This is a genomic window from Paraburkholderia sacchari (assembly GCF_000785435.2).
GTDB classification, from domain to species: domain Bacteria; phylum Pseudomonadota; class Gammaproteobacteria; order Burkholderiales; family Burkholderiaceae; genus Paraburkholderia; species Paraburkholderia sacchari.
Genome location: NZ_JTDB02000012.1, coordinates 1 through 57,107, shown reverse-complemented (window position 1 = coordinate 57,107; position 57,107 = coordinate 1). Strand labels below are relative to the sequence as shown.

Genomic DNA, 57,107 nt, shown 5'->3' with positions numbered 1-57,107 from the left:
CGAATCCGCGTGCCGACTACGACGACTATGTGCGCGGCTTCAAATTGACCGAGGCGGAATTCAACATCGTTCGCAATCTCGGCGAGAACAGCCGCCTGTTCCTCGTCAAGCAGGGCCATCGTTCGGCCATCGGCCGGCTCGATCTTGCGGGGCTCGGTGATGTGCTCGATGTGCTGTCAGGCACGACCGACAACGTGGAACTGCTTGACACGATCCGCACGCAGGTCGGTGATGCGCCGCGGGACTGGTTGCCCGTCTTCCATGAGCGGTTGGCGAAGCGACGGGCGGCCCAGGTTGGCACGCGTCCGTCGCCATTGCCGGGACCGGGAGGTGGGCGATGAGCGGCCTCTTTAACGCCGTGGGCGGCACCCTCGAAAACGGCATGTCGACTTACGTCACGAACGTGTCGTCGGCGCTGTCCGGCGCGCTCGTGCCCGTCGTCGCGACGGCCGTCACGATCTGGGTGCTCGCGTATGGTCTCGCAGTGGTGCGTGGCGAAGCGCAAGAGGCGGTGCCGGCCTTTGCCTGGCGCGGACTGAAGGTGGCGATCACGCTCGGTTTCGCACTGAGTACCGGCATCTACCAGCAGCAGGTCGTGAACGCCATTGATGGCGCGACGTCGGGGCTGGCCCAGACGATCCAGAACGCGGCGAACACGACGGGTGGTGGCAATCCCGGATGCGGTTCGGTCAACGGCAGCAGCGTGACGGCGCGGGGTTCGGCAACCAGCATCTATCAGACGCTCGACTGCTACGACCAGCAGATCGACCTCGTGATGGAGGCCTACTTCAACAAGGCAGTGCACGAGGGAATCAGTCCGAGCGGCCTTGCCGCCGCAATTGGCGATTTCCTGTGCGGACTGATTGCCGCGCTAGGCGGCTCGATCTTTCTGATTGTCCTGGCATTCGAGGTCGTGATGGCAAGGATGCTGCTCGATCTCGTGCTTGGACTCGGCCCGATTTTCATCGCCTGCGCGGCGTTCGCGCCGACTACACGCTTTTTCGAGGCATGGACCGCAAAGGTCGCCAATTACGCATTGTTGCAGGTTCTCGTTGCCGCGTTCCTTGGCATGGCGCTGACGGCATTTTCCGCCGACCTCGCCCCGTTCCATGCAACGGCCAGCTCGCCTGGCGCGGATGCATCGGCGCTTGTGCAAGCGATCTCTGCTTCCCTCGACGATGCCGCGGCTGCTGCTGCCGCCATTGGTCTGTTTGCGACCGGTGTTTTCCTCGCGATGGTCGGTTGGCAGTTGCCGTCCGTGGCGGCGGGCCTGTCGGGTGGCGCAACGCTGACCGGCTTCGGCGCTTTCTTGGCGGGCATGGCATCGCGAAGCCTTGCAACAGCGATTGGACGGGCATTTAACCGTAGTGATGGAGGGCCACGTTCCGGCGGTGCGATTCGCGATCGGACGGGTTCAGATGGCGGGCCCGGTGGAAATTCGGCGAGTGGTTCGACACCGGCATATCAGCGCGTCGCACGCGCGAATCTGGGCCGGCAGGGTAGTTGAAGAGGAGGTGATGACCATGAACGGACGAAACAGCTGGATTATCGCCGCAATCGTGTATATGGCATGGTGCGCTGGCGCTCGGGCCCAGGGTATTCCGGTTTTCGACGCACAGAACGTCGCGCAAGCCATTGCGACGGTGGGTCAGCTCAAGCAGCAAGTGCAGCAGGAAATGCAGATCTATCAGTCGACGGTCGGCGCGCGCGGCTTCGGTACGCTCCTGAGCGATCCTGTCGTCGCCAATTCGTTACCGTCCAACTGGCAGAGCGTCTATACGGCGATTCAGAACGGCGGTTACGTGGGCCTGACCGGCAGCGCGCAGGCATTGCGCTCGGGCAGCCAGATCTACAACTGCGAGGATCAGACCGGGATCGACCAGCAGGTATGCCAGCGCGCGCTCAACAAGCCCTATCAGGACAAGGCATTCGGCTTGCAGGCGTACCAGACTGAGTTGCAGGAGCTGAACCAGATCCAGGGTCTGGCTAAACAGATCGATGCAACGCAGGACCCGAAGGGCATCGCGGAGTTGCAGGCGCGTATCCAGACCGAATCGACTGCAGTCGGCAACGAGATGACCAAGCTGCAGCTTTTCCGGATGCTGGCCGAGACAGAGGACAAGCTAGTGGCTGAGCAGCAAAGCGAATTGGTGCTGAGCCGGGCAGGCAAGACCAACCGGCTGCAAGACCAGACGGTACCGGCCTCATTCGGAAACTGAGGAGACCGCCGTGTCCACGCTGAACTCCTTGACGCTGGCCGGTTGCCTCGCCTGGAGCCTGGCCGGATGCAGCAGCGGGCCGCCGACGCCAGCATTGCCGGACGGTCTGCATCGCGTGCCGATCAACCGCGTTTATCCGGTGCCTGATGTACCAGCTCCGGTGCCCGTTGCTCCGGACCGGTCCGTGTCTCCCGACGCCGGGGAGCCGTCATGAGCCCGTTGCACGATTATGGTCGCGTGCTCGATATCGAGGCGTCACTGACCTACCTGCAGGAGCGCTCCGAACGGCGTGCCTGGTATGTCGCTTATGCGGCGATCGGCGTTGCCGTGCTTAGCGCGACGGCACTCGCAGTCATGGTGCCGTTCTATCGGGTGGTGCCGCTGCCTATCGAGGTCGATCGGCTGACAGGCGAATCTCAGGTGATCGATGTGCTCGACGCTCGCCATGTGCATACGAAAGAGATTCAGGACAAGCACTGGGTCGAGACCTACGTACGCGCACGCGAGCGCTACAACTGGGGCCTGTTGCAGATGGATTACGACAGCGTGCTTGCGATGAGCGATGACGTCGTTGCTCGGGATTATCGGGGGATCTTCAGCGGTCCCGATGCGCTGGACCGGAAGTTGGGGCCCGGTCTTGAACGACGCATTCGGATTCTCTCGATCACACTGCCGCCGGACGAGCCCGGCCATGCAGTGGTGCATGTCGAGCGCACGTCGTTCAAAAACGGCGAGGCATTTGCCGAGCCGACGCAGCGTTTTGTTATCACGCTCGCCTATATCTACCGGCCTTCCGTGTTCACTCGTGAGAGCGTGGCGATCGCGAACCCGTTCGGCTTCAAGGTGACCGCCTATAGCCGGGACGCGGAATATACGCCACCTGCCTCCGCTGTCGTCGCTGGAGGCGCGCCATGAATGCACTTTCGATTTGTGCAGCGCTGGCTGGCATGGCAATCATGGGTCTTGCACACGCGGTCGAAATACCCGGATGGAGCGACGACTCGCGGGTCCGCCAGGTGGTCTATCAGGCGGATCAAGTGGTCCGCATTGAGGCACAGCGAGGCTTTGCCATGCATATCGCGCTCGGTACGGACGAGCATATTCTGGTCGTCGCGCCGGGCGATCGGGATGGTTGGCAGGTGGTCGCAAACAAGGGCGATCACGACGTGTACCTGAAGCCGCAACTCGCCGCGCACAATTCGAACCTCGAAATTCGCACTGACCGGCGCAGCTATAGCTTCGATCTAGTGGTGCTGCCGCTCAAGTCGAAATTCGGCAACAACCGCGTGATGTACCGCGTGACCTTCGTCTATCCGGACGAACTGGCGAAACAGGTACATGGATTTTCGAATGCGGCGATAGTCGCAAAACTCATGGCTCAGCCGTCGGCCGTGCGTAACGCGAGTTATTCGATGCAGATCCTGCCGAACTCTGACGACATTGCGCCGACTGCGGCATGGGACGACGGGCGCTTCACTTATCTGCGCATCCCGAACAACCGGCGCATGCCGGCGGTTTTTCGGGTTGCTGACGACGGCACGGAAAGCGTGGTCGACAAGCACGTCGAAGGAGACACAATCGTCGTGCACGAAGTGGCGAAACGGTTTGTGTTCCGGCTCGGGACCGAGGTCGTAGGGATCTGGAATGACGCTTACGACATGGACGGCGTGCCGCCACATGACGGCACGACGGTTCGCGGGGTGAGGCGTGTTCTGCGGAGCCACGGCGATGAGTGAAGATATCCAGCGCAACGTAATCGAGCCCGACGACGCGGGCACTCAGCCTGGCGGTGGCCACAACGAGGAGGCATCGAGGATCTCTTCGGATCGTGGAATGCCCGCACTCGGGCAATTCCGCGGTGCCCGCCCACGCGCCTGGTGGCTGACGCCGGTCGCGATCGTGCTGATGGTAGGCGCCGGCGCAGTCTGGACTGTGCACGGTTTCCTCGCACGGCATGATGCGCAGGTGAAGGCGCAGCGCGATTCAGTGGCCGACATGCCCTCGCAGGGGCGCGTGTTCCGGGATCTACCTGCGTCGTCGGTAAATAGCGCGGCCTCGGCTTCGGCGTTCGCGAGTGCGGTTGGGGTTCGTCCGACGCCAGCGTCCGGCACCGCAATACCTGCTGCGCCGGCTCGCACGATGCACGCCGGTGCATCTCGCAGCTATTTCGATGCGCCTCTGCTCGCAGTGGGCCAAGGTGTGCTGGAGCCGGGTGGGATGGCGGAAGCCTCGTCCTCTGTAGCAGCAGCGAATAGCGGCGCGGGACCATTAGCACAAGGGTCGGGACAGGCGGGCGGCACACTCGCGCAGGCATTGACGCCGACCGTTACGCCGCGCGTGCAGGCCGGGACGCTGGGCAACCGGAGCCTGGTGCTCGCCCAGGGCGCCAAGATCGACTGCGTAGGCGACACGGCTTTCGATTCGACCCAGACCGGCATCTCGACATGCACGGTGACAAAGAACGTCTATTCCGACGATGGCCGTGTGGTGTTGATCGAGCGTGGTTCGCAGATCAACAGCCAGTATCGTTCGAACCTGTCACCCGGCCAAAAGCGGGTGTTCGTGTTGTCAGCCCGCATCAAGACACCGCACGGCGTGACGGTCGAGATCGATTCGCCCGCCGCCGACGCGCTTGGTCGCATGGGCATTGACGGATACGTCGACAACCACTGGCGTCAGCGCATCGGCGCCGCGATGCTGCTCGGAATAATCCAGGATGCGATCGGCTATCTGGCGACGCGTGGCGGCAATACCAACGGATCGGTCGTGGTCCAGAACACGCAGCAGCAGGGCAACGACACGGCCACGCGCGTCCTCGACAGCACGATCAATATTCCGCCGACGCTGACCCAGAGCCAGGGCGCGGAGTTCACGATCGTGATTGCGCGTGATCTGGACTTTGGGTCGGTATACGCGCTGCGACCGGAGGATACCCAATGATGCCGAACACGCACTTGCCGGACGCATCTCTCGATCGGATGCAAGACCGGCTGCCTGATGACGCGTCAGTACGCGAACTGATGCGACCGTTCGCACCGCTGCTCGATGATCCCGACGTGACGGAGCTTGTGATCAACCGGCCGCAGCACGTCCTGACTGAGAATCCGCTCGGCTGGCACGGCCACGATTGCGAGGGTCTCGATTTCGACCGGCTGATGTCGTTTGCCGTGGCGGTGGCCACGCTGACCAACCAGGAAATATCGGCTCAGCATCCCGTCCTGTCGGCATTGCTGCCAGGGGACGCGCGTATCCAGATCGTAGTACCACCGGTCGTACCGTCGCGAACCGTGTCGATCACGATTCGCCGACCCTCAGCACGCGAGAAGACGCTCGACGCCTATCGAGACGAGGGCCTGTTCGACGATACGGTCTGGCATCGTCCGGATGGGCTCGACCCAGCTCTGCCCGGACTGCCCGCAGACGATCGAAGGCTTGTTCAGTATCTGGATGCACGGGACTGGGGTGCATTTTTTGTCGGCGCGGTAACTGGCCGGCTCAACATCGCCGTCGTTGGCAACACGGGCTCCGGCAAAACCAGTTTCATGAAGACTCTTTGCCGTTCGATCCCGGCGACCGAGCGAATCGTGACGATCGAAGATGTACGCGAACTGTTCATCCGACACATCGAGAACTGCGTGCATCTGTTGTACAGCAAGGGCGGGCACGGCCAGGCGCGCGTGACGCCCGCTGATTTGATATCGAGCGCGATGCGCATGCGGCCGGATCGCGTGCTGCTGGCAGAACTGCGCGGCGCCGAAGCCTATGACTTCCTGAAGCTCCTGACGACGGGACACGCGGGCTCTATCACCAGCTACCACGCGCCCAATGCGACTGTCGCCATCGAACGCTTCGCGTTGATGGCGAAGGAACATCGGGAGGCTGCCGCCTGGGACGATGCGGCGCTCAAGCGCCTGCTGTTCCTTACCATTGATCTTGTTGCACACATGGAGGCGCGCCCGGTCTTCAATGCATTGGGCGAGCAGACCGGCAGGCGCTGGGGCATGACGGAAGTCTGGTTTGATCCGGTGCGCAAGACGCACACAGCGTACATGTAGAGAGCGGCCATGAGTCATCCACCTTCCGCTTTGTCTCAGCATGCTCGAACGGCCGCAATAACGCTGACGGTACTTGCGTGCCTGATGGGCGGACTAGTCGCGTCGCTCTGGCTCGCATCGTTCTTTCTGTATGCCAGCTTGCGGATCAATCCACTGCACGCCGGACTGTGGGGCTGGTTTGATGCGATGCTAGCTTGGCGGCACGGGATGATGCCGACCGTCGGGCGCAGGTTGGCCGGTGCAGCGCTGTTCGGCGTGCTGGGGGCCTTTGGTGGCCCGGTCTTTGGCTTACGTCTGCTATGGGAGAGTTCGAACCGGCGTCGTCTCTATGGCAGCGCGCGTTTTGCGAACGAGGCGGAAATTCGCCATGCGGGGCTGCTATGACCACGCATGCATACCTCAATAGTCCGCCCGCGATTGTCGTGGGAGTGTGGCGCGGGCGCTACCTTCGTCTCACCGGGCAGCAGTTCGTACTGCTTGCGGCCCCCGCTCGCTCAGGCAAGGGCGTCGGCATCGTGATTCCGAACCTGCTCAGTTTTCCGGATTCGGTGGTGGTGCTCGACATCAAGCAGGAAAACTATGTTGCCACGGCCGGTTTCCGCCGAGCGCATGGGCAGGACGTATTCCTGTTCAATCCATTTGCAGAGGACGGCCGCACGCACCGTTACAACCCACTGTCGGCGATCTCGGACGGATTGTTCCGGGTGGGCGACATCCTTGCGATCGGTTACGCACTGTATCCACCGGGCGGCCACGACGATTTTTGGAAGGATCAGGCACGAAACCTGTTCCTCGGCATCGTGCTCCTGTTGTGCGAGTGGCGTGACGCGCGCCGCGCAGGCAATGGGGCGTCTGTTCCGGACTGTCCGGTCACGATGGGTGAGGTGCTGCGGCAGTCGTCGGGTAACGGTATGCCGATCAAACCATACCTGCAACGGGCTCTTGTCCAGCGTCCTACTTTGCTCTCGGGGCAATGCGTTGATGCCTTGAACCGTTTCCTGTCCAACGACGACAAGGTACTGGCGAGCGTGTTGGCGACGTTCAACGCGCCGCTTACGATCTGGGCCAATCCGATTGTCGACGCGGCGACGAGCGCAAGTGATTTCGATCTGCGCGAGGTGCGCCGCCGCCGCATGTCCGTGTATATCGGCGTCACGCCCGACCATCTGTCGGAAGCGGCGCTGCTCGTCAATCTCGTGTTCTCGCAGCTCGTCAATCTGAACACGAAGCAACTGCCCGAAGCCGATCCCACGCTGAAATTCCAGTGTCTTGTACTGCTCGACGAGATGACGTCGATTGGGAAGATCCACATTATCGCGCGTGGTGTTGCCTACATGGCCGGTTACAACCTCCGCCTGCTGTCGATCGTCCAGTCGATCGCGCAACTTGAATCTGTTTACGGGCGGGCTGACGCGCGTACCTTCATTACGAACCATGCGATGCAGATCCTCTATGCGCCGCGTGAGCAGAAGGACGCGAACGACTACTCGGAAATGCTTGGTACGTTCACGGACCAGTCGCGCAGCGTGAGTCGTCCAAGCACCTTCTTTAGCGGTCGAGGTGGATCGAGCGAGAGCGTATCCGAACAGCGCCGGCCGCTGTTGCTGCCACAGGAACTGAAAGAGTTGGGGCGCGACAAGGAAATCATCGTGCTCGAAAACGCCAAGCCAATCCTGGCAGACAAGATCTGCTACTGGCGCGACCCCGAGTTCGCGTCGCGCATTATGACCGCGCCATCCGTGCCGGCCATGGACCTTGCCCACTTCAGTGCAGTTGTTGAGCGGCGGCTGCGCGATCTGCAACCCGACCAGATCGATGCGGACGGGGCAGGGCTTATGCATCTGCCGCCCGAATACCTGGAGATTTTGCAGGCGTGGGATCCGCGCGACTTACCGCCAAACCTCGCCGATATCAGCGAGGAGGAGGCCGTGGCCTACGTCGAGCACCACTTCATGCTGCTCGGTGTGCCGGCGCGCCAGGTGGTGCAGGCGAGACGCCATCTGAGCGTGAACGATCTTGACGTCGCGGAACTCGATTTTGTCGAGCGGGCGCGGTGTGCAACCGAGGCCGGCCCGGGGAGCATGGGAGCGCTGCAATGACGACACCCTATGTGAACGATGTGGACCGCGCGCGCGCCGCACTTGCTGTGATACCGGCTGACGACTACGAGACCTGGGTCGACATGGCCTTCGCGCTCAAGCAGGGATTTGGCGACGGGGGTTTTGAAATCTGGGACGCGTGGAGTCGCACGGCAGCCAACTATAGCGAGCGTGCGGCCCGGACAACATGGCGTTCGGCCAGCGCGGCGGGTGGCAAGACGCTTGCCACACTGTTCTGGCAGGCGCGTCAGCACGGCTTTGACCTGAAGCGAACGAATTATCCGGACCGTATGGCGGCGCTACTCGCACCGTCCCCCGAGGTGCTGGCTCAGCGAACGCGTGAGGAGGCACAGCGACAGGCACGCCATGTGGCTGTCGCCCGCGAAGCGACATCGATCTGGCAGTGGGCGAGGCCAGTTGGGCCAGAGCACCCGTATCTCCTGCGCAAGCGGCTAGAGCCGATGGATACGCTGCGCGAACTGGACGCACTCGAATTGCGTGCGCTGCTCGGCTATACACCGGCTAGCGAGGAGGAGCAACTGACGGGGCGCGTGCTGATCGTGCCTGTCTGGAACGGACCGATCTCGACACTGGAGCTGATCGACGAGCGAGGGCAGAAGTCGTCACTGGCCGGCGGTGCGAAGAAGGGAGGCTACTGGATGACGGAGCCGACGTTGGTTCCGGCCGACGAATCTTCGCTGATCCTGATTGCCGAAGGTATGGCGACGGCTTTGTCCGCCTCACAGGCGACAGGGTGGTTTGCGGTGGCGGCGCTGTCGAGCGGGAATCTGGGAATCGTGGCGCAGAGCCTGCGCGAACGGTACCCCGAAGCGGATCTGATCATGCTTGGCGAACTGGGCAGCGGTGAAACACAGGCTCGGCGCGCAGCGGAAGACGCGAAGGCGCATTTGGCATGGCCACGGTTTACGGCGGAGGCGCGCATCGACGACAAGGTGCCGAACGATTTCAGCGATATGGCGGTGCTGTCGGGTTTTGATGCGGTCGGCGAACACCTGCGCGCCGTGGCTCGCTCTCTTGTAAAGACGAATGGTCGGCTGGATGCCCCCACCGCATCCGACATGACCGAGGTTGAGGTGGATGAGAATGAGGAGGACGGAGCGATGAGCAACGTGAAGGAAAAGCTGTTGGCCGACAACGAAGGCACCCCGCGTCGCCGGTCCTCGAAGCGCAGTGCGCCGAAGCAGCCAGCACCGAGCGGGCCGGTGCTGAATGGGCCGGCGGATGTGGTATCCACTTCCGAACCACCATCGTCGGATCCTGCACTTTCCGCATCGTCGGTTTTGGCCCAGCCAGTCGCCGATCTGCCGCGGTTTGCGTCGACGCGCCCGCCGGTTGGCGAGCCGCTGTTTGGCGTGGGCGACGTTCCCAACGACGTCAGGGCGCTGGCTGAACACCGGTTTGGCTCGCCGCTCAGGATGGCGACGCCGCGCGAGAACGGCGGGCCGTATCGCGGCGAGGTGTTCAACACGGAACACTATCTGGTTCAGGAAGTTGCGACGCGCAGCGTCGTTTTTCACCGCAAGGACCAGATGACGTTTGTTTCCGCGCGTCTGAAATGGATGGATGAAAACGCGCGGTTGAACGGTTCTGAACTGCAAGTGGGTTACGACGGCGGCAAAGCAAAGGTCTATCCGTGGGACCGTGGGCGCGAGCTTCTGGAACGCGCGGTTGGCTCACTGAAGAAGTCCGCCCGCGAGCTGAATTACAGCCCCAATCTGGAGGTGATGCTCGACCAGTTGCAGGCGAGATCCTGGACGCGAATCCGCGAAGCACGGGCGGCCGCACTGGAGAAGTCCAGGGAGCAGGATTCGTCCCGTGAAGCAGGCGCTGCGCCTGATCGATGAGGGCGGAATCGGTAGTGCCCACGTGCAAAGCCGATCTTGAGGATGCGAGGTAGTGACATGGCTCAGACAACTTCCTCTCACGAGGCCGATCCGGTCATCAACATTATCGAACAGGATGTGCCGGGCAACGGTGCCGGCCCGGTGCCGTCTGACGAGCGACGGGACAGGCTTGAATTGGCCGCGATGGACGCGGTAACCGCCCGACGCCGGCGCGAGTTTGATGCTGCTCGGGAGAAATTGCGGGATCAGGCAATTCGTGATGATGCTGCCACGTCGCGGCAGTCCGATACCCGATCGTCGACGGGCACGGCGGCTGAGATGGATCGGGGGCGTGCGCCACTCGACCAGCTGCCCGAGCGCGTGCGCAAGCGCTACCTGCGCGCGGGCAATCAGTATTTCCTGAAGGATGCGCCGTATCAGCTTGCGTTCGAGGATCTGGGTCCGTATCTCGTCACCGAGCACAACCGGCCGGACGTGGTCGAGTCGATGATCGACATGGCGCATGCGAAATCGTGGCGGCGCATTCGCGTGTCGGGCCATGAAGCATTTAAGAGCGAGGCGTGGCTGCAGGGCACGCTGCTCGGCATTGAGGTGAGTGGCTACGAGCCGAAGGCTGCGGATTTGGCTCGCCTCGCGGAAGCTCGACAGGCAAGGCCGGAAAATCGAATAGAGGCCGCGGCGGAGGTCGGTACAACGGCTACCACAACCACGCAGGCGCGCGTAGACGATCGACCCATGGCTTCGGCCGTGCCTTTGGTCGGTGCCGGAGAGGCTGTCAACGGAATTTCAACTTTCGCGGCAGTGCATGAGCTCGCATCGGAACCGCCTATTCCGGACGCGAACCGGATCGCCACCAACGACGAGGCCGATGGTCCTCGGCGGTACGCCGGGGAATTGCGCGAGCATGGCCGCGCGCCGTATCAGCACAATCCCGCCCGCAGCGACTCGTACTATGTCTTGTTTCGCGACGACACCGGAACAGATCAGGTAGTGTGGGGCGTCGATCTTGAGCGTGCGATGCTCGAAGCGAAAGCTCAGGTCGGCCAGCAGGTGATGCTCGAAAATCTCGGCAAGCGCTTCGTCACCGTGCGAGCACCAATTCTAGATGACGAAGGGCGCGTGATCGGCGAAGACGAGAAAGGCGTTTATCGCAATACCTGGCAGGTCGAAATTGTCCAGCGCGATCGTGTCGATTCTATCCCGGACAAGCCCGACAATCCGTCGCGCGGCGAAGCGGAATCGCCCGATTTTCACGTTGAATCTGCTACAGCACAGGAGGAGACGCGTCGCCGCCGCAACGCGGGAAATGCGGAACGTGAGTGCGCATTGCATCTGGCCGTGCTGGCAGTGGCCATGCGAGAACAGGGTTTCAGCGAGCGATCGATTGCCCGGGTGCAACTGCGTGCTCAGCGCATGCTGACAGCGTTTCAGATCAACGGCATTCCAGTTCCGATACCGAAGATATTCGACCCGACTGCGCCATCGAGCCGGGATCGCCGCAAGCGCCCAGCTCCCGAACGCGCCTCGCTCCGCGAGATTGACCGGGCACCGGTTGAGCCGTCACCACCATCTCCATCTCGTTGAGGTGAGGCGTGGTCGGTCGCGAGCGTCTGTGCGTTGAACTCGGGACGGCTAGGTCGCGCTGGGACGATTGGTGTGCCCATCGCGGTTTGACAGCCGGAGAAGGCGTGCGCCAGTTGATTGCAACGGCTATCTGCGATGAAGCGGATCTGGAATCCGCCGCGACTATTTGGGGCTTGCCCCAGCCGGTCGTTGGGGAGATGCGTAGTCGCGTCGAGATCCGCCTCACCGCTGCGGAACTGAGCGCGGTCGAGCGGTGTGCGGCTGCTTTGGGTCTGAGTGGGAATCGCTGGATTGTGTCGTTGATTCGCGCGCAATTAACGAGGGAGCCTCAATTGAGCAACCATGAATTGCACGCATTGTCACTCTCCACTCAACAGCTTGCCGGGATCAGTCGCTTACTTGGTCAGCTTGCGCGTGCTGGCGGTGCTGAGCTCGCATGTCACGACCTGGGGTGCGATTGGGCAGATATGCGAAAGCAAATTGATGATCACCTGCGTGCAACGGCGGCCGTCATTCGCACGAACCTCGATCGATGGAGTCGATGATATGGCTTACCCGAAAATCTATATCGACGCCATGCTCGTGAACTGGGGCGACCGGTTGTTCCAGGAGCCACTGCGTCATGCGCGTGCGGCGCGACTCTCGCGTGCGGGCATTCGTGACGACGCAGCCCGCATGCGCGCTCAAATCGCCCGCACCCTTAGGCGTACCCCGGAGGTCATGGTCAAGATCACGAATAAGGCGGCCAGTGCGCAGGGCATGGGCGCCGTGCGTCGGCATCTGCGCTATATCTCCCGTAACGGAAGAATCGAACTGGAAGATCAGGACGGCGACCGTATTGCGGGCAAGGATGAGTTGCGCGATCTCGCGAAAGCCTGGCAGCTTGGCGGATGGGGCATCCCGGAGACCAGCACGCGTCGCGAGGTATTCAACATTCTGCTGTCGATGCCGCCAGGAACGGACCGACTGGCAGTGCGCGATGCGGCGCGGGATTTCGCGGCGCTGGAATTCGGCGACGGCCGAGCGTATGTCTTCGCGGCGCACGATGACGAAGCGCATCCGCACGTGCATCTGTGCGTACAGGTGCGTGGTCCGCACGGCTGTCGACTAAATCCACGCCATAAGGATCTTCAGCGGTGGCGTGAGGGTTTCGCCGAGAAGCTGCGCGAGCACGGTGTCGAGGCGAATGCGACGCCCCGGCGTGCACGCGGCGTGACTCAGCGCTATCCGAAGCCGGCCGTCGTCCATATGATGGCGCGGGGCGAAACGCCGAGATACTGGAAACGAATGCCGAATGACGCTCAGCGCGACGCAGGTTGGGTAGCGCAGGGCGGCGTATTCGCTGCCTGGCGAGAGATCGCCTACGCGATGGCGAGGTCGCTAGCGCGTGAGGATCGCGCGATGGCTGTCGAAATGGCTTACTTCGTTGGATCCATGCCGGTGCAACGGGATCGACCAGTGGTGGCGCGAAAGCGGGATGACGCGCGAGATCGGCAGGATCGTCAGGTGCCGGATACCGTAGCTCGCTCAGATGGCCTCAGGCCGGACGTGGAGCGTTAATGCCCGCAGGTCACGATGGGTTAGCTATTGCATCGCTGATCTGTGGAAAACGCATTCCCGAGCCTGGATTTTGAGTGTATGGAATCCGGTACACGGTGCGCATCCTCGGCGTCTTTTGCGCCACACGGCTTGCCGATCTTCTACTGCCGGACACGGCGGATGATCCTCCGGCCTGGGTTGACTGTGGCCTTGATCGGATGGTGGCACGACTGCTCGTTTTGAACCGAGCCGAGGCGGCAGTCGCCCGCCAGGGTGATTCACCGATCGATGAATCTGACCGGCGCAGCCTTGAATGTCGCGAAGAGCAGAAACAACAGGGTGATCGCGAGGATCGGCAAACCGTACAGTGCTACCGGGAAGAACAACGCGAATTGTAGGGCTGACCCAGCCGCGCCATACGGCAGATTCGTGTCTCGGATATTCATGAAAACAAGCCAGGCGACGACTGCAAGACCAATCGCCATGAGGATGATGCCGACAAACGTCGGTTCGTGATGCACGAATGCAGTGCCCCAAGCGACGTATCCCCACCAGAGCAGATTGATGCCAATAGCTGCAAGCCAGAATCCTTGCACAGTAAAAAAGCAATAACCAAAACGCTGTCGGCAGTGATGGCTGAAGAGTTGAATACCCTTGGCAATCCCAGAAGCAGCGCCAAGAATAATCAAAAATCTCAGAAGTCCCATGAAACGTTCTCCTGGAGATCCATCTGACTGCATGGCTTTTGCAGTTACTCAAGCAGAGGAGAAGAAAAAATCCCGAATTTTTATAATAGGCGAACTCGGAAAAAATGAAACCATCCCTATTTATGGAAATTCGTGGATGATTGGATGACGATTAATGGGCTCAGGGCGATCTCCATGGCGATTCCAGCGGAAGAGCTCGCAACCGGCGGGGCTTATCGAAGCGCACCTTGCGCAGGCAATCATCGACCCTCTCGGTCGGACCTATAGCCGGATGATCATTCTTGGCCGCGACATCCAGAAATTTCCGGACCCCAACCACCCGGTGTTTAAGGACGAGCCAGGCAACCGCGATCCGCAAAGTGTTCATTTTCAAGCTGATGGCGGAGCGCGACGAGTACAACGTGTTCACGCCTTCTACCGCGCTCTGGTGGAGACGGCGCTGTATGAGGCCGGGGTATCGCGCAACGTGTAGTGCGTCGACGTCGATGGGGTAATTGCAGCACTGTTGCTGAAGATACTGTAGAAGCCGTCACGCGACGGTGAATATGATGGTGCCGCGCTTGAGGCGGTTGCTTTCATGATCTTTCTGTATGCGCGCTGCTCGGTCGCGCGGCCGAGGTCAACGACCACATGAGTGGCGGTCGGAACATGATACGCGCACGCCGGCAACCGGGAGCCGGTTCGCCGCTTGACTCCGGCGGATTAGCGGGCCGCACCGTGACGAAGAAAGCGACGCGTTTGCATTGCAGGTGGCGCCCAAAACCGGCGGTAGCCTATCCTGCCATCCCTTGTTTTCCGTGCGCTTATTGTGTCCCAGAGTAAACGCGGTGCGCAGAGGTTTCCGCCTTCGCGCAAACATCCGATCGCGTCCTGGGGAACGGCGTGCGTTGCCCTTGCGAAGACGATGCGACGTGGGATTGCAGCCAGAGTCAACGCACTGCGCAGAACGATGCGCTACACGATGCGTAGCCGCAGTGTTATGAACTGCCGACCAGTGGCGAACCCGACGTGTTGAATGTGCGCACCGCGGCGTGTTTGGCGCGCGCGAAAAGTGTCGAATCGTTAGCAGAGCAGATGCGCTGAGCGGTGCGTTTCGCGGGCCGTATAAAAAAGCGAAGTCTAGTGCCCGGGTTGTCACCGTATTGCGCAGGGCAGACGAAGACCTGCGTGCGTTGAGATTCACGCGTTGCACTATCGCGTGCGCGTGGATCTCACGGTTAAGTGCGGAGCACCGTGAGCAATTCAGGAGAGAGGACTGGAATCTGCACGCGCACACACGCGGCGGCCGAAGCCAGAAACGCGCGTCAAGGTGGTGTCGCTCGGCGTCAACGGCACGCGCCAATCCGGCGTACCTTGATGCGTTGGTGTAGCGTGTCGCGTGCGCACCACATACGCAAAAATATCCGTTGTTCTCGTACCTTCCCTTCACTGCCAGTTTGTTCCTGCATGAATAAGCCGTGCGCAAAAGCCGTGTTGACGCCTGCTCAGGAGGTGCGCACGATGGTGTCACCGCAAGTGCGCACCGGATGTACAGGAGGGTAAAGATGCCTGTTGCGAAGGTCTATACGAAGTCGCAATGGGAGGCGTTTGGTCGCGCACTCGATGCGCTGCCAGAGAAGCCGGATACCGAACGTGGCGTGACGGTGCGCGATGCGATTAAGGACATGCGTGTGCGCGTGCGGACTGCGCAAGCGAAGGGCTATACCCTGGAGCAGATTGCGGAACAGGCTCGACGGCAGGGTCTTGACATCACTGCTGGGACGATTCGCTACGCACTGCGCTCGACCGGGAAAGGCGGTAGCACAGGTAGTGTTGCGCGGCCCGCATCGGGTGCACGTGCACCTGGTGCTGAGAAGGCGATCGCGGCGCAATCGCGCGCGCAGGAGGCGACGTCTCAGACAAGGCGTGTTCGCAAGGATGGGGGAAAGACGGAAGCCAGACCGCAATCTGGGCTGCCAGTGCAAGGTGCACTCGGATTTGCGATCCGGCCCGACACCGACGATCTGTAGAGGAGTCGCGATGGATACGAAAGTCAATCCCATCTATCTTGTGGGCGGTGGCAAGGGCGGTGTTGGCAAGAGCCTTGTCGCGCTCGCGCTGGTCGATCATCTGCAGCGGCGCGGCGTCAAACCCGTGCTTGTTGAGAACGACACATCAAACCCCGACGTGATGAAGGCCGTGCAGGGCGAGATTGATTGCGCCGCGTTCGATCTAGACGAGGCGGAAGGGTGGATCAATTTCGTGAACTACTGCGACGAGCATCGCGACGCGGTCGTGGTGGTCAGCACGGCAGCCCGCAACCAGGATGGGGTCGCCCGCTACGGCGCGACGCTGGCCAGTACGCTGGGCGAGCTTGGCAGGCGGCTCGTTGTGTTCTGGGTGATCAACCGGCAGCGCGACAGTCTGGAACTGCTGCGCCAGTTTGGGGAGACGTTTCCAGATGCGATCACACATGTCGTGCGCAATGGCCACTACGGCACACCGGACAGGTTCGTGCTGTATCAGGACTCGAAAATCCGCAAGAGTGTCGAGGCGAGGGGAAGGTCGCTCGACTTTCCCGAACTCGCGGATCGCGTGGCAGACGATCTGCGCAGTCAGCGCCTGTCGGTGCGCAAGGCGGCGGAGTCGCTGCCCATCGGGCAACGCGCGGAACTGCTGCGCTGGCGGGCGCTCTATGACGCGATGTTCGTCGGGGTGACGGGCAATGCCTGAGCGGCGAGCGCGGCGAGGACGCCCCGTCGATCCGCTCGCCCGGCTCTTTTATGACGTCACCGGGGAGAAGCCGGACGACGCGAGCATGCTGCGCATGCGTCGGGTGTCGATGGCCCTGAATTTGCGCGACAACGATGCCCTGTGGTCGGTGCTGGTTGTGCTCGAATACTATGTGCGGCTTTACGAGGCGATGCCGGAGCGCATCCGGGAGGCAGGCAAGGGCAATCTGGACGCGGTGCGGGAGGAGGCACGTGAGGCGACGGACGCGCTGATGGCGCAGCACCGCGACGCGCTCGCGCGCTGCAAGGCGACCATCGAACTCGCGGAACGCATGGCCGTTGAACATGAGGCGAGGTATCGCGCGGCGCTCGCGGCACTGAATGAACAGGCATTGGTCACGCAGGTGGGGCGCGCTGCCGACCGGATTGCGCGCATCGCGGGAAACAGGGTGATGGGCGCGGTAGCCGTTGCAGCCCGCGAGCATCGGCAGCAACTCGACGCAGCGGTAGCTCTGTTTGAACGGGAGATGAGCGAGGCGGCGGCGCGCGCCGCGAAGGTTGACCAGATGGTAGCGCGACGGATGACGAAGGCGTTCCGCATACTGGTGATCGGAGGGCTGGTCGTGATTCTGCTCGCGGCGGCAGCGGGTGGGCTGGCGGGTCGCTATTCCGGTAGTCGTCTGGTGCGGGCAGACGGTTTGCCGTCTGCCCGCACGGGTCATGCGTCGTTGATGTCGCCTTTCATGAGCGCGAGGGCATCATGAAGCGTGCGCGAGGCCGGCAGCGGTCGGGAAGGGCCACGGCGCCTGCGTGCCGGCTGCGGTGGACGACACGGGTACATCGCAAGCCGTGTTGTTGATGCCACTGTGATTGCTCCCGGGCTCGGCGGCACCTTCGTCGTCCTCCTGCGCGTCGTCGGAACCCTTGCCGTTTTCCGGGCCTTGTTCGTCCTCCCCGGCGTCCCCATCCTCGTCGTCGCGGGCTTCCCATGACGGCGTGACCGGGATTTCCGTATCGGTGAGGATTTCCGGGAGCCACACGACCTTCGCCAGACGCAGTTCAGCGGCGGCAGCGGCGTCGGCCTTCTTCATCTTCCCGAGGTCGGCGGCAACCTTTGGCGAAACGGCTGCGGACACGACTTCCCCGATGCGCGCCTTGCTGACATGATCGAAATACGTGGAGCGGGTCGGCGTCCAGTACCGGGTCATGTCCAGGTGCAGCGCGCCCGCGAGCGCGCTGATCGCCTGCGGCTTTTCCTCGCCCACGATGCCGTCGAGCAGGGTGCCGGTGCAGAAGGCAAGCAGTTCGAGGAGCGTCGTTCCTGGGTCTTGCTTCGCGAGCCACGGCAGCAGGTCGCCGCGTCTCGAGGGTAACTCGGCGGTCCATCGGGCGCGTTGTGCCTCGATGGCGTTCCATGCAGCACTGATGGGCAGATCGTCCGCCGCGCGTAGTAGGCTGTCGTGATTGTTGTCGCCTGATAGCGCCAGATAGTCGCGCGCGGACGTGTAGCCGTAGTGCTCAGGCAGCGCCTGCGGAACGAGATGCCGCAACAGGGCGGCGAGCGCGACGGCGGGCTGCGTGACCATTTCGGCGTGGATGGCGACGGTGCGGTGCGCGGTGAGTCGCTGGCAGAGTTTCGCGCTGTGGACCGGCTTGAGCTTCGGAACAGGACCGTCTGCCGGGTCCGCAGCTTCCGCCTGCGGCGTGCCGGTGACCGTTGCACCCGCCGCGTCCAGCGCCGCACTGTTCTCGCGCCGCACGAGACCGCGCTCGATGAGCAGTTTTCCCTGCGGATCGATGATTACAAACGCACCCGCCTCAGCCATCTGCTGTGTATCCCACACCATGGCGCGGCTTTCTAGTGCGATTATCTCTGCGTTGACCCGTCCGATTTCAGCCTCGAGGCGGCCAGCTTCCTCATATGCATTTTCATCGTCCTCGGAGAGCGCTTCCAGCTTCCCGGCCAGATCGTCCTGCTGTTCGGTGAGTGTGTCCATCTCGCGCTGCTCTTCGTCTGTAAAGGGGCGCTGGATGGGGCGCAGCTTGCCGTAGCGGTTAAGCTCCAGCACGTCGCGCTCGACGCGGGTTTCTGTCCATCCCCAACCCTCGGCGCGCACTTCTTCTGCTGCTACGTCGAGCTTCTGCGCGACGAGCCGCTGCAGCAGTTCGGCATCGGCAATGTAGCCCGCATTCCCGTCGTCACTGAAGAGGTCACGACGTACATAGCCGAAATGTGCTGCAGCACATTTCGGTCGTTACCGGTAGGAAGCTTTTATGTGCTGTTTCGAATCCGGCTCGTTGATGCCATCGGATTTCGGCCCCGGGAACTTGACATAAATGTTGCGTGGATGGAGGAGGCCTGTTATGGCTTTTTTGAAATGTCCGATTCTGGCTCATTAGAAATGTCCGATTCCTGCCCTGGTTGAGGTGCACGCTCACACGAGGCGTCGACCAGGGGCGAACCATGAACGGACGTGAGCTGATCACGGCAAGCATGCGCGAACTCGAGCGGGTCAAGGTCATCGAGGCGGTCGTTGAAGGCCGCCTGCGGTGTTTTCAGGCAGCTGAGCGGCTGCAGCTCAGCGAGCGGCAGATCACCCGACTGTGCCGGCGCTATGAGGCCTGCGGCCCGGCAGGCCTCGTGTCGGGCCGGCGTGGGCAGCCGAGCAACCGGGAGCTGCCGGTCGATCTGCGTGCGCGGGCCATGGCGCTGGTGCGCGAGCGCTACGCGGATTTTGGGCCGACGCTGGCGTGCGAGAAGCTCGCTGAATGCCACGGCATCTGGCTGGCAAAGGAGACCGTGCGTCGATGGATGCGCGACGCGGGTCTGTGGATTCCGCGGGCCCAGCGTCCGCCGAAGGTCTACCAGCCCCGTGCACGCCGCGCGTGCCTGGGCGAGCTGATCCAGATCGACGGCAGCGACCACCGCTGGTTCGAGGAACGCGCACCGGCCTGCACGCTGCTGGTGTACGTGGACGATGCGACGAGCCGCATCATGCACCTGCATTTCACGGCCACGGAGTCGACCTTCAGCTACTTCGAGGCCACGCGGGCGTACCTGGAGCGCCACGGCAAGCCGGTTGCGCTGTACAGCGACAAGGCCAGCGTGTTTCGCAGCCCGACTGCCGGCAAGACCGGACGCAGCGTGACGCACTTCGGGCGCGCGATGTACGAGCTGAACATCGACACGTTCTGCGCCAACAGCAGTTCGGCCAAGGGCCGTGTGGAGCGGGCCCACCTGACGCTGCAGGATCGCCTCGTGAAGGAGTTGCGGCTGCGCGGCATCAGCACGGTCGCCGAGGCCAACGCCTGGGCGCCCGCCTTCATGGCGGCCTACAACACGCGCTTCGCGAAGCCGCCGCGCAGTACGTTCGACGCCCACCGGCCACTGCGCGCTGACGAGGATCTGGACACCCTGCTCACCTGGCGCGAGACGCGGCGCGTGACGAAGGCGTTGACGGTGCAGTACGACCGGGTCATGTACCTGCTCGACGACACGCCGGAGAACCGCAGGCTCGTTCACCGCTACATCGAGGTCTGGGAGTATCCGGACGGGCGCATCGAGATTCGCGCGGACGGCCGCGTGCTGCCGTACCGCGAGTATGACCGGCTCACCGAGGTGGACCAGGGCGCGGTGATCGAGCACAAGCGGCTGGCGCACGCGCTACAGGTCGCCCAGGCGCTGCAGGCGCAGCGCGATGACCGGCGGGCCGCGGGTTCGCCCTCGCGCACCAATCGCGGCATCGAGGTACGCCAGGCTGAACGCGTGCCGGGCACGAAGAAACCACGCGAGATCACGCAGGCGGACATGGAAGCGGTGATCGTGAAGCTGGCGCAGGCGCCAAAGCCAGATTCAAAACCTGTCCGGCGGACTGCCAGGGCTCGCTGAATGGACACAAACGCCCTGCTGCTTCAGACGCTATCCTTCAACACGGAAAGGAGATAAAACCCGGGAAAGACAGAAGCAAACCTCATTAAAACCGGACATTTCTATTGAGCCGGGAGTCGGACATCTGTATCTGGCCGGGACAAGGCCAGCAGCTAGCAAACCGCATGCGTGGCCTCCGTGGCCCTACAGCGAATGCAGCCAATCGAGCAGCGATTTGTTCTGCCGCCAGGACGGGATCTCCGGAAGCAACGTGCTGCCCTCCACCTTCTCGAGCGCCTTCCGCTTCATCTCAAGATTTGCGCGAGCATAGATCTCAGTTGTCTTCACGTCCACGTGACCCAAGAAGTCACGGATGATTTCGAGTGGAACGCCACTCTGCAGCAGGTGCATTCCCTTCGTATGCCGCAAGCTGTGAGGACTTACTGGCTGCGTGAAGTCCGGATGTTCGCGCCGTACAGACTGAACATACTTACGCAGAAGATAGCGCACGCCCGAGCGCGTCAATCGTGTGCCGTGTCGGTTCTGGAAGAGCGGCTTGTCCGCATATTCAGGGCGGTCGAGGTTGTTGTCCCGCCGATACTGGCGCAGCAATTCGAGCGTCGCGTCCATGAGCGGAACAGCGCGTATTTTGCGGCCCTTTCCCAAGAGCCGCACCTGTGACGGCGGATCCATACGCACGTCGCCGGCGTTCAGGTCGATCAATTCCTGTACGCGGGCACCAGTGTCGTAGAGTACGCTCAACATCACGGCATCTCTGCGCCCCTCAGATGTACGCAAGTCTGGTTGTGCGAGCACCTGTGCGAGGTACTCCCGCGAGAGATAACCAACACTGGGGCGCGGTTGTCGCCGCAGCGGAATGGCGAGGATCTGCTGACACTGCAGCAGGCGCTCGGGTACTTCCGACTGTACATAACGGAAGAATGCATGCAATGTCGCAAGACGATGATTCAGTGTGCTAACCGAAACGTGCCGGTCGTTGGCTAGATGGTCCAAGAACGCCTCCACAAGAGATGCGTCAATATGCGCCAATGACAGACGCTCCAGGGCAATGCCTCGCACGTCGCGGCAGAATCGCAGCAGCAGAGTAAACACATCGCGATAGGCTTTGATGGTATTGGGACTCAGATTGCGCTGTGCAGCCATATGCTCCGTGAGGAAGCTTGTCACAAGCATGGAGAAATCCGTTGGCTTCATGACACGGTCCCCCGCGGAATGACATCACCGAAGGTGGCATTGGTGCGTACCGTGATCTCCGGCATCAATTCTGCGATCAGATGCAGGTAGCGCTGCGTGCCGGCCAGGGAGCGATGGCCCATATAAGTCGCCAGTATCGGGAGTTTCACGTCAAGGTCGGCTCCTTCCCTGCACCAGCGGAGCAAGGCATGCGTGGCAAATGCGTGACGGAGATCGTGTACGCGCGGGCCCTTGCCTCTACCGGCGTGCGCGATCTCGCAGTGCATGAGTAGCTCCCTGTACATCTCGTAAACTGCTTCGGAACTCCACGGACCGCCGGATGGCGACGGGAAGAAGTACCCGTCGGGTGGCCGGCGTCCCATCAATGCGGCATAGGTTCGAAGGCGCTGCACCAAGGGCAAAGCTGGAGGCACCATGCGGTCTTTGCCAAATTTGGCGTCACGCACCATGAGGACTCCCCTGTCAAGATCAACGTCCACCACGCGCAGGCGCAATACCTCGCCTACCCTCATGCCGCAGCCATATAGCAGCCGGAATATTTCTGGCATGATGAGATGGCGCAGCGGGGCTTTTGCGGTCGGCGCAAGCTCGTCAAGTGCGTTGAATAGACGCTGAATCTCGGCGTGCGTCAGGATGCGTGGCGAGAAGCTTTCGGCGCGCTTTGCCCAGAGCGAGCGATCCGGCACATCGGCGGGATATCCAGACCGGCAAAGGTACATGGCGAATTGCCGAACGGCGCCGATGCGATTGCAGTGTGTGGACACGCTTTCGTGAGGTTGCTTCGCTAGCCACTTACGGCTGATCGAGCGCGGCAACTCACAACTCGATAGCGCTTCGTTGCACAGGAAACGATCAAAGCGCAATAGCAAACGGGCTGCCTCATCATAACGGTAACCGCATGCCTTTTTTTCGTGGACGAACTGTTCCAGGAGCGGGCCGACGGGACTGCAATAACGCCCCTTGAATTCTCTAGTCGACATGACGCATCTCCTCGGTGTTCAGCGCGACAGCACGCAGGGTTTCCACGTCGGTCTTGGCGTAGATTAGTGTTGCCTTCGTCGTTGTATGTCCCAGGATCTCGCTGATGACATGAAACGGTGTCTGCTTACGAAGCAGTTCGGTCGCCAGTGTATGGCGCAATGAATGCAAGCCATGGTGTTGCGGCGCCCTAAAGCGGATGCCGGCAAGTTCCTTCCAGTGCTTGACGATGTAATGCAGGCTGGAATTCTCGCGGAACGGTAGGAAGGGCGGCGTCAATGTCAGGAACACTTCTCGACGACCCGATTGAGGACGGCCCGACCTCAGATAGTCAATCAGCGCCTTGCCGACCTCTTCCGTGAGTGGCAAACAAAGCGGCGCTAAAGTCTTCGACTGGGTAATCTCGATAGTGGCCGTGTCCCATTTCAGATCGTCGAGTGTCAATGTCCGGATATCTCCTGCTCGCAGTCCGAGGCGACAGGCTAGCAGGAGGATCGCATAGTCACGCCTGCCCTTTGGAGATGTACGATCAACGACATCGAGCAACCTGACAACAAGTTCCTGATCCCAGACCGATGGGACAGTTGCATCATGAGGAACGTGTATTGTCGGCAGCAATTGGCTCAGATCTCGATGCACGATTCCTCTCATCAGAAGAAATCGCAGAAAGCCGCGCACGTTAGAAAGAATCGATGAGACGGTTTTCGCCTTCAGGCAGTATCGAGAGACGGCAAATGCTGAGACATCGGCGGCCTGCATCTGATCGAAAGATACGATATTTCTTGTTCCAAGGAAGTCCGCGAATATGGCGATCTGCCGCAACCGTCTGTAGAGAGTCGACAGCCGAAGACGGACGTGATCACGACAGTACGCTTCATAGTCAAGAATGGGCTTCTTCATGCAGGCCGGGACGCGGATCTTCCGCGTGTCGGTAAGCGGGCGCTCAAGGCGACCGTCGCGCGCGAAGTCTGCCAGAACCTTGAGCGCAATCGGGAGATGTCGTCGCCATCCGTCGCCTGGCTTAAGGCTTTCGCCCTCGCGGATTTGATACGCATTGCTAAACTGCATCGCTGCAGCCCGCGAGTATTTATCTCCCAGGCCCATCGCACAACAGAACGCCACGAGATGTCGCCAAACTGTCCGATAGCGTCGTAGCGCTCGCTCACCGTAGCGGAGCCTCTCCAATTCACACAAGGCACTTGCAACGAGCTGCTGCAACGACGATTGGCGTGAAACACGATGAGTAGACTGCTTCATGATCGAGCTCCTCACAAGGGCGATCCAATAGACCGCCACGGCTCCATCATGAAACTTTATGTGCTGAAAACCAACGCGAAGGCCTTGTTCACAAGGTACTTGTCCAAGCTACTCATCATAACGTCCTACTGCGCGCAATACCCGCCCGCTGCTTCGTAGGTGTCGAGGCCGATAAAGCGCACTAGGCGGCTGCGGCTCGCGTCGATTTCGGCCCGCGTGATGGCCTGCCGCAGATAGTTGGGCTGACGCTGCCACTCGTTTGCATCGAACCAGATGTGTTCCTGCGTTTCGTGGTTGTCCGCGAGGGCGAGCGCGGCAAGCTGGTCAAGCGTGATCGCGTCCTCCCGCAGCAGGGCCAACAGTTTTGGAGATACGCTGGCGAGCTTCATGCGCCGTTTGACCGTGAGCGGCGAGGCGGAAATGAGCGCGGCGATGTAGTCGACGCTTCGCCCTTCCTCGGCCAGCATCCGGTACGCGCGCAGGACGTCGAACGGATCGAGTCCTTCGCGCTCGGTATTTTCGATCAGGGAAACGGCGAGGGCTTCGCCTTCACTGACGATCCGCACGGGGACCGGGTAGTCGGCGGCGATGTCTTTCTGTTCGAACAGGAGGTCGAGGGCGGCCTCGCGGCGCTGACCGGCGCACACGCCAAATTTGCGCTGCCTGCAGCGCGATCCCTTCATCTCGTGGACGACGAGGTTTTGCAGCAGACCCTTGGCCCGAATATTGGCGGCGAGGCCAGGGATGCCCGACAGGGGTTTCGTGCGCGCATTGAGTGGCGAAGGCCGCAGGCTGGAATACGGCACGGTTATGATGGGCTGCTCATTGCCGAAGTGGGATTCGAGGACGGTAGGCGGTTCGGTGGTGTCTGCCGTGGTGGTTTCGAATTGGGTTTGCATGACTGACTCCAGAAAGTTGAAAAGAAAGTTCCGGGCCGGGCACTATCAGATTCCATCAGGACTCGACCCGGAGAGGAGTCCTGATGGATGATGAGAAAAGCGGCTTTCTTGCGCCTTTCGCAGTTACGCCTTCATCTGGCGCATTGCATCCGCGAGCATCCAGAGGGCGCGGTTGAGCTTCACGTTCTGGTCGATGCTGGTGATAGGCCGGGTGGACATCGAACGACCGGTGCGCGAACGTCCATGCAGGCCGCCTTTGGTAAGGTTTTCCTGCACTCGGTTAAAGACGGTCCAGAGGTCGTCGCGGCGATCCTCGAAGCGGCGCGGGGTGAGCAACTGGCTGTCGGTGACCGGGGCCGGTGCCTCTGCGTCGGTCGGGTCGTAGCGCAGCGCAAGTGCGGAGCGGGCGAATGCGTGCTGTTCGTCGCGGTCGAGTGTGACGGCGCGCATGCCTTCCTTCTGCTCGCGGATCAGGTCGAAGCCGTCGAGCACGTCGAATGCGCCGTTGATCACGTTCTGGACGATGTTGCCCTTGTGCGGGACGCGGATATCGGCGACGTTGTCGCCCGCCACCATGCCGTTCTGGCAGACGAAGCGCAGCATGCCCGCGAGCATCTGGTAACTGCTGGTGCCATCGTGCGAGTTCAGCAGCACGATTTCGTTGGCTTCCTCGCCGGTAATCTGGTTGGCGTGACGAAGCCGAAGCATGTGTTTCGTGTACTCGCGACGGTCGTCGTGCCGCACGCGCGTCTGGCAGACCATGAAAGGCTGGAAGCCTTCATTACGCAGGCCGCGCAGCACGTCAATGGTCGGAATGTAGGTGTAGCGTTCGGAGCGGCTTTCGTGCTTGCCGTCCGCGAAGATGGACGGGGCAACGCGGCGAATCTGATCGTCCGACAGAGGCGAGTCAGCGCGCAGCATCGGGGAGCCGTAACGGAAAGAAGAAGCGAGTTGCATGGCAATCTCCAGAGTCAAGGTTGAGGACCTGAAACGGGCGAAGGGATGTGACTTGCCGTTGCGGCTGAACACCTCCCGGTGGAACTCGGGGTTGGCCTTGCTGCCGCCAGGTTCCCGGGTTTCCGCCCGTGCGACTTGAGGAGCCGATAGCGGACAGACGTCAAGGAAAAGGGCGAGGGAGGGGTGCGGGCAACACGGTCCCTCGCCCCTTGACGTCTGTCCGCTATTGGCTACGGTCGCGGGTCGAGGGCGGAAACCTGGGAGCCGGGTGCATGCCATGCCGCGGGTTGACCGGGCAGGGGGGCGATAGTGAACCGTCTTCTGGCGAAGTAGGTCGTGACCTGCTTGTTTGCGGTGGTCAACCAATAGACGGCAAAACCGGTGATAATCGCGGTCAAGACGAAAAGAGCGCAGTTGACAACGACCCGGGGGCGCGGATGGAGGAGCCGACGCGATAATGGCGCGGCACGCATGGGGATGCGATGAAGATCAGAAAACTTAAGGTCCAGAATTTTAGGGGAATCAAGCAGCTCGAATGGAAGCTCCCCGACGAGAAAACCTTCTGCCTGATAGGCAGGGGCGATTCTACGAAGACGACATTGTTGGAAGCGATTCGCTGCGCCTTCAGCCCGCAGTGGAATCATGCGTTCTACGATTCCGACTTCCATCAGTGTAATACTGACGATTCGATCCAAATTGAGGTCGTTATCGGGGACTTGTTGCCCGAGTTCTGCGCAGAGCAAAAGTACGGCGCGCATCTTCGCGGCTGGAACAAAGGTGCTCTCAAGCTGAACGATGAGCCTGAAGACGATGACGAGCACGTTCTCAGTATTCGGCTCCTTGTCGCAAAGGATCTGGAACCGAAGTGGAAGGTCTTTACCGACCGTAATCCTGACGGCGTCGACTTCAAGGCGGCTGATCGCGCTAAGGTCGGCGCTGGCTTGATCGGCACATACAGCGAGAAACAACTGACTTGGGCTGCAGGAACGGCGCTCGCAAAGATCACTGAATCCGAAAATCTGAACGAGTCGCTCGTTGAGGCGACACGCGCAGCAAGAAGCTCGCTCGACGGCCAACGAGCACTGGTCCTGAAGAAGTTCGACGCCGCGGCGGCCAAGTCGGAGCAAGTGGCGAAGGGGCTTGGTGTTCCGGTCGGACACGAATACAAGGCACACCTCGACCTCAACGCGATCAGTATCCGGATCGGTGGGCTGACTTTGCACGACGGCGACATCCCCCTGCGGCAGTTGGGTCTCGGCTCGAAACGCATGCTGCTGTGTGGTATTCAGCAGGAAGGCTTGGAAGACCAGCACATCACCTTGTTCGATGAGGTCGAGTACGGGCTGGAGCCGCACCGGGTCGCGCGTCTGATCAAGCACATCCGTGACGACCAGAAGGGGCAGTATTTCCTCACGACACATTCTCCTACCGTGCTGCGCGAGTTAACGGTGGAGCAGTTGTATGTGTTGCGCAAGGAAGCCGCTGGCGTGCGCGTGGTTGCGGCCGCAGGCAAGGCACTGGAAGGACTGAACATCCAAGGCCATATCCGCTCCAGCGCGGAAGCGTTCCTGTCCCGCAAAGTGGTCGTCTGCGAAGGAGCGACCGAAGTGGGGTTCCTGCGCGGTATGGATGATCTTTGGGCGGCTGCAGGGAAGCTACCGTTCTCGTACCAGGGGCTGGCACCAGTCGATGCGCATGGCGCGAGCAAGGTCAAGGGTCTCGCGACGGGGTTCAAGGCCCTACACTACGATGTCATGGTCCTCGCCGATGGCGACGCTCAGGACCAGTTCTCCGATAAGGATGCCGGCGAACTGAACGGGAAGGAAGTGCCGGTCGTGATGTGGGCCGATAGACTGTCGATCGAGCAACGGGCGATGGTGGACTTGCCTTGGGAACAGGTGCTGGCGAGCGTGAAGCTTGCGAAGGAGTTTGGGTTTCCAGTCTACGATCAGGTCAGGTCGAAGTTGAACGTCCAGTTCGACGAGGCCATCAATAAATGGCAGGACACGGCTGAACTGCGCAAAGCGATCGGCGCTGCCGCGAAATCTTCCAATTGGTTCAAGAACATCGCGTATGGAGAACAATGGGCACAGACCATTTTTCCCGCATTCGCGGATGCCGCGTTCCTGCAGAAGGAGTTCGCGACCAAGCTGGGGCAGTTCCGCGCATGGGTGGACAATGGATGACGATCTACCCAAAGTCTTGGCAGACTTTAACGGCAAGGGATATGTAATTGCCCCGGCCGGGTACGGAAAAACTCATCTGATCGCGAGGGCTGTGCAGAAGGCTGCCCGTTGCCAACTGGTGCTGACCCATACCTATGCTGGCGTGAACGCGATCAGGCGGAAGATGCAAATGCTGCGGATTCCGCCGGCGCTGTACCAGATCGACACCATCGCGAGCTGGGCGCTGCGTACCTGCCTTTACTTCCCGAAGACGTCAAAGTGGAAGAAGGACCACCCTACAGGAAAGGACTGGGGGAAACTCTACGGGGCCTGCGCCGCACTGCTGAATAGACCGTTTGTGCAACACATGATCAAGTGCTCATATGGCGGGGTCTACGTCGACGAGTATCAAGATTGCTCTGATCAGCAGCATGAGCTGGTGGAGTCCTTGGCAAAGTTGCTTCCATGCCGGCTGCTCGGCGATCCCATGCAGGCCATCTTCGACTTCGGTGAGCAGCCGATCGATTGGAACATAGCCGTCTATCCCAACTACCAATTGCTCGGGGAGCTGAAGACGCCTTGGCGGTGGAAACTGGCGGGGGCCGATGAACTCGGGCGATGGCTGAGCCAGGCCAGGGCGCTTCTGGCGGAAGGTAAGAAGATTCCGCTCTCTGGGCAATTGCCCAATGGGGTTCGTCGTTGCTCTATCGATTTGAACGACTTTGGCAATAAAAAGCGGTTGAGCGTGTTCTACGACCACTTGAAGAACCAGGAATCTGTCATTGCCATCCACGCGGGCGACCAGAAGTCGAAAAACAAGACGCATAAGCTGGCACAAAGCATGGCCGGCAAGTTTTCCAGTCTGGAGGAGGTCGAAGGCAAGGATCTCCACCGTTTCATAAAAAAGATCGATAGCGCCAAGTCTGCGGGAGAGAGGCTCCGGTCTGTGATCGATTTTTGCAAGACCTGTTGCAATGCGATCGATGGCGTGCTCACCGCTGCAACCAAGAAAGGTCAGGAGGGGAAGGCGACAAAGGCGACGAAATGCCCCGAGATTCTGACGGCGGCGAATCGTTACTTGGCGACGGGATCATGCAAGGACATGGCCATCTTGCTTGCTCTTGTCCGTGCGCGCCCGGAAATCACAACCTACCGCCGTGATCTCTTCGGCCGGATGATGGGAGTGTTGCGCGCGCACGAGGACAACCCAGGACTCACGCTTACGGATGCGGCGATGCTATACCAGCGCGAGCTTCGCCATTCAGGGCGCCCGATCCGTCACAACAAGCTCATTGGGACGACGCTGCTGGTCAAGGGGCTTGAGTACGACCATGCCATCGTCCTGGAAGCGGAGTCGATGTCATCGAAACATTTGTATGTGGCGTTGACCCGCGGCGCGAAGTCAATCACCGTTGTCACGATGGATAACGCTGTTCCGCGATAGTGATCTTTCCTCGATCGTGGAGACTACTCAATCTCCGGTGATTGCCGAGCATCGCCAGCGTGCTGCTGATGTTCGGCGGCGAACTTGGCCGGCAGGATTTGGCCCGCGCCATCGAAGGTCGTTTGGCTCTCCGTCCTCGCTGTACGACGGCACGAATGGTTCCACACCGCGCTCGATCTGAGTCTTGCGCGCGGCGTAGGACGCCGCGGACGTCGTATAGGGTTGACGGATGAATTTCACCCGCTCGTGCAGAAACCAGCCAACGTCTATCCCGTGCTCCTCGATCAGTTCGTTTCAGCGACAGTAGCACGGGAAAGGTAAGCGCGCGATCAGTACCGTCTTTCCCGCGAGGAATGGTTACGACAATCTGATTCCCATCACAATTTGATGGGAATCAGACTAATGGAACCGAAGGCCAAAGGCCGGCAACCCGGATCAAGGAATTACACGCAGGAGTTTCGAGAGAGCGTGGCGGCCGAGGCGAACGACCCGAATCGCTCAATCGCTGAAGTTGCTCGATCTCATGGGCTGAACGCCAATATGGTTGCGCAGTGGCGCCGGCGAAGTATCGAGGCTCGCCAGGCTAGAGCTGACGAACCGATGTCCTGTGCGGAACTGCTACCTGTCACCGTGGTGGACGCGCCGATGCTCTCCACGCAACACGCCACGTCGCACGCAATGGCGGAGGAAACGAGGGAGATGGCGCCGACGAACTGCGACATCGAAATCGAAGTGGGTAAACGACGCGTGCGCATCCGTGGATTGTCGGTGGACCGCGCCGAGCAATTTCTTCGGGATTGCTTGAAGTGATCGGCCTACCTCAGAACGCTCGAATCTGGATCGCGGCTGGCACGACGGACATGCGCTGCGGCTTCAACTCGCTCGCGGCGAAGGTGCAGACCGTGCTGGAGAAGGATCCGTTCTCCGGTCATGTGTTCGTGTTCCGCGGCAAGCGTGGTGACTTGCTGAAGTGTTTGTACTGGAGCGACGGCGGGCTATGTCTGCTGGCGAAGCGGCTCGAGAAGGGACGTTTCGCCTGGCCGCGTGCCGATGCCGGCGTGGTCGCGCTGACGACCGCCCAACTCTCGCTCCTGCTCGAGGGATTCGATTGGCGGCAGCCGATCGACGCCGCGCGCCCGCGCAGCGCGTTGTAAACGTTCATTACGCGTGGGGGGCTCGAGGGTCGCGCCGTGTAAACTCACCGCATGTCTGCCCCTCCCACCGACCTCCCCGACGATATTGACGCGCTCAAGGCGATGGTCGCCAATCTGCGCGAGCAGCTCTCGTCGCGCGCGATCGAGATCGAGCATCTGAAGCTGACGATCGCCAAGCTGCGACGGATGCAGTTCGGTCGCAAGTCGGAGAAGGTCGAACGGGAGATCGAACAGCTCGAGCTTCGGCTTGAGGATCTGCAGGCTGACGAAGGCGCTGCCGGGGTGGCTCAGTCGAAGCCCGCCCGCAAACGTGCCGAAGCGACGGGACGCAAACCGCTGCCCGAACATCTGGAACGCGAAGAGCGCGAGTATCGACCGGAGCACGAGGCCTGTCCCGATTGCGGCGGCGCCCTGAAGGCGCTCGGCGAAGACGTGTCCGAGCAGCTTGAATTCGTGCGCAGCCACTTCCGGGTGATCCGCCATCGTCGTCCGAAGCTGGCCTGCGCGTGCTGCGATTGCATCGTGCAAGCGGCGGCACCGAGTCGGCCGATCGATCGCGGCCTGCCGGGCCCTGCCTTGCTGGCCCACATCGCAATCTCGAAGTTCGCCGACCACGTGCCGCTGTACCGTCAGTCCATGATCTACGCCCGCGGAGGCGTCGAGCTCGATCACGGCACGATGGCCTACTGGATGGGTTCGATCAGCGCGTTGCTCAGCCCGCTGGTCGACGCGCTACGCCGATACGTGCTCAGCGGCGTCAAGGTTCATGGCGACGACACGCCACTGCCCGTGCTCGCGCCGGGTAACGGTCAGACCAAGACTGGGCGTCTCTGGGTCTACGTGCGTGACGATCGGCCGGCGGGCTCGACCGAGTCGCCTGCGGTCTGGTTTGCCTATACGCCGGATCGCCGCGGTGAACATCCGCAGCGCCACCTGGCGGACTTCCAGGGCGTGTTGCAGGCGGATGCCTTCGCCGGCTACGCCGAGCTCTACAAGAGTGGGCGGATCCAGGAGGCGGCCTGTATGGCGCACGCCCGACGTAAGCTGCACGACCTGCATGTCGTGAGGAAGTCACCGATTACGACTGAAGCGCTCGAGCGCATCGGCGCGCTATACCAGATCGAGGCGCAGATCCGCGGCAAACCACCTGACGAGCGTCGACGAATCCGACAAACCCATGCGGTTCCGCTGCTCGACAGCCTGAAGCAGTGGTTCGAAGCGACGCTCCTGACACTGTCGGGGAAATCCGATACCAGCAAAGCGATCCAATACGCCCTGAACCGCTGGGCCGCGCTCGTCTACTACTGCAGCGACGGTCGAGTGGAGATCGATAACTTGCCGGCCGAACGCGCGCTGCGCGGGGTGGCCATCGGCCGCCGGAACTATCTGTTCGCCGGCGCCGATTCCGGCGGCGATCGCGCGGCCGCGATGTACAGCCTCATCGGTTCCGCGCGTCTGAACGGGATCGATCCCGAAGCCTACCTGCATCACGTCATCGAACGCATCGCCGATCACCCGATTAACCGCGTCGATGAACTGCTGCCCTGGAATATCGTGCCGCTGCTGCCGGCCACCGCTCGCACCACGCCGGTTCACTGAACCGAACATCTCCGGCCGTCAACTCCCGCCGCCACGGTACGAATCGCACGCTTACCGGGAAAGGCTGATCACAGTCGTATGTAACTCACGGCGACGGTCGACCAGCGCGCGCCTGACGCAGGGTGGCCAACCGGTGGCTGACGCTTGGGTTTCCGTCGATCAGGCTGTTGCAGTGCACGTATTCAACGTCTTCCCAAAACCAGGCGACCGCGTCGACGAAATCCCGCAACCATTGGCGCGGCACGACGATGCTATCGAACGACGGCGGGAGCGGCGGCACGTGGATCATCGACTGTCCCGGCATCGGCTGGGCCGGTATGGTGACGGCGGGGGGCCACAGTTCCGGGAACTGCTTGTAGACGTCTTGGGCGGCGTCCCCGTCGCCGTGGCGGCAGGCGTTGGCCAGCGTCTGCAGGCGCAACAGGTCAGGGTAACTGTCGAACGTGCGCAGCGGGACACCGCGCACCTCGCGCATTAACTGGTCGAGGTTGTTCAGGTTCTTGTTTCGGGCGCGGCCGATCCGCTCCGGGGAAGCGCCGAGCGAGACGACGCACCCGCTAACCCACCGCCGAAGTTGGCGCTCGAACAGGGCATGGATGGACAGGCAGAATGCTTCGGTGGTCGAGCGCAGTAACTCTTTGGCGTCGGCGTGCGCGAACGGGGCACCACCTTCGGTGGTGTTTGCCCACCGTTCGATGTCGGCGTCGAGCGCGGAAAGCGCGGGCTCCACGACGTCACGGAGAAAGGCGCGCACCCGCAGCGCGTTGCCGGCGGTTTCGACGTCGGCGAGGCAGAACGTCCAGCGGACGTCATCCAGATTGGCCATGGGAGATCAAAAGCAATGAAAGTTGTCCGGAAAATATACCGGATGCCGCATGCCGGGCGGTCGAATCGACGCTCCTGCTTTGCAGCGGGCGTTCTAGTTGGTGGGTTTCGTTCGGCACGTCTCACGCTTTGCGCCGTTGTATGCTGGAGGTTCCACGCTGCACGTAACCATCACCATGTTCCATGACCTGATCACCATCGGCGGCAAAGACGTCTACATCGTCGAGGCGCACCACACCGTGCTGCTCCCGTGGGCCCAGATCCGGCGGAAGCACGCGGATGCGCCCGCTCTCGTGACGCTCGACCACCACACTGACACAATGGAGGCGTTCCGTCGCTATCGCTACCGGATAACGAAAGGGGATGAGGATGCGATGGACGCCATGTTGCCGGGGCTGATCGAAGCCATCCATTGGGAGGATGACAAGGCGGTGGTGGATGCGGTGTTCAAATTGAAAAACGACGAGCACATCCGGACCGCCCTTCTGGCGGGGATCATTTCCCGCGCGTTCGTCGTCAACCTGTCGGGCGAGACATGGACCGAACACGACGGGATTTACGAATCGGGCGCGCTTTGCGCGATCGACTGCGACAAGCGTCCGCACGACGACGCGTGCATGATCACCCATGCGGCGCAGGTCCTCGAATCGGCTTACCTCGACCACGAACTAGCGATGCTCAACGGGATGGCGCAGGCGGACAGGTTGCCGGACACTGAAACGGCGCCCTACGTCCTGGACATCGATCTCGATTACTTCCACTCAGAGAAGTCGATCAACCCTGAGAACCCGGAAACCTTCCACCGGCTCGTGCGCAACGCGGTCGCGGTGACCATCGCTACCGAACCCGACTACGTGACAGAGCTTCGTTGCGAAGGCTCGGACGTGACCAGCGCGTCGCTGCTGGAACGCATGAAGCAGCACATTGAAGCGGCGATGACATGAGCACCGTCGGTCTCCGCACGATCGGCAGGTCGCCCCATTCTGTCGTGTAGCTCGACGGCGCGACGGTGGAGGCGTTCCACCGATAACTCGCCACCCACATACGCCAGAACGATGTAAGGCGTCGAAAGCCGACATAGGCCTCGCTCTGGGTCGATGGCCCGCTTTCCGGATCGACTATGGAAGCGCGATGCTGCGAGCTGCCGCCCTGGACACCGCCCGCCGTCGCGGAATTTCTGGGATCGGCCATTTCCGGTCGGTCATGGATCGCGTTCAGATGGCCGTTCACCCTCGATGAGCCGCCCTTCAACATGAGTCGCTTGCCACCATCAAGCAGAGTTGGCTCGCCGAGCGCCACGGGAATCAGCTTACCTGCATTGTGAAGGCGACACGCGAGTTGAGGCGCGACGACGATGGTGTTTCCCGGCGTGCTGCATTGCCGCGAGCCCCGATCAACAAGCGAATCGGGCCGCAGACGCCCGGCAACAAGCGGTTGCGCTCGGCAATCAGGCAGTCGGGCCCCTAGCTCAGAGCCCACGGGGTTGCGCGAAAGTCCCCCGAGCGTTCTGGATTTTGGGCTCGCCATAGCTAGGGACTTTCCCTGAAATCGGTCAAATCTCCTTGACGGACTAACGCGGGCTTCGTACATTTTCGCCATCGATTGCCGAGTGTCATCGGCAATTCGCGGCAACGATGCCGTGCTACATGGAAGGCTATGCAGCCCCCGAACTTGCGTACCAACGCCGGTTCGGGGGCTTTTTGCTTTTGGAGAACAGAATTGGAAAACTTGCAGCGCAGCTCTGCCCCTCGGAGCGTTAATGGGCCCGTCGTGGCCTGCGTACAGATGGAGCCTCGCGTCGGCGAAAAGCATGAAAACGTCGCGAAGTCGCTCCGCTACATCGAGGAAGCCGCGAAGAACGGCGCAGCCCTCGTGGTCCTGCCCGAATTAGCCAACACCGGGTATGTCTTTGCTGACCGCGAGGAAGCATTCGCGCTGGCCGAAGATCTTCCGAACGGCGAGACGGTACAGACTTGGGCTGACGCGGCACAGCGTCTTGGCGTCCATATCGTTGCGGGTGTTGCAGAGCGCGAGGGCAAGCGACTTTACAACTCGGCTATCTGCGTCGGCCCGTCGGGGCACATCGGGACGTACCGGAAGCTCCATCTATGGAACAACGAAAACGTCTACTTCGAGCCGGGTAATCGCGGTGTGCCGGTGTTCCACACGACGCTCGGGCGGATCTCGATCGCGATTTGCTATGACGGATGGTTCCCGGAGGTGTACCGGCTGGCAGCCACCCAGGGTGCCGACATCGTCTGCGTGCCAACGAACTGGGTGCCCATGACGGGGCAGCCGGCAGAGCACCAGGCGATGGCTGCGACGCTCACGATGGCCGCCGCACATAGCAATGGTCTGATGATCGCGTGCGCAAACCGGATCGGCACCGAGCGCGAGCAACCGTTTATCGGACAAAGCCTGATTGTGGGCGGTGACGGATGGCCGCTGGCCGGCCCGGCTAGTCAGGATCGCGAAGAAATCCTGTACGCAGAAATCGACCTGCAGCGCATCCGGTCTGGGCGCACGCTCAACGCTTTTAACCACGTGCTGCGCGACCGGCGCATTGACGTGTACGACCCGATGCTGGGCACTGGCTGGCCTCTCACGTCCGTGAGTGATCCGGCGACGTCCGCATGACCCTGAAAACGAAACCGACCTTACGTGAAGGAGACACCATGAATCCGTTCAAACATCGCGTCCTTGTAGGCGCCGTTGCAGCGATAGCCGCGCTTGCTGCAAACGCATATGCCGCAGAGCCCATCAAGATCGGTGTTGCGGTTGGCTTGTCCGGCGCCAACAGCGTAGTCGCACCTGCCGTCGTGCAGTCATCGCAGCTCGCGGTCGACGAAATCAACGCCGCCGGTGGCATCCTGGGACGCAAGGTCCAGCTCGAAATCGCAGACGATGCGTCTGGTGCAGTCGGCGCACAGAAGGCCTACGACACGCTGGTGTTCCAGAAAGACGTTGATGCGATCATCTCGATGGAGACCAGTGCGGCGCGCAACGCAGCTTTGCCCATTGTCGCTCGCGGCAAGAAGCCGTTCATCTATACGTCGTTCTATGAAGGGCGGTCGTGCAGTCCGTGGATGTATGTCAACGGCTGGGTGCCGGAACAACAGGTCGCACCCGTCGTCGACTTCTTCGAGAAGAGCAAGGGCGCTAAGACGTTCTACCTGGTCGGCAGCGACTATGCGTTCGGTCGCGGCATGCTCGAGTTCACGAAGAAATATATCGAGCAGCACGGCGGCAAGGTTGTCGGCGAAGAGTACCTGCCGATCGACGGCACGGACTGGACACCGATTCTTTCCAAGATCCGTTCCGTTCATCCCGATGCGCTGATTAGCGCCACAGCGGGGGGCGCGCCTAATGTTGCGCTCGCCAAGCAGCTGAAGGGTTCGGGGATGACGCTGCCGTACGGCAACCTCGCCATTGACGAAGGGACAGCGAAGAGCATGGGTGACGTTGCCACCGGCATCTACATGTCCGGGTCCTATCTGACGAGCATTAACACGTCCGCAAACAAGAAATTTCTCACTGCCATGGACAAACAGTTTGGGAAGAACGTAAAGACGCCGAACGAACTGTCCGAGCCGCAGTACGAGGCCTTCTTCCTTTACAAGGCGGCGGTCGAGAAGGCGGGCTCGACAGATCCAGGCAAGGTGATAAAGGCACTTGACCAGGTATCGTTCGATGGGCCACGCGGCGTGGTATCGATGGACAAGAGCCGGCACACGCCGCTTGCGATGCGCCTCGGCCAGATCCAGCCCGATGGTTCCGTGAAGATTTTGCAGACCTTCCCTGATGTCAATCCGGGCTCGCAATGCCCGAACATCAAGTAGACGAGGTCAAGGACAAGGCATCCGCCTGCTGGCTTGGCGTGGTACGCCGCGCGGGGCGGATGCGACTGGAGACGGAAATGGTTCTAGCACTAGATATTTTCACCACCGCGGCGATACTGTTCATCGTGACCGCCGGTTTGATGATGATTTTCGGCGTGATGAAAATCGTCAACTTCGCCCACGGTGCGCTGCTGACGATGGGTGCCTACGCGAGCTTTGTGGTCACGCAATTGAAACTCAATCCATGGATCGGCGTGCCACTCGCACTGGCTGTGGGCGTAGGAGTTGGCATGCTCGTCGAGCAGGTGATCGTGCGCCCCCTGTATAAGCGCCCCCTCGACGCAATCCTTGCCACCTGGGGTCTCGGAATCGTCATCGGACAGATCATTGTGATGGTGTTCGGCCGGGAGGTGCAGTTTGTCGAAACGCCGCTGAAGGGAGCTTTCTCGATCGCCGGCACGGACTATTCTGCCTATCGCCTGCTGCTGATTCCGATCGCGTTGGGCTTGTGCGGGCTCCTGACCGCGCTACTGTCCGGCACACGCTTTGGCGTCAAGACCCGAGCGGTGATCATGAATGAGGATCTCGCGCGCGGACTCGGCATTCATTCTGGACGAATCCGCTTCATCACGTTCAGTCTGGGCGCAGCGCTTGGTTCCCTGGCGGGCACGCTGATTACGCCCTTGTCAAGTGTCGATCCCAACATGGGGCTACCGTGGCTGGTCAGTGCCTTCATGCTGGTCATGGTTTCAGGCTACTCGATGGTCAGCCTGCTGGTTACGTGTCTGGTGTTCGGGGCGTGCCAGGTTCTTGTTAGCACGTTTGTCAGTCCGGTATTGGGTGGCCTGACCATTGCCGTACTTGCCGCTCTCACGCTGCGCGTTCGTCCGAAGGGGTTCTCTCATGGCTAAAGTCAATATGTCGCCGGCCCCTGTCGGCGTCAAATCCTCGCATAGCGAGAATCGGTTGTCCGATCGGCGAAAGATACATTCGCGTGGCATGCTTCTGTTCGGTGCATCGGCCGTCCTGCTGCTGGCCGTCGGGCCGTTCCTGTTCGGCACGTACCTCCTGAACGTCCTGATTCAGGCGTTCTTCTTCTCGATTGTCGCGGTAACCGTCGACATCCTGTGGGGCTACACGGGTTACCTGACGTTCGGGCAATCGGCCTTCTTCGGGGTTGGTGCCTATGCCGCGGGCCTCGTGTTTACACACGGCGGGTTCTCGCCCGGATACGTTGTACTGGCAGTGGGCGCCGCCATCCTCGTCGCGGCCGCGATCGCAGCGTTGCTCGGCTGGCTGTCATTTTATCGGGGCGCTTCTCCATTCTTTGCCACTGTGATGTCGCTCGTTCTGCCAATCGTGCTCAGCCAGGTGCTCCTGTCTGGCGGTGAGTGGACCGGCTCAAGCTCGGGCCTGACCGGCTACGAAACATTTGATCTGTCGCTTCACGCGTGGTACTGGATCGCCGGTGCTGGATTGCTGGGCATCGCGACACTTGCGTGGCTTTTCGTGCGCAGCGATGGCGGCCGCGTGCTGGTGGCCATTCGCGACAATGAATCGCGCTGCTCATACCTTGGCATCAACACATCGCTTGGGAAGATTGTCCTGCTGGTTGTGGCGGCCATTGTTGCCAGCATCGCGGGATTTGGCTATGGATCGTTCAGCGGCGTCGTTGCGCCTGAACTGACCGGCTTCGTTCTCGGGACGCAGTTGATCATCTGGGTCGCACTCGGTGGTCGAGGCACATTGTGGGGACCTGTGATCGGCACGCTGCTGATCAATGTCGCAACGTCGTATCTGAGCGGCAGCATGCCGTTTGCATGGCAGCTCATTCTTGGTGCGGCGTTCGTCGCGGTAATTGTCCTGTTGCCACAAGGCCTGGTGCCATTGCTGCTCAGACCGTTTCGCAGTCCGACTGGAAATGCCGTTGATCTCGAACTGGTTGAGCGTCCCGTGCGCCTCGATCATGTGCAACCGGCTTCCGCGCCGGCGCTGCAGATGGCCGGCGTTGCCAAACATTTTGGTAGCCTGAAGGTGCTGCAGGGCATCGACCTGAATGCCAAAGCAGGAGAACTGGTTGGCCTGATCGGGCCGAACGGAGCAGGCAAAACCACATTGATGCGATGCATGAGCGACGGAGCAGAGCGTTCCGACGGCACGGTTGTGCTATGCGGTCACGATATCCGCGACTTGCCGCCCGACCAGTGCGTTCGTTTCGGTCTGGGCCGCAAATTCCAGAACGCGAACATTTTCGATACCCTGACAGTCGGGGAATGCCTGAGGATCGCTGGCACGATCATCGAACGGCCTTCGTTCTTCAAGCGCTTACACATGCTTGCATTGCCACCGTATGCGCTCGAGGTTGTTCGTACAACGGGCCTCGACCAGAAGCTAGATGCCGTGGCCAAGGACCTGTCGCACGGCCAGCAGCAGGCACTGGAACTGGCAATGGTGCTTGCGTTGGAGCCGCGCATCGTGCTGCTAGATGAACCGACGGCTGGACTGACAAAAACTGAACGTACGCAGATCGGCAACGTGCTCGCAGCATTGGCTCACCAGTATCAACTGTGCTGCCTGCTGGTTGAACACGACCTCGACTTCGTGAAGGAAGTCGCAACACGCATCGTAGTCCTGCATCAGGGGCAAATCGTGATGCAAGGCAGCTTCGATGAGGTAGTCAATTCGGAGTTGGTCAGAACGATCTATGCCGGAACCGCGCACGACACGGGAAGCGCGGATACCGCCACACCAGGGGAGGCATCATGAGCCAGATCGCATTGGACCTGCAGGACGTGACCAGCGGATACAAGGCCTCAGTGGTGCTGCGCAAGCTATCCATGACCGTTGCGAGCGGCGACGCGGTAGCCCTGCTGGGCAAGAACGGCATGGGCAAGACGACGCTGCTCAAGACGATCATGGGCTACCTGCCGAAAAAAAGCGGCGCAATCCATCTGAACGGGCAGGACATCACGCGCCTGCCGCCGCACCGGATCGCCCGTGCTGGAATCGCTTACGCCGCGCAGGAACACGCGTTGTTTCCGGATCTCACTATCCGTGACAATCTGCGCCTCGGACTTGAAAAGGTATCGGTGTTCGACGAGCGCTTTGCGGAAATTGAGCCGATTTTTCCGGTCTTCAAGAGCCGACTAAAGCAACATGCGGGCACACTGTCCGGCGGCGAGCAGAAGATGTTGCTGGTCGCACGTGCCCTCATGATGCGCCCATCGATCATCCTGCTTGATGAAATCACTGAGGGTCTGCAACCGTCGGTCATTGACCGCCTTGCCGAAGCACTGCTTTGGGAACGACGTCGCCACGGCACAACACTGCTGCTGATCGAGCAGCACGTGCCTTTCGCCCTGAAGGTCGCAGACCGCTATGCCGTGCTGAAGCAGGGCGAAATCATCGACAACGGTGATGCGAAAAACCCGGTAGCTGCAGATTCGGTATTCGAGCACCTCCGCGTCTAAGTCGGTCTGAAAAGACACGCCGCGTGCGGGCGGTTCCGCCCTGCACGGCGTGTCTATCGCCGTCGCCAACAATGACCCATTTAACGAACCGATGACAGCCTCTGCTCCTTCCCAACTCCCTACGTGTGCCTACATCGCAACCGGCGGTACCATTGCGATGAAGATCGATCCGCTGAAACAGGCGCCGGTCCCAGCCCTGTCCGGCGAAGACCTGTTGGCGGCTGTCCCGGCCATCACCGCGATCGCAAGACTGGAGGTCAACAACCTGTCCAATGTGCCTTCCGATTACATGGGGCCGCAGCGTTGGATTGAGCTGCACAGGGCAGTATCGTCCGCGCTGGCAAAGGATGACGTGGCAGGCGTTATTGTTTCCCATGGAACAGACACCCTGGAAGAAACCGCTTGGTTTCTCGATCTGACAATCGACACGCACAAGCCGATCGTTCTAACCGGTGCGCAGCGTAACGCGTCTGCATCCGATTTCGATGGTCCGCGTAACCTGCTCAATGCTGCGCGAGTTTGCCTTTCGCCGGATGCGTGCGGCAAAGGCGCCCTTGTCGTATTGAACAACCAGATCAATGCTGCCAGGGAGGTCACCAAGGCACACACGGCTGATGTGGAGTCTTTCCGGTCCGGGGATTTCGGGTTCCTTGGAACAGTGGACGAAGACCGTGTTGTATTCGCCCGCACACCGGTGCGCAGGCAGTTCATTCGTCTTGAAGGGGACGCACTGCCGTACGTGGAAATTGTACCAATGTACGCCGGCGCCGATGGTGGCCTGGTTCGCGCCGCCCTGAAGCTGGGCGCCAGAGGAATCGTGATACAGGCGCTTGGTTTTGGCAACGTCAACGCAGAAATGTATGAGGCGATCAGAGAAGCAATCATGACCGGTGTGCCTGTCGTCATTTCGACGCGCGTGCCCAACGGCCGGGTATTGCCGGTGTATGGTTTTGTCGGCGGCGGGAGCACACTGAAGGCGGCAGGTTCGATCTTCGCCGACAATCTCAGTCCACAGAAAGCGAGAATTCTTCTCATGCTGGCGCTGCAGAATTCTTCGGCGCAGGAAGATATCCAGCGCCTCTTCGATCGATAGGGTATTTCAGATGAACTCGAGCCGAAATTCCGTTCCCGAGCCAGGCTGGCGCATCGGCGTCCTATTCTCACGAACCGGCGTCACAGCGGCAACCGAATCCGAGCATTTTTTTGGCACTGTGCTCGCGATCGAAGAAATCAACGCCGCTGGCGGCGTTGACGGGCGATTGCTCGATCCCGTCGTGTATGACCCGAAGAGTGACCCGGAGGAATACAGGCGGCTCGCGACACGCATGCTGCAGGAAGACGACGCAACGGTAATTTTCGGGTGTTCCACGTCTTCCAGCCGTAAGGCAGTGCTGCCGGTAATCGAACGCAACAACGCACTGCTCTGGTACTGCTCGATCTATGAGGGCTTTGAGTATTCGCCGAACATCATCTACACGGGAGCCGTACCTAACCAGAACAGCATGCAACTGGCGGCGTATCTTCTCCGTCATCACGGAAAGCGCTTTTTCCTGGTTGGGGCCGACTATATCTATCCGCGCGAGTCGAACCGAATCATGCGCGATATGGTCGAAGAGCACGGCGGAGAGATCGTGGAAGAAGTCTACCTGCCAAGCGACGCGGACCCTTCCGCGCTCGAAGCGGTCGTGCGGGATATCAAGGCCGTCGAGCCGGACGTAGTTTTTTCGACCCTGATCGGACGAGGGGCACGCGCGTTCTATAAACTCTATCGCGAACACAGTATCGATCCCGCCTGTATCCCGATCGCCAGTCTGACAATGACGGAGGGCGAAACGCGGATGATTGGTCCGGAATTGTGTGGCGGGCATATCGTAGCTGCGAGCTACGTCAATACATTAGACAATGAGAGCAACCGGCGTTTCATGAATGCGTGGCAGGCGCGCTTCGGGGACCAGCCGGCCAGCATGTGGTCGGAAATGGCATACAACCAGGTCCACCTCTTCGCCCTCGCCTTGGCACGCACCCGGAGTCTCGACACGGCGAAACTGGTGGCGGCAGTTCACGAAGTCGCCCTCGATTCACCCGAGGGAATGCTCAGGATCGATCCAGAGAATAACCACGCGATCCTGACGCCGCGTATTGCCGTCTGCCGGCCTGATGGAGCGTTCGACGTCGTGTGGGAAGGCAGCGGTCCGGTCAAACCAGATCCTTATCTGACCTCATACGGCTTCACGGAGTTCTGGCTCAATGGAGAACCTGCATGAACACCGGTGTGCGTCGGCTGTTCGACGATTTGCGCACGCTGCGCGTCGTCGTGATCCATCCGCCGGGAGAGGATCGTGGCGTTCTGGAGGAGCAGTTGCGCCGCATCGGTTGTCCCGTCCGCACCGTTTGGCCATTTCCGGCTCAGTTGCCGGCAGATGCGGATGTGATCTTCTTTCTTGTCGGCCCCGAACTTCGCAGTGCGGGCAACTGGTGCGCCGTCGACACTGAAGCGACGCTCATCGCGTTGTCCGATTACGAAAATCCGACGGCCTTGAAACTGCTCGTCGATACTCAGGCGCATGGCGTGATCACGAAGCCATACCGCTCCACGGGGATACTGAGTACGCTGGTACTGGCGCGAGCATCCTCTGGTTACCAGCAGCGACTGCACCACAAGATCGGCAAGCTCGAGGAAGCAATCAAGGCGCGACGCCATATCGAGAAGGCGATACGGATTCTGATGGATGCTCATCGGCTCGGTGAGAATGACGCCTACGAGCACATGCGCTCACGCGCGACAAGCCTCCGGGTTACGGTAGGAGAAATCGCGACGATGGTAATCGACGCCCATGAGGCAATGGAAAAACTCGGTTTAGGAAAAGCCCCAAAGTCCTGACTTGGGACGGGTTGTGGCTGACAGTTCAGCCACATGGACCAGCGATTGCCCGTGGACTTAATCCGGCACGGCGTTCTATCGGGAGGTGCCCAGAGGTCGCTAAAGTTGGCATACCACACGGTCTTCAAGCGTGCAGCCTCTCTGGGATAAGTCGAATGGCCGGTTTATGTTGGATTGTGTTGAAAAAGTCGCCCGCGGCTTGGAATGTTCGGTATCCTGGAAGACATCGATCGACGGGAGTGATTCGTCATGATGGGTCAACTGGGCAGCGAACAGGACAAGCTCTTCTACTCGTTCAACCTCGATAATCACGTCCCTCGCGAGCACCTGTTGAGAGGCATCGATCACTTTCTGGATCTGCGTGATCTACGCCAGCATCTCGCCCCGTTCTACAGTTCGATGGGACGGCCATCGATTGATCCGGAGCTCATGATCCGCATGTTGATTGTGGGCTACTGTTTCGGCATCAGGTCCGAGCGCAGGCTGTGTGAAGAGGTGCATCTGAACCTGGCGTACCGATGGTTCTGCCGCCTGGGGCTGGAGGACACCGTCCCTGAACACTCGACCTTCTCCAAGAACCGCCACGGTCGCTTCCGCGATAGCGATGTATTGCGCCATGTGTTCGAGTCGGTACTTGGTCGGTGTATGTCCGAAGGGCTCGTAAAGGGTGAAGGATTCGCGATTGACGCGAGTATCATCAGAGCCGACGCGAGTTCTATACGCGGTGTTCCGGGTTCTGAATCCATCGACTGGGGTTGCGTCAAGGGCCAAAGCCGTGCAGTGCGGGAGTATCTGGAAGCATTGGAAGAAGCGAATCCAGCGGGCACCGAAGGGGCGGAGAAGGCAGGGAAATCGACGCCTCCAGGGAGGATATCCCTGACGGATCCCGCCGCGAGCTGGACAGCCGCCAAGGGTAGCTTGCCGTTCTTCGCCTACTCGACCAATTATCTGATTGACCTGCAGGCAGGGATCATCGTTGACGTCGAGGCGACGCCCGCGAACCGCTCGCACGAAGTGGAATCAACCAGGACGATGATTGACCGCGTTGAGCAGCGGCATGATCTCAAACCTCGACGTCTTGCGGGCGACACGGCGTATGGCTCAGCAGCGATGCTTGCCTGGATGATCGGGCAGAAAGAGATAGCACCGCATGTTCCGGTCTGGGATAAAACCGCACGCAAGGACAACACATTGTCGAGCAGCGAGTTCCAATGGGACGAGCAGGCCAATGAATATCGCTGTCCCACCGGGCACGTGCTACGCAGTGATCGGCGCAAATTCAAAAATCCGCGCTCGCGTGTCACAAAGGCTGACACGATCATTTACCGGGCAAGCCAGCTCGACTGTGAGCGCTGTTCGATGAAGGATCGCTGCTGTCCGAATACGCCATTCCGCAAGATCGCCCGCAGCATCCATGAAGCTGCTCGTGACGAAACGAGACGTATTGCGAAGACGCCTGAATACAACCGATCCAGCCGTGAGCGAAAGAAGGTGGAAATGCTCTTTGCTCATCTCAAACGCATTCTGAAGCTCGACCGTCTGCGACTGCGGGGGCCAAGCGGTGCCCACGATGAGTTTCTGATGGCAGCGACTGCGCAAAATCTGCGAAGAATGGCCAAATGGCTCATGCCAGGAAGCAAGCAGATGAACCAGGCAACTGCGTGACGAGCAACGGGGCCGTTGCCCCGTTTCACATCGCCGCTTCGCCGATCACCACAACTCGAAAACGCTATGCCAACTCCTGCGTGTCCGATCAAAACACGACTTTTTCAACACAATCTGTTGGCGGACAGACGTTCCGCGCACATACGCGACCGGCAGCAACGGGTCGGTAAGACCCATTCATTGACATTGGGAAGTTCGATTCGCCGACGCGCCGCTCTCTACCGCCGAACGTCGGCTGTCACCGAACTGCCGTCTCTGAGGTAGCAGCGTGGATGATCATTCCGCTCCGTCACCTGCCTTTGAACTTGTGACAGCACGATAGCCCGCAGTGCGTCGTGGGTGCATGCATAATCGCTTCCAGGTAGATCGATCGTACAGGCTGATGGGCGGGGCGCCTTCGGGGCGGGGTTGCACAGCGCTTTTCGGTCGAGCGGTCGTTATGCTCCGCTCACCACGGCTGCCACGCGTTCTATGCTGTCTGATCGAAGGTGCGACCGCAGTGTGGTTTCTTCAAGCTTTGCTAGGATGGCGTTGGAATGTTGATTACGGTATCGATGACGGTATCTCTGCAGAAGTCGCATTCGGATGTCCGATATTCGCGATGTTTTAACGAAAGCGCATGTTAAATTCTCCGATGCTGTCTGTTCAAAGCTGACGACTGCCGACTGGATTTTTCGGTATCGCTGGCGGTGTCAAACGCAATCTCAAGTTGATACAGTTTCGGACGCAAACGCAATCGTAATTTGATACACCTGCTCCTGCGGTTATTGGGTGGCGCTGACCTCCTTCGAATTGCGTTTGCGTTTGACGTCGTCCGCATCGCTTAGGTATGGCGGCGGGGCGCGGTTGATCATGCCGGCCTGACGTTTCTCCTTCAGTCTGTACGAGTCGCCAGAGATCGGTACGACATGTGCGTGATGAAGCAGCCGATCGAGAAGCGCCGCCGTGAGCGTGGCGTCGTCGGCGAAGGTCTGGTCCCACTGGCCGAACGGTAAATTGCTCGTCAGGATCAGGCTGCCGGTCTCATATCGTTTGGCCACCACCTGGAACAACAGATTCGCCTGCTCGCGATCCATCGGAAGGTAGCCCATTTCGTCGATAATCATCAGCTTGTAGGGCTTGGTGACCCGCTTGATGGCTTCCTCGAGTTGGTTACGCCGCAAAGCCGTCGTCAATTGCATCAGAAGATCGGCGGCAGTGATGAAGCGGGTGCGAAACCCAGCTTGCGTTGCTCGATATCCGAGTGCCACAGCAAGATGAGTTTTGCCCACTCCACTGGGCCCGAGCAGCACGACATTCTCGGCACGCTCGACGAACGCAAGGCTGCCGAGTTCAAGTACCAGTGCTTTCGGCACACCGAGCGCGAACTCGAAATCGAATTCATCGAGCGTCTTGATCGCCGGGAAGCCGGCAAGACGCGTCAGCGTCCGGCGCATTCGCTCAGCGCGTGCCATCGCTTCATCCTTCAAAGCCTGCTCGAGGAAGTCGAGATAGCCGAGCTCACGTTTCGCGGCCATCTGGCCGAGATGCGCTATCTGCGTAGGCAAGTGCAGCAGGTTGAGTTGCTTGCACAACACGGTCAGTCGTTCGAGTTGTGGTGTCACGCGCTAACCTCCTGTGCGCGGCTGAACGCGTCATAGACGGATAACGGGTGCTGCAACGGCCTGTTCCAATCCGATGTCGCGTACCTCGACGCGGGCTTCGGTTGCTGATGTGGCGTCGCACCCGTTCGAACCGAGCGCCCCACGTATGGCGCTGGCAAAGGCAGGAGATGTGGTCGCTCTTCGAGCAATACCTCGGCCGGTACGCGTTTGGTGGTGCCGTGTACGCGGACGTTGGCGACGTCGCGCAGCCACAGCCTGACGCGCTCATTGCAGAGACCGCAGTCCGCTGTCAGCCCCGCCTGTTTGAGCATCGACACCAACGGGACCCAGAAGCTGTAGCGCAGATATCCGTTCATACGCTCAACCTTGCCCTTCGTCTTCGCGCGGTATGGCTTGCAGATGCGAGGCACGAACCCGTGGTGTTTGGCGAAGTCAGCGAAGCCAGGATGATATCGGTGCTGCTTCTTGCCATACGCATCGCGCTTCAGGATCACCGTCTTCATGTTGTCGTACACAATCTCTCTGGTGACGCCGCCAAATGCCTCGAATGCCCGCACGTGGCAAGCCAGTAGCGTTTCGATACACATGTCGGTGACAAACTCCGCGTAGCTGACGCGGCTGTAACCCAACGTCGCAACGAACGCGGCGAGCATCCCGAGTTTGTGCCCTGGCTTACGAAACTCGATCCAGTCCATCTGCATCTGGTGGCCCGGCTCAGTCTCGAATCTGACCACCGGGTCGGGGCGTGCAGCGGGGCGAAGCTTCTGCAGATACTCCTGCACCCGGCGTAACCCGCCCGTGTAGCCTCGTTCTTCGATCTCCCGCTTGAGCACCGTCGCTGGAATCCAGTCGGGCTTTGCCGCTTCCACTCGGCCCTGCAGATACGTCTTGAACGGCGCAAGTTTGCCCGGTACCGGCTGACGTGCCTTGCGTTGCGGCGGTCCCGATGCCAGATACTTCCGAACCGTGTTGACTGCCATGCCGGTCTCGACAGCGATGTCCCGGAGGCTGTTTCCCTGGCGACGCAGAATCTCGATTTCCATGTACTCCTCGTAGCTGATCACGGGCCGCCAAAAATGGGCAACCCTACAACGAGGTGTATCAATTCCTAACTGCGTTGCTGTATCAATCTACAACTGCGCGCGACAGCGGTATTATTGTCACGCGAACTGACGGAAGCCTTGTCCCATAAGGGTTCCGCCCATTGGTTGACAATCGAGTGGGTGTGGTCAACGAACGGCTTCGTGCCCGGTGCCCGTCTTTCGCGGGGCGTGACCGGGGTTGTCTAACTGAAAGGCATGGAGTGTGTGGCATCGCCCTGTTCGGCGTGCCGAATTGGGCAGCTACAAACTGAGAGATTCCAGTGTCCTCACCGAGACCGCAATCCGTGTTAGCAGCGGCGTGAATTTCGTCGAAAACGGACGGTGTGAAACTCAGCATGGTGAAGGCGTTCACAGGGTTGCGGGATCGGTGCCTTTCTGATCTTTCATGCGGTAGATTTCGCCTTCGATGTCGACAGTCCCGGCACGATGTAGGAGGCGGTCGAGCAGAGCGGAGGACAGTGTGCTGTCGTGATGGAAGATCTCGGCCCAGTGCTTAAACGCTTGATTTGAACAGCTATGCGAATAGCGCTCCGCACCAAATCTCATCTTTTTCCCCTCCGAAGCATCGTGGAAACCTATGCGACATGGTCCGTCCCTGCATAGTGGCAGGTGGAACCTGCCCGCAAAAGCATTCGGCGGATGCACCACAGGCAACTGCGGGCCAAGTGACTGCAGCTGCGCCAGTTCGCAGTGAAAGTTGAGAGCCGTCTCAATCACAACAGCTAGAGATCGAAAGTAAGCGAGTCCAGCGTACCGTCTCGACGGTCTGATCAGAAGTTGCCAGAGTAGTCCCCACCACATCGAGTAGCGGGGACTACTTTGAACACAGAAGCACCGAAGAGAACTGGCCGCAAAGGCATACCGAATCATCGTAAGCGATCCATTATCGCCGTCCCTTTGAGTAGTGGACAGGCGCGTTGATTCGTGGAGTGGATATGCTGCGAATCAGTTCTGGGGGGACGGCATCCGCCAAGGCACGAGCGCCTCGTAGTCCTCGGCGGTCTTTGCCAGAGGCAGGCGCTCGAACAGCCAGGTCAGGTAACGGTACGGATCGATACCATTGGCCTTGCAGGTTTCAACGAGACTAAAGAGATTTGCGCTGGCATGTGCGCCGGCAACCGTATCTGCGAACAGGAAGCCCTTGCGTGCAACGACAAACGGGCGAATCGAATTCTCACAGAAATTGTTCGATGCCGGCCAGTCGCCGTTCTCGAGGTAACGCACAAGCTTCGGCCACTGCTCACGTAGATAGGTCAGTGCCCTGCCGAGCAGGCTCTGGGGCAGCACTCCCGGAGACTGCTCAATCATGAGATCCTTGATGACCTGGAGTACGCGGGCGCTATAGCGTTGCCGCAGGCGCTGACGCCGCCCTGCATTCCACGTTTTACTGCGTGCCTCGGCGGCAAACAACTTGCCAAACAGTTTGATGAAGCGTGTTGCGAGCAAATCTGGCGTACGTGCTGCCTTGGGAACATTTTCCTCTGCCTTGACGAAGTAACGTCTCGCGTGAACGAGGCAACCAAGGTGCACGAGCTTGTACCGCTCGGCGATACCGTTATAAGCCTCGTAGCCATCGGTCATCAGCGCAGCACCTTCCTGCACGCCGGCGAACAGCTTGTCGGCCAGCTTCGCCCCACGACCTGGCGTGTAGGTATAGCAACAGATCGGGATTCCTGTGCCCGTCATCTGACACCACAGGTAGCTCTTTGTCTGTGGCTTGCGCCCTTTCTCCTTGAGAACCTGGAAGGTCGTCTCGTCAGTGAGGATCACCGCTGCCTCAAGCAGCGCGTCGCGCATCAGGTTGATCACCGGCTGCGTTGCGAGGCCGGCCTTAACCATGCTGGCTGCGATCGTATTTGACGAGATATCACCACCGAAGCGGCGAAGCAGGCCAGCCTGACGATACAGCGGCATGCCAAACTGGAATTTTCCCGCCGCAATCCAGGCAAGTGCAGATTCGGTCAGGAGTCCTCGTGGGATGATACGCGGCGGCGCCGGGGTCACCTTGATGCCCAGATCACAGCACGGGCATGCATACTTGACCCGCTGATGCTGGATCACGCGTAGCTGCTCAGGAATCACGTCGAGTTGTTCGCTGATTTCCACGCCGAACTCGACCAGCGCATGGCCGTCGTTGCTGCAGAAACGCTCGGCTTCCGGAAGCTCGTGCCGCCGGATCTCGCGGGGCAGACTGGGGTCAAGCGGCTTGCGGTGGCCGCGCTTTTTGCGTGTATGCGCACCGACCTTCGTTTCGGGTGTGTCTTCCTGGGCGGGTGCCGCATTCGCGCCAAGCGCCTCAGCTTCGTTGAACAGCCCGAACTGTTCCAAGTCCCGTGCTTCGCTCTTTGCGCCAAACAGCTCACGCCGATAGGCACGCAGCCGTTCCTCGGCCAGGTCGCGCTCCGCGCTCACCAGACGCAGCATGCTGCGGGTTTTCTCGTGCTCGCGCTCAAGGGCAGCATACGCCTCGCGCATGGCGAGTAACGCATTGAGTTCCTCGGCGGAGATCGTGATCTGGACGGGCATGCCGGATTAGACCATGCGTGCCCGCCCCATGTTCAGCTCACACGCAAATATTCCTCCCGTGGATGTCGGTGGATCGCGGTGATGTCATCGCCATCGAGCAGCGCGTGCAGCGACGCCGACGTCAATGCCACGACTTCGGTCTTCCTGTCGGGCCAGATAAAACGGCTTGTTTCAAGGCGTTTCGTCATCAACCAGAAACCACTTCCATCCCAGCCGATAATCTTGACCCTGTCACGGCGGCGGTTTCCGAAGATATAAAGAGAGGAATCCATCGGGTTCAGATGCATGGCCTGCTCGACGAGAATCGAGAGGCTGTTCATGCCGTAGCGGAAATCGACAGGATCGCGGTGCAAGTACACCTTCAGGTTTTCGTCGAAGCGGAACACGGCATCCTCCCGAGCATCTGGACTACGGTGGTCAGTTCCTCGACGCTTGCGTCCCCGATGTCAAACTCGACACCATTGGACAGGCGCACATGCAACGCGAGCGCCATCACCGGCACCGCAGGTGGCATTGGAAGTACCGATTGCACCGCAACGATGGGAACGAATGGCGAAAGTGCTGGAGTCTGCGCCGTCGGCTTGATCAAATCCGGGCGTCCGTCCGATACGCTGTCGATCACCTCGCCTGCGGGCGGTGACAGCTCGAGCTCCCTGGCAATGGTGTCCTGCGGTGTCTGCGCGGTGTTTTTTTCACGCTCCAGCAGGTATTTCGTGATCCACTTGCGCAGCAGGTTGGCGTTCACCCCATGCTCCTGCGCCAGACGGGCAACCGACACGCCTGAGCACAGCGCCGCCTCGATGAGTGCGCGCTTGCCTTTCTCGTCGTACTGCCGCCGTCCGTCGCGGCTCTGACGCACCACTTTCAACTCGGAGTCTTTTTCGGCCATAGGTGTCCACCTCCAAAGTAGGTGGACACCTATGCTCCTCGCTCCTGCGGCTTACTGCCAGACGTCAAAGATGGATCGCTTACGAATCATCCGCTCGAATTCCGGCGCGAGATCGCCAGGCTGGCGAGCGAACCCGGGGTTTCGGTCGCACGCCTGGCGATGGAACACGGGCTGAACACGAACCTGGTGTTCAAATGGCGCCGCGCGCTGCACGCTGGTGAATACGACCCCGTTGATCTGCTTCCCGTAAAGATCGATGCACCAGCGACCGAGGTCGCACCGCCGGCATCGATTCCAGCGCCGGTCACTGCGCCATCAGGGGCTATCGAAATCAGTGTCGGCAACGCCCGGGTGCGTATTGAAGGCGCACCTGACGAGAGTACCTTGATGCTGGTGCTGCGCATGTTGCGCGGTATGCCGGGAGCAGCGGCATGATCGGTCTGCCCAGCCACACGCGCGTCTGGCTGGCTGCCGGCGTGACCGACATGCGCTCAGGCTTCAATAGCCTGGCCGCGAAGGTCCAGACCGTGCTGGAGCGCGATCCGTTCAGTGGCCACGTGTTCGTGTTCCGGGGCCGACGCGGCGATCTGGTCAAGGTGCTGTGGTGGAGCGGTGACGGCATGTGCCTGTTGATGAAACGTCTGGAGCGCGGGCGCTTCGTCTGGCCGCGCGCCGATGGCGGCGTCGTGTGCCTGAGCCAGGCGCAACTGTCGATGCTGCTGGAGGGCATCGACTGGCGGCAACCCGTTCGCACAACCGGGCCCAGTTCTGCGTTGTAAACCTCCCGGCGTCCGCGTAAACTGCAGGAATGAACTCGGCGAACGCCTATCCTGACGATATCGAAGCACTCAAGGCGATGCTGCGCGAGCGCGATGCCCGCATCGATCATCTGGAAGACGTGGTCGAATCGCACGCAGCCGTCGTGGCCACTGCAAAGGTCGAGATCGAGCACCTGAAGCTGCTGATCGCGAAGCTGCGCCGCATGGCATTCGGCCGAAGCTCCGAGAAGCTGGACCGCCAGATCGAACAGCTTGAACTCCGTCTGGAAGATCTCGAAACCGATGAGGGCACCGCGCCCATTGAAGTTCCGAAGACGCCACGCACCGCACCGGAGCAGGTCAGTCGCAAACTGCTGCCCGAACATCTGCCGCGCGAGGTGATGACGTATCTGCCGGAATCGGGAGAAACCTGCACAGCGTGCGGGGCGGCGATGAAGCAACTCAGCGAGGATGTCGCCGAACAGCTCGAATACGTACCCGCAAGCTTCCGCGTGATCCGTCATGTGCGGCCAAAACTGGTCTGCACGTGCTGCGACCACATCGCCCAGGCAAGCGCCCCTAGCCGTCCGATCGAGCGCGGTCTGGCAGGTCCGGGCCTGCTCGCACATGTGCTGGTCGCGAAGTTCGCGGATCACCTGCCGCTGTACCGTCAGTCGGTGATTTACGCGCGGGCTGGTGTTGAACTGGATCGCTCGCTGCTGGCGAAGTGGGTCGGTCACGGCGCAAAGCTGCTGCAACCGCTGGTCGATGCACTACGCCGGCATGTCATGGCAGCCACGAAACTGCATGCTGACGATACGCCAGTGCCCGTGCTGGCACCGGGCAACGGCCAGACCAAAACCGGGCGGCTATGGGTGTACGTACGCGATGACCGGAACTCGGGCGACATCACGCCGCCTGCCGTATGGTTCGCGTATAGCCCCGACCGTAAAGGCATTCATCCGCAGCAGCATCTTGAATCGTTCGGCGGCACCCTGCAGGCCGATGCGTATGGCGGCTATCAGGCCATCTACGAAACAGGCCGCGTTGTTGAGGCAGCATGCATGGGCACATGCACGCCGTCAGTTCTACGAACTACATGCTGCACGACACAACGCATTTAACACCGAAGCACTCGAACGCATCGGCGCGTTGTATCGGGTCGAGGATGCGGTCCGGGGCAAACCGCCCGATGAGCGGCGCGCATATCGGTACGCCCATGCCCGACCGCTGCTCGATCAACTCCATGCGTGGCTGAGCGCCATGCTTGAAACGCTTTCGCGCAAGTCCGACACGAGCCGGGCGATTCTCTACGCCCTGAACCGGTGGGAGGCGCTCACGCGCTACTGCGATGATGGACAACTGGAAATCGACAACCTGGCGGTCGAGCGCGCGCTGCGCGGTGTGGCCATCGGACGCCGGAATTACCTGTTCGCCGGTGCGGACTCGGGCGGTGAGCGCGCCGCTGTAATTTACAGCCTGATCGGAACGGCGAAACTCAATGGCGTCGATCCTGAAGCCTATCTGCGCCACGTGCTCGGGTGCATCGCGGATCACCCGATCAACCGTATGCGATCCACGACCGACGCCCCTCAGAGGGGATGTGCGGAGTGCTGCATGTCTAAACGCGGCGTGGGGTTAGCGAAGGTCCGCAGGGATTTTCCAGGGAAGCAGCGCGTCGTAGTCGTCGACGGTCTTTGCCAGAGGTAGCCGCTTGAACAGCCAGGTGAAGTAACGATACGGGTCGATGCCGTTGGCTTTGCACGTTTCAACCAGGGAATACAGATTGGCGCTCGCGTTAGCACCATCTACAGTATCCGCGAACATCCAGCCTTTGCGACCTATTACAAAGGGGCGAATGGAATTTTCGCAAGGATTGTTCGATATGGGCCAGTCGCCGTTCTCGATGTAGCGGATCAGCTTCGGCCACTGTTCGCGCAGGTAGGTTAGCGCCTTGCCGAGCAAGCTGTTGGGCACGACACCGGGCGATTGCTCGTGCATCAGATTGTGGATGGCGTCGAGCACGCGTGCACTGTACCGTCGTCGCAATCGCTGCCGCCTGTCGGCTTTCCATTTCGCACTACGCGCCTCGGCAACGAACAACTTTCCGATCAGCTTGATGAAGCGCGTCGCGAGCAGATCGGGCGAGCGCGCTGCCTTGGGCACATTGTCCTCTGCCTTGACGAAGTAGCGTCGGCAATGAACCCAGCATCCGATGTGCACCAGTTGGTAACGCTGGGCAATGCCGTCGTAGGGCTTGTATCCGTCGGTCATCAGGGCCGCACCTTCACGCACGCCGACGAACAGCTTGTCAGCCAGCTTTGAACCTCGTCCGGGCGTGTAGGTGAAGCAGCAGATCGGCGTGCCCGAACCGGTCATCTGCGACCAGAGATAGCTCTTTGTTTGTGGCTTGCGCCCCTTCTCCTTCAGGACCTGGAATGTCGTCTCGTCGCAGTAGATCAGATCGGCATCGAGCAACGCATCGCGCATCAGGTTGATCACAGGTTGCGTCGCGAGCCCGACACGGACGATGCTCGCGGCGATGGTGTTCGATGAGATGTCGCCGCCGAAGCGTCGCAGCAGGCCGGCCTGACGGTAGAGTGGCATACCGAACTGATACTTGCCGGCAGCGATCCACGCAAGCGCCGATTCGCTCAGGAGTCCGCGCGGGATGATGCGCGGCGGTGCTGGGGTGACCTTGATGCCAAGATCGCAGCACGGGCAGGCATACTTGACGCGCTGGTGCTGGATGACGCGGAGCTGCTCCGGGATCACGTCGAGCTGTTCGCTGGTTTCAACTCCGATCTCCACAAGCGCGTGACCGTCGTTGGCGCAGAAGCGATCGGCTTCGGGCAGTTCGTGCCGCACGACATCGCGCGGCAGACTGGGATCGAGCGGCTTGCGGTGGCCACGCTTCTTGCGAGTGTGCGCGCCAACCTTCGTTTCCGGTGTGTCTTCCTGCGCCGGCGTGGAGTTCGCACCGAGCGCTTCAGCTTCGTTGAACAAGCCGTATTGATCAGAATCCCGCGCTTCACTCGTTGCGCCGAACAACTCGCGGCGGTAAGCCCGCAAGCGCTCCTCCGCGAGGTCACGCTCCGCTGTCACGAGCCGCAGCGTGCTGCGCAGCTCGTCACGTTCCCGCTGAAGCGCTGCGTGCTCCTCGCGCATCGCCAGGAGTGCCTTGAGCTCGTCGGCAGAGAGAGTGACGTTGATCGGCATGTCGCTTAGACCGGCACGCCAATGTCGTGTTCAACTCACTCTAGAATAATCTCGTTTCGGATGGCGCCGAAGCGCGGCTATGTCAGCGCCCTTGAGTAGCCACTGCAACCGCTCGACGTCCAGCGTGACGACCCCGGTGCTGCTGTCGGGCCAGACGAAGCGGTCCTTCTCTTCGAGCCTCTTGAGCAATAGCCAGAACCCGTTGTGATCCCAGCCTAAAATCTTGATACGATCGCATCGCCGATTCGTGAACACGTAGAGCGACGAATCCATCGGATTGAGGCCCATCGCCTGCTCCACGAGAATCGACAGGCTGTTCATTCCGTATCGGAAATCGACGGGATCGCGATGCAGATAGACGTTCAGACCTTCGTCGAACCGGAACACGCCAGCCTCCCGAGCACCTCGATGATCGTCGTGATCTCTTCGACGCTAGTCTCGCCGAAGTTGAGTTCGACACCGTTGGGTAACCGAACATGCAGCGCAAGCGCGATCGACGGAACCGGAGTAGACGGTGTCGACGGCGACACTGGCGCAGAGATGACGGGAACAAACACCGGTAATGTACTTGCATTGCTGGGGCCTCTGACCGTCGGAGCAGGAATGTCGATCGAGACGCCATCGATTACCATTGGGTCTGGCTCCCGGGAATCGTGCAGGATCTGATGCTGATAGCGCGCGATCCACCGGCGTAACTGGTTCGGGTTGACGTCGTGATCCATGGCCGCACGCGCGATCGACACGCCCGGCTTCAGGCATAGTGCGACCAATTCCCGTACCGCATCCTCATTAAATTCGCGCCGGCCATCCCTTTTCTGGCCAACGACCAGCCTGCTGCGAAGGTCTCGATTCTCGTTCATTGCGGTCTGAGTGCATGTGTCCACGCGGACACTTAGGTTCAGACCTTCAGCCACTCATTGGAAGGACGTTGTTCCTCGACCGCATACGATCAACCAGATCGACGCGCTTCTGCCGTGGAATCTGGATCAGTCCTCGTACTCAATCGGCGTATCACCGCAGTCCAGAACGATGGAGTGAGTGCGGATCTCGCACCACTCCCGGAACATCTTGATGGTCCGGTTGCGCGGCCACAGTGTCGGATCGGTGTACCAGTCCTCAAGCATCCGCTCGAAGAGCACCTTCCAGCTACGCTGAATCCAGCGCTTGCCAGGCTGGTCCGGGTCGTCGGCTTCGTTCGTCGGGATCAGAAAGGCCGTTGGCTCCTCCTGTGCGTCCGCGAGTGTGACGGTGGGGTTCGCCGGAACAGGGTCCGCTGCGTTGATCCACGCGACGAACGGCGCCTTCGGGACAATGATGGCAACAACCCGATTAGAAACGAAAAGCGGTTCAAGCGGCATGCGGTTGGTCCTCGTAGCAGAAGACCGAATGCTAAAGCAAGGTGGCCGTCATGACACGCTTACGATCGAAATACCTCCAGAGCGGAACGTTTCATAGCAGACTCATCCCGTACCTTATCGACGATGCGGCGTCGACCGATCTGGCGAAAAAGATGCAAAAGGAGCGTCGAGCGTGCGGGTAGCTTGCCGGTAGGCGAGGGTACCGTCGAACTGCGCCGCGCCGACGGTAATACCGGTTCGTCAGCCCGGCCTCGATTCGGGCGTTATGCTCTCCTGCGCATAAGACCGGATCTCGCCGCTACCCCCAGGATTGGGTGGCCCGGACTTCCGCATGGCCCACTATCCGACGCCTACCCGCCGACAATTCCCCCGGTCGACTGGTCCAGTTGCCTGACGCTCTCTAGACAGTCGCAAAACCTTCCTCAATCGCGGCTGCCGGCATGATTGCCGGAACACTGGGCGGCGACAATTAGCTTGGCCGGTCGTTGACGTTTGTTTTGGCCGGTGGTGAGGAGTCGGAGGCGGCGTAGCCGCTGGAGACGACGAACCACCGGCGGCGCTGCGTCGGCGGGGCAATAGGATGGCTGATCGATTCTTAAAGAAGAAGCGGTCAGCACATGTCTGGAACCCGCATCACCGACCAACAGGTCCGCCT

Annotated in this window: 53 protein-coding genes and 3 pseudogenes (1 of these 56 running past the window's edge); 37 read left to right on the top strand and 19 right to left on the bottom strand. The window is 60.6% G+C overall.

Translation table 11 applies throughout. The features are described from left to right. The 13 genes from NH14_RS29030 to NH14_RS28970 form a co-directional block, all read left to right on the top strand. Positions 1 to 341, top strand: the 3' portion of a protein-coding gene (locus tag NH14_RS29030; protein WP_035534330.1) for a VirB4 family type IV secretion/conjugal transfer ATPase. 2,128 nt of this gene lie to the left of the window's left edge; only the last 341 of its 2,469 coding nucleotides appear in the window; its start codon lies off the left edge, out of view; the stop codon is at positions 339 to 341. Further along, positions 338 to 1,507 carry a TrbL/VirB6 family protein gene (locus NH14_RS29025; protein WP_035534324.1) on the top strand — a complete coding sequence of 390 codons (1,170 nt, stop codon included), beginning with the start codon at positions 338 to 340 and terminating at the stop codon, positions 1,505 to 1,507. Before NH14_RS29030 ends, NH14_RS29025 begins: the two co-directional genes overlap by 4 nt. Before the next feature lie 16 nt (positions 1,508 to 1,523). Then, positions 1,524 to 2,219: a P-type DNA transfer protein VirB5 gene (gene virB5, locus NH14_RS29020; RefSeq protein WP_035534367.1), complete on the top strand. Its 696-nt coding sequence runs from the start codon at positions 1,524 to 1,526 to the stop codon at positions 2,217 to 2,219. Positions 2,220 to 2,429: 210 nt separating this feature from the next. After that, complete coding sequence (locus NH14_RS29015) at positions 2,430 to 3,134, top strand: VirB8 family type IV secretion system protein (RefSeq protein ID WP_035534322.1); 705 nt, start codon at positions 2,430 to 2,432, stop codon at positions 3,132 to 3,134. Then, positions 3,131 to 3,955, top strand: a complete 825-nt coding sequence (locus NH14_RS29010) for a TrbG/VirB9 family P-type conjugative transfer protein (protein WP_035534320.1) — start codon at positions 3,131 to 3,133, stop codon at positions 3,953 to 3,955. Before NH14_RS29015 ends, NH14_RS29010 begins: the two co-directional genes overlap by 4 nt. Beyond that, positions 3,948 to 5,159, top strand: a complete 1,212-nt coding sequence (gene virB10 / locus NH14_RS29005; protein ID WP_035534318.1) for a type IV secretion system protein VirB10 — start codon at positions 3,948 to 3,950, stop codon at positions 5,157 to 5,159. Before NH14_RS29010 ends, virB10 begins: the two co-directional genes overlap by 8 nt. Next, positions 5,156 to 6,274, top strand: a complete 1,119-nt coding sequence (gene virB11, locus NH14_RS29000; RefSeq protein WP_035534317.1) for a P-type DNA transfer ATPase VirB11 — start codon at positions 5,156 to 5,158, stop codon at positions 6,272 to 6,274. The genes virB10 and virB11 overlap by 4 nt, the downstream gene beginning before the upstream one ends. 9 nt (positions 6,275 to 6,283) lie before the next feature. Then, positions 6,284 to 6,658: a hypothetical protein gene (locus NH14_RS28995; RefSeq protein WP_035534316.1), complete on the top strand. Its 375-nt coding sequence runs from the start codon at positions 6,284 to 6,286 to the stop codon at positions 6,656 to 6,658. Then, positions 6,655 to 8,373 carry a type IV secretory system conjugative DNA transfer family protein gene (locus NH14_RS28990; protein WP_035534314.1) on the top strand — a complete coding sequence of 573 codons (1,719 nt, stop codon included), beginning with the start codon at positions 6,655 to 6,657 and terminating at the stop codon, positions 8,371 to 8,373. Before NH14_RS28995 ends, NH14_RS28990 begins: the two co-directional genes overlap by 4 nt. After that, a complete protein-coding gene (locus NH14_RS28985; RefSeq protein ID WP_035534313.1) occupies positions 8,370 to 10,238 on the top strand; it encodes a PriCT-2 domain-containing protein in 1,869 nt (622 codons plus the stop codon). The genes NH14_RS28990 and NH14_RS28985 overlap by 4 nt, the downstream gene beginning before the upstream one ends. Before the next feature lie 57 nt (positions 10,239 to 10,295). After that, a complete protein-coding gene (locus NH14_RS28980) occupies positions 10,296 to 11,822 on the top strand; it encodes an LPD7 domain-containing protein (protein ID WP_035534312.1) in 1,527 nt (508 codons plus the stop codon). A gap of 104 nt (positions 11,823 to 11,926) precedes the next feature. After that, positions 11,927 to 12,367 (top strand): plasmid stabilization protein, encoded by a 441-nt coding sequence (locus tag NH14_RS28975; RefSeq protein ID WP_331253477.1) that lies wholly within the window; start codon positions 11,927 to 11,929, stop codon positions 12,365 to 12,367. Between the two features lies 1 nt (position 12,368). Next, positions 12,369 to 13,382 (top strand): relaxase/mobilization nuclease domain-containing protein, encoded by a 1,014-nt coding sequence (locus tag NH14_RS28970; RefSeq protein ID WP_035534310.1) that lies wholly within the window; start codon positions 12,369 to 12,371, stop codon positions 13,380 to 13,382. Positions 13,383 to 13,639: 257 nt separating this feature from the next. Here NH14_RS28970 and NH14_RS28965 read toward each other — a convergent pair whose 3' ends face one another. Then, entirely contained in the window at positions 13,640 to 14,068 is a 429-nt protein-coding gene (locus tag NH14_RS28965) for a hypothetical protein (protein ID WP_035534308.1), read from the bottom strand. On the opposite strand from NH14_RS28965, the gene NH14_RS28960 reads away from it, so the two are divergent. From NH14_RS28960 to NH14_RS28940, 5 genes are all read left to right on the top strand, one after another. Next, complete coding sequence (locus tag NH14_RS28960; protein ID WP_161790901.1) at positions 14,067 to 14,216, top strand: hypothetical protein; 150 nt, start codon at positions 14,067 to 14,069, stop codon at positions 14,214 to 14,216. The two genes, NH14_RS28965 and NH14_RS28960, sit on opposite strands and share 2 nt — an antisense overlap. Positions 14,217 to 14,339: 123 nt before the next feature. Then, positions 14,340 to 14,540, top strand: coding sequence for a hypothetical protein (locus NH14_RS28955; RefSeq protein WP_152617353.1), 201 nt, complete (start codon positions 14,340 to 14,342; stop codon positions 14,538 to 14,540). Positions 14,541 to 15,612: 1,072 nt separating this feature from the next. Further along, complete coding sequence (locus NH14_RS28950; protein ID WP_035534306.1) at positions 15,613 to 16,077, top strand: hypothetical protein; 465 nt, start codon at positions 15,613 to 15,615, stop codon at positions 16,075 to 16,077. Between the two features lie 10 nt (positions 16,078 to 16,087). Continuing rightward, positions 16,088 to 16,780 (top strand): nucleotide-binding protein, encoded by a 693-nt coding sequence (locus NH14_RS28945; RefSeq protein ID WP_035534304.1) that lies wholly within the window; start codon positions 16,088 to 16,090, stop codon positions 16,778 to 16,780. Then, on the top strand, positions 16,773 to 17,543 hold the full coding sequence (locus tag NH14_RS28940) for a hypothetical protein (protein WP_035534303.1): 771 nt from the start codon (positions 16,773 to 16,775) through the stop codon (positions 17,541 to 17,543). The genes NH14_RS28945 and NH14_RS28940 overlap by 8 nt, the downstream gene beginning before the upstream one ends. Here NH14_RS28940 and NH14_RS28935 read toward each other — a convergent pair. Then, positions 17,538 to 19,007, bottom strand: a pseudogene (locus NH14_RS28935) (chromosome partitioning protein ParB); the annotation flags it as partial. The gene NH14_RS28940 and the pseudogene NH14_RS28935 sit on opposite strands and share 6 nt — an antisense overlap. A gap of 236 nt (positions 19,008 to 19,243) precedes the next feature. Between NH14_RS28935 and NH14_RS28930 the strand changes: the two are divergent. Next, on the top strand, positions 19,244 to 20,668 hold the full coding sequence (locus NH14_RS28930) for an ISNCY family transposase (RefSeq protein ID WP_035535518.1): 1,425 nt from the start codon (positions 19,244 to 19,246) through the stop codon (positions 20,666 to 20,668). Between the two features lie 183 nt (positions 20,669 to 20,851). Here NH14_RS28930 and NH14_RS28925 read toward each other — a convergent pair whose 3' ends face one another. The 5 genes and pseudogenes from NH14_RS28925 to NH14_RS28905 form a co-directional block, all read right to left on the bottom strand. Beyond that, entirely contained in the window at positions 20,852 to 21,862 is a 1,011-nt protein-coding gene (locus tag NH14_RS28925; protein WP_035534512.1) for a site-specific integrase, read from the bottom strand. After that, positions 21,859 to 22,842: a tyrosine-type recombinase/integrase gene (locus tag NH14_RS28920; RefSeq protein WP_035534516.1), complete on the bottom strand. Its 984-nt coding sequence runs from the start codon at positions 22,840 to 22,842 to the stop codon at positions 21,859 to 21,861. The genes NH14_RS28925 and NH14_RS28920 overlap by 4 nt, the downstream gene beginning before the upstream one ends. Further along, on the bottom strand, positions 22,832 to 24,097 hold the full coding sequence (locus NH14_RS28915) for a site-specific integrase (protein WP_035534573.1): 1,266 nt from the start codon (positions 24,095 to 24,097) through the stop codon (positions 22,832 to 22,834). Before NH14_RS28915 ends, NH14_RS28920 begins: the two co-directional genes overlap by 11 nt. Positions 24,098 to 24,234: 137 nt before the next feature. Next, positions 24,235 to 24,996, bottom strand: a pseudogene (locus NH14_RS28910) (ParB/RepB/Spo0J family partition protein); the annotation flags it as partial. A 123-nt stretch (positions 24,997 to 25,119) separates the two neighbouring features. Further along, the gene (locus NH14_RS28905) at positions 25,120 to 25,953 is read right to left on the bottom strand and encodes a DUF932 domain-containing protein (protein WP_035534517.1); all 834 of its coding nucleotides are present in this window, start codon (positions 25,951 to 25,953) and stop codon (positions 25,120 to 25,122) included. 482 nt (positions 25,954 to 26,435) lie between these two features. On the opposite strand from NH14_RS28905, the gene NH14_RS28900 reads away from it, so the two are divergent. The 5 genes from NH14_RS28900 (at position 26,436) to tnpC (NH14_RS28880) (ending at position 32,315) form a co-directional block, all read left to right on the top strand. After that, on the top strand, positions 26,436 to 28,139 hold the full coding sequence (locus tag NH14_RS28900) for an ATP-dependent nuclease (protein WP_052148602.1): 1,704 nt from the start codon (positions 26,436 to 26,438) through the stop codon (positions 28,137 to 28,139). Then, a complete protein-coding gene (locus NH14_RS28895; protein WP_035534520.1) occupies positions 28,132 to 29,562 on the top strand; it encodes a UvrD-helicase domain-containing protein in 1,431 nt (476 codons plus the stop codon). The genes NH14_RS28900 and NH14_RS28895 overlap by 8 nt, the downstream gene beginning before the upstream one ends. Before the next feature lie 402 nt (positions 29,563 to 29,964). Beyond that, complete coding sequence (tnpA, locus tag NH14_RS28890) at positions 29,965 to 30,372, top strand: IS66-like element accessory protein TnpA (RefSeq protein WP_035534583.1); 408 nt, start codon at positions 29,965 to 29,967, stop codon at positions 30,370 to 30,372. Beyond that, complete coding sequence (tnpB, locus tag NH14_RS28885) at positions 30,369 to 30,716, top strand: IS66 family insertion sequence element accessory protein TnpB (RefSeq protein WP_035534522.1); 348 nt, start codon at positions 30,369 to 30,371, stop codon at positions 30,714 to 30,716. Before tnpA (NH14_RS28890) ends, tnpB (NH14_RS28885) begins: the two co-directional genes overlap by 4 nt. Positions 30,717 to 30,767: 51 nt before the next feature. Further along, a complete protein-coding gene (gene tnpC, locus NH14_RS28880; RefSeq protein ID WP_035534524.1) occupies positions 30,768 to 32,315 on the top strand; it encodes an IS66 family transposase in 1,548 nt (515 codons plus the stop codon). Positions 32,316 to 32,400: 85 nt separating this feature from the next. Here the strand turns inward: tnpC (NH14_RS28880) and NH14_RS28875 are convergent, their stop codons facing one another. Then, the gene (locus NH14_RS28875; protein WP_035534526.1) at positions 32,401 to 33,141 is read right to left on the bottom strand and encodes a hypothetical protein; all 741 of its coding nucleotides are present in this window, start codon (positions 33,139 to 33,141) and stop codon (positions 32,401 to 32,403) included. Positions 33,142 to 33,316: 175 nt separating this feature from the next. Here NH14_RS28875 and NH14_RS28870 point away from each other — a divergent pair, with 175 nt between their 5' ends. From NH14_RS28870 to NH14_RS28825, 10 genes are all read left to right on the top strand, one after another. Next, positions 33,317 to 34,084, top strand: a complete 768-nt coding sequence (locus tag NH14_RS28870) for a peptide arginase family protein (protein ID WP_035534529.1) — start codon at positions 33,317 to 33,319, stop codon at positions 34,082 to 34,084. 775 nt (positions 34,085 to 34,859) lie between these two features. Further along, positions 34,860 to 35,777: a nitrilase family protein gene (locus NH14_RS28865; protein ID WP_035534585.1), complete on the top strand. Its 918-nt coding sequence runs from the start codon at positions 34,860 to 34,862 to the stop codon at positions 35,775 to 35,777. Between the two features lie 38 nt (positions 35,778 to 35,815). Then, positions 35,816 to 36,979, top strand: a complete 1,164-nt coding sequence (locus NH14_RS28860) for a substrate-binding protein (RefSeq protein WP_035534531.1) — start codon at positions 35,816 to 35,818, stop codon at positions 36,977 to 36,979. A 77-nt stretch (positions 36,980 to 37,056) separates the two neighbouring features. Continuing rightward, positions 37,057 to 37,890, top strand: a complete 834-nt coding sequence (locus NH14_RS28855; RefSeq protein ID WP_035534588.1) for a branched-chain amino acid ABC transporter permease — start codon at positions 37,057 to 37,059, stop codon at positions 37,888 to 37,890. 88 nt (positions 37,891 to 37,978) lie between these two features. Next, positions 37,979 to 39,745: an ABC transporter permease subunit gene (locus tag NH14_RS28850; protein ID WP_237179808.1), complete on the top strand. Its 1,767-nt coding sequence runs from the start codon at positions 37,979 to 37,981 to the stop codon at positions 39,743 to 39,745. Beyond that, a complete protein-coding gene (locus NH14_RS28845; protein ID WP_035534536.1) occupies positions 39,742 to 40,449 on the top strand; it encodes a branched-chain amino acid ABC transporter ATP-binding protein in 708 nt (235 codons plus the stop codon). Before NH14_RS28850 ends, NH14_RS28845 begins: the two co-directional genes overlap by 4 nt. Before the next feature lie 91 nt (positions 40,450 to 40,540). Beyond that, on the top strand, positions 40,541 to 41,542 hold the full coding sequence (locus tag NH14_RS28840; RefSeq protein ID WP_035534539.1) for an asparaginase: 1,002 nt from the start codon (positions 40,541 to 40,543) through the stop codon (positions 41,540 to 41,542). 10 nt (positions 41,543 to 41,552) lie between these two features. Further along, positions 41,553 to 42,713 (top strand): transporter substrate-binding domain-containing protein, encoded by a 1,161-nt coding sequence (locus NH14_RS28835; RefSeq protein ID WP_035534541.1) that lies wholly within the window; start codon positions 41,553 to 41,555, stop codon positions 42,711 to 42,713. Continuing rightward, positions 42,710 to 43,330, top strand: coding sequence for an ANTAR domain-containing response regulator (locus NH14_RS28830; RefSeq protein ID WP_035534544.1), 621 nt, complete (start codon positions 42,710 to 42,712; stop codon positions 43,328 to 43,330). Before NH14_RS28835 ends, NH14_RS28830 begins: the two co-directional genes overlap by 4 nt. Before the next feature lie 249 nt (positions 43,331 to 43,579). Next, the gene (locus tag NH14_RS28825; RefSeq protein ID WP_035534546.1) at positions 43,580 to 44,995 is read left to right on the top strand and encodes an IS1182 family transposase; all 1,416 of its coding nucleotides are present in this window, start codon (positions 43,580 to 43,582) and stop codon (positions 44,993 to 44,995) included. 764 nt (positions 44,996 to 45,759) lie between these two features. On the opposite strand, the gene istB is transcribed toward NH14_RS28825, so the two are convergent. The 6 genes from istB to NH14_RS28795 form a co-directional block, all read right to left on the bottom strand. Then, positions 45,760 to 46,599 carry an IS21-like element helper ATPase IstB gene (istB, locus tag NH14_RS28820; protein WP_035534549.1) on the bottom strand — a complete coding sequence of 280 codons (840 nt, stop codon included), beginning with the start codon at positions 46,597 to 46,599 and terminating at the stop codon, positions 45,760 to 45,762. Next, positions 46,596 to 47,663: an IS21 family transposase gene (gene istA, locus NH14_RS28815; protein WP_456238519.1), complete on the bottom strand. Its 1,068-nt coding sequence runs from the start codon at positions 47,661 to 47,663 to the stop codon at positions 46,596 to 46,598. Before istA ends, istB begins: the two co-directional genes overlap by 4 nt. A gap of 387 nt (positions 47,664 to 48,050) precedes the next feature. Beyond that, positions 48,051 to 48,248, bottom strand: a complete 198-nt coding sequence (locus tag NH14_RS33935; RefSeq protein WP_035534551.1) for an ATP-binding protein — start codon at positions 48,246 to 48,248, stop codon at positions 48,051 to 48,053. A 399-nt stretch (positions 48,249 to 48,647) separates the two neighbouring features. Next, positions 48,648 to 50,228 (bottom strand): IS66 family transposase, encoded by a 1,581-nt coding sequence (gene tnpC / locus NH14_RS28805; RefSeq protein ID WP_035534552.1) that lies wholly within the window; start codon positions 50,226 to 50,228, stop codon positions 48,648 to 48,650. 32 nt (positions 50,229 to 50,260) lie between these two features. Beyond that, a complete protein-coding gene (gene tnpB / locus NH14_RS28800) occupies positions 50,261 to 50,614 on the bottom strand; it encodes an IS66 family insertion sequence element accessory protein TnpB (protein WP_035534556.1) in 354 nt (117 codons plus the stop codon). After that, entirely contained in the window at positions 50,590 to 51,117 is a 528-nt protein-coding gene (locus NH14_RS28795; RefSeq protein WP_035534558.1) for a transposase, read from the bottom strand. The genes tnpB (NH14_RS28800) and NH14_RS28795 overlap by 25 nt, the downstream gene beginning before the upstream one ends. Positions 51,118 to 51,138: 21 nt before the next feature. On the opposite strand from NH14_RS28795, the gene tnpA (NH14_RS28790) reads away from it, so the two are divergent. From tnpA (NH14_RS28790) to tnpC (NH14_RS28780), 3 genes and pseudogenes are all read left to right on the top strand, one after another. Continuing rightward, positions 51,139 to 51,552 (top strand): IS66-like element accessory protein TnpA, encoded by a 414-nt coding sequence (gene tnpA, locus NH14_RS28790; protein ID WP_244143512.1) that lies wholly within the window; start codon positions 51,139 to 51,141, stop codon positions 51,550 to 51,552. Then, positions 51,549 to 51,896: an IS66 family insertion sequence element accessory protein TnpB gene (gene tnpB, locus NH14_RS28785; protein WP_035534561.1), complete on the top strand. Its 348-nt coding sequence runs from the start codon at positions 51,549 to 51,551 to the stop codon at positions 51,894 to 51,896. The genes tnpA (NH14_RS28790) and tnpB (NH14_RS28785) overlap by 4 nt, the downstream gene beginning before the upstream one ends. 29 nt (positions 51,897 to 51,925) lie before the next feature. Next, positions 51,926 to 53,585, top strand: a pseudogene (gene tnpC, locus NH14_RS28780) (IS66 family transposase). Here tnpC (NH14_RS28780) and tnpC (NH14_RS28775) read toward each other — a convergent pair. From tnpC (NH14_RS28775) to NH14_RS33750, 5 genes are all read right to left on the bottom strand, one after another. Beyond that, positions 53,514 to 55,094 (bottom strand): IS66 family transposase, encoded by a 1,581-nt coding sequence (tnpC, locus tag NH14_RS28775; protein WP_035534564.1) that lies wholly within the window; start codon positions 55,092 to 55,094, stop codon positions 53,514 to 53,516. The pseudogene tnpC (NH14_RS28780) and the gene tnpC (NH14_RS28775) overlap by 72 nt on opposite strands. Before the next feature lie 30 nt (positions 55,095 to 55,124). Further along, on the bottom strand, positions 55,125 to 55,481 hold the full coding sequence (gene tnpB / locus NH14_RS28770) for an IS66 family insertion sequence element accessory protein TnpB (RefSeq protein ID WP_035534567.1): 357 nt from the start codon (positions 55,479 to 55,481) through the stop codon (positions 55,125 to 55,127). Then, positions 55,457 to 55,954 (bottom strand): transposase, encoded by a 498-nt coding sequence (locus NH14_RS28765; protein WP_052148604.1) that lies wholly within the window; start codon positions 55,952 to 55,954, stop codon positions 55,457 to 55,459. Before NH14_RS28765 ends, tnpB (NH14_RS28770) begins: the two co-directional genes overlap by 25 nt. A gap of 126 nt (positions 55,955 to 56,080) precedes the next feature. Further along, entirely contained in the window at positions 56,081 to 56,452 is a 372-nt protein-coding gene (locus NH14_RS28760; protein WP_035534570.1) for a hypothetical protein, read from the bottom strand. Positions 56,453 to 56,874: 422 nt separating this feature from the next. Further along, on the bottom strand, positions 56,875 to 57,107 hold a 233-nt coding region (locus NH14_RS33750; protein ID WP_237179802.1), incomplete at its 5' end, for a hypothetical protein.

What these genes read in the sequence shown, in the direction of transcription:
- NH14_RS29025 (WP_035534324.1), top strand. Translation starts at nt 338, where the DNA reads ATGAGCGGCCTCTTTAACGCCGTGGGCGGCACCCTCGAAAACGGCATG.
- virB5 (WP_035534367.1), top strand. Translation starts at nt 1,524, where the DNA reads ATGAACGGACGAAACAGCTGGATTATCGCCGCAATCGTGTATATGGCA.
- NH14_RS29015 (WP_035534322.1), top strand. Translation starts at nt 2,430, where the DNA reads ATGAGCCCGTTGCACGATTATGGTCGCGTGCTCGATATCGAGGCGTCA.
- NH14_RS29010 (WP_035534320.1), top strand. Translation starts at nt 3,131, where the DNA reads ATGAATGCACTTTCGATTTGTGCAGCGCTGGCTGGCATGGCAATCATG.
- virB10 (WP_035534318.1), top strand. Translation starts at nt 3,948, where the DNA reads ATGAGTGAAGATATCCAGCGCAACGTAATCGAGCCCGACGACGCGGGC.
- virB11 (WP_035534317.1), top strand. Translation starts at nt 5,156, where the DNA reads ATGATGCCGAACACGCACTTGCCGGACGCATCTCTCGATCGGATGCAA.
- NH14_RS28995 (WP_035534316.1), top strand. Translation starts at nt 6,284, where the DNA reads ATGAGTCATCCACCTTCCGCTTTGTCTCAGCATGCTCGAACGGCCGCA.
- NH14_RS28990 (WP_035534314.1), top strand. Translation starts at nt 6,655, where the DNA reads ATGACCACGCATGCATACCTCAATAGTCCGCCCGCGATTGTCGTGGGA.
- NH14_RS28985 (WP_035534313.1), top strand. Translation starts at nt 8,370, where the DNA reads ATGACGACACCCTATGTGAACGATGTGGACCGCGCGCGCGCCGCACTT.
- NH14_RS28980 (WP_035534312.1), top strand. Translation starts at nt 10,296, where the DNA reads ATGGCTCAGACAACTTCCTCTCACGAGGCCGATCCGGTCATCAACATT.
- NH14_RS28970 (WP_035534310.1), top strand. Translation starts at nt 12,369, where the DNA reads ATGGCTTACCCGAAAATCTATATCGACGCCATGCTCGTGAACTGGGGC.
- NH14_RS28960 (WP_161790901.1), top strand. Translation starts at nt 14,067, where the DNA reads ATGAAACGTTCTCCTGGAGATCCATCTGACTGCATGGCTTTTGCAGTT.
- NH14_RS28965 (WP_035534308.1), bottom strand. Translation starts at nt 14,068, where the DNA reads ATGGGACTTCTGAGATTTTTGATTATTCTTGGCGCTGCTTCTGGGATT.
- NH14_RS28955 (WP_152617353.1), top strand. Translation starts at nt 14,340, where the DNA reads ATGATCATTCTTGGCCGCGACATCCAGAAATTTCCGGACCCCAACCAC.
- NH14_RS28950 (WP_035534306.1), top strand. Translation starts at nt 15,613, where the DNA reads ATGCCTGTTGCGAAGGTCTATACGAAGTCGCAATGGGAGGCGTTTGGT.
- NH14_RS28945 (WP_035534304.1), top strand. Translation starts at nt 16,088, where the DNA reads ATGGATACGAAAGTCAATCCCATCTATCTTGTGGGCGGTGGCAAGGGC.
- NH14_RS28940 (WP_035534303.1), top strand. Translation starts at nt 16,773, where the DNA reads ATGCCTGAGCGGCGAGCGCGGCGAGGACGCCCCGTCGATCCGCTCGCC.
- NH14_RS28930 (WP_035535518.1), top strand. Translation starts at nt 19,244, where the DNA reads ATGAACGGACGTGAGCTGATCACGGCAAGCATGCGCGAACTCGAGCGG.
- NH14_RS28925 (WP_035534512.1), bottom strand. Translation starts at nt 21,862, where the DNA reads ATGAAGCCAACGGATTTCTCCATGCTTGTGACAAGCTTCCTCACGGAG.
- NH14_RS28920 (WP_035534516.1), bottom strand. Translation starts at nt 22,842, where the DNA reads ATGTCGACTAGAGAATTCAAGGGGCGTTATTGCAGTCCCGTCGGCCCG.
- NH14_RS28915 (WP_035534573.1), bottom strand. Translation starts at nt 24,097, where the DNA reads ATGAAGCAGTCTACTCATCGTGTTTCACGCCAATCGTCGTTGCAGCAG.
- NH14_RS28905 (WP_035534517.1), bottom strand. Translation starts at nt 25,953, where the DNA reads ATGCAACTCGCTTCTTCTTTCCGTTACGGCTCCCCGATGCTGCGCGCT.
- NH14_RS28900 (WP_052148602.1), top strand. Translation starts at nt 26,436, where the DNA reads ATGAAGATCAGAAAACTTAAGGTCCAGAATTTTAGGGGAATCAAGCAG.
- NH14_RS28895 (WP_035534520.1), top strand. Translation starts at nt 28,132, where the DNA reads ATGGATGACGATCTACCCAAAGTCTTGGCAGACTTTAACGGCAAGGGA.
- tnpA (WP_035534583.1), top strand. Translation starts at nt 29,965, where the DNA reads ATGGAACCGAAGGCCAAAGGCCGGCAACCCGGATCAAGGAATTACACG.
- tnpC (WP_035534524.1), top strand. Translation starts at nt 30,768, where the DNA reads ATGTCTGCCCCTCCCACCGACCTCCCCGACGATATTGACGCGCTCAAG.
- NH14_RS28875 (WP_035534526.1), bottom strand. Translation starts at nt 33,141, where the DNA reads ATGGCCAATCTGGATGACGTCCGCTGGACGTTCTGCCTCGCCGACGTC.
- NH14_RS28870 (WP_035534529.1), top strand. Translation starts at nt 33,317, where the DNA reads ATGTTCCATGACCTGATCACCATCGGCGGCAAAGACGTCTACATCGTC.
- NH14_RS28860 (WP_035534531.1), top strand. Translation starts at nt 35,816, where the DNA reads ATGAATCCGTTCAAACATCGCGTCCTTGTAGGCGCCGTTGCAGCGATA.
- NH14_RS28855 (WP_035534588.1), top strand. Translation starts at nt 37,057, where the DNA reads ATGGTTCTAGCACTAGATATTTTCACCACCGCGGCGATACTGTTCATC.
- NH14_RS28850 (WP_237179808.1), top strand. Translation starts at nt 37,979, where the DNA reads ATGCTTCTGTTCGGTGCATCGGCCGTCCTGCTGCTGGCCGTCGGGCCG.
- NH14_RS28845 (WP_035534536.1), top strand. Translation starts at nt 39,742, where the DNA reads ATGAGCCAGATCGCATTGGACCTGCAGGACGTGACCAGCGGATACAAG.
- NH14_RS28840 (WP_035534539.1), top strand. Translation starts at nt 40,541, where the DNA reads ATGACAGCCTCTGCTCCTTCCCAACTCCCTACGTGTGCCTACATCGCA.
- NH14_RS28835 (WP_035534541.1), top strand. Translation starts at nt 41,553, where the DNA reads ATGAACTCGAGCCGAAATTCCGTTCCCGAGCCAGGCTGGCGCATCGGC.
- NH14_RS28830 (WP_035534544.1), top strand. Translation starts at nt 42,710, where the DNA reads ATGAACACCGGTGTGCGTCGGCTGTTCGACGATTTGCGCACGCTGCGC.
- NH14_RS28825 (WP_035534546.1), top strand. Translation starts at nt 43,580, where the DNA reads ATGATGGGTCAACTGGGCAGCGAACAGGACAAGCTCTTCTACTCGTTC.
- NH14_RS33935 (WP_035534551.1), bottom strand. Translation starts at nt 48,248, where the DNA reads ATGAGATTTGGTGCGGAGCGCTATTCGCATAGCTGTTCAAATCAAGCG.
- tnpC (WP_035534552.1), bottom strand. Translation starts at nt 50,228, where the DNA reads ATGCCCGTCCAGATCACGATCTCCGCCGAGGAACTCAATGCGTTACTC.
- NH14_RS28795 (WP_035534558.1), bottom strand. Translation starts at nt 51,117, where the DNA reads ATGGCCGAAAAAGACTCCGAGTTGAAAGTGGTGCGTCAGAGCCGCGAC.
- tnpB (WP_035534561.1), top strand. Translation starts at nt 51,549, where the DNA reads ATGATCGGTCTGCCCAGCCACACGCGCGTCTGGCTGGCTGCCGGCGTG.
- tnpC (WP_035534564.1), bottom strand. Translation starts at nt 55,094, where the DNA reads ATGCCGATCAACGTCACTCTCTCTGCCGACGAGCTCAAGGCACTCCTG.
- NH14_RS28765 (WP_052148604.1), bottom strand. Translation starts at nt 55,954, where the DNA reads ATGAACGAGAATCGAGACCTTCGCAGCAGGCTGGTCGTTGGCCAGAAA.
- NH14_RS28760 (WP_035534570.1), bottom strand. Translation starts at nt 56,452, where the DNA reads ATGCCGCTTGAACCGCTTTTCGTTTCTAATCGGGTTGTTGCCATCATT.